The sequence below is a fragment of the Treponema sp. Marseille-Q3903 genome, from assembly GCF_014334335.1.
Lineage (GTDB): Bacteria > Spirochaetota > Spirochaetia > Treponematales > Treponemataceae > Treponema_D.
On record NZ_JACSEU010000001.1, the window covers coordinates 1,267,724 to 1,325,394 of the forward strand.

Genomic DNA, 57,671 nt, shown 5'->3' on the forward strand with positions numbered 1-57,671 from the left:
CGCGCGCAGTGTTTATCAAATACGCCGATTTTTTCATCAGTTTTAATGAAGCCTTGTTTATTATATTTTTAGTTTTTTCTGTAAGAGGGGCATGAAGTGTGACTATGTCGGACAGCTGCATCATCTGTTCAAATGTTACAGATTTCGGCATTCCGTCCTGCGCTGTCCTTGTGCAACAGATTACATTCATCCCGAATGCTTTTGCAATTTCTGTGACTTTTTTTCCTATCATGCCGTATCCGAATACTCCAAGAGTTTTTTCTGACAATTCCATCAAAGGTGATTTCCAGTAACAAAAATCCGGGCAAGTGATCCACTCGCCATTGTGAACGGAGTTGTTGTGAAGTTCAACTTGATTTGTAAAATTTAAGATGAAGCTGAATACATGCTGGGCGACGGAATTGGTAGAGTAAGAGGGAATGTTTGTCACTGTTACTTTATGGCGTTTTGCCGCTTCAATATCGACTACATTGTAACCGGTTGCAAGAACGCCAACGTATTTCAGATTTTGACATGTTGCAAAGACTTCTTCCGTGATGTTGACTTTATTTAACAAAATCGCATCGGAATCTCCAATGCGATTTATGACAAGTTCTTGAGGAGTGCGTTCATATACGGTTATATCAACCAAATCACTAAACTTATCCCAAGGCAAATCTCCTGGATTCACCGCATGACCATCAAGTATCGTGAGTTTCATATTGTTCCTTGAATCGGATAGGGGAAATTAATCTAAAACTTCAACACCACAACCGGAAATTGCAGAATTGATTGAATCGATTACACTGTCATTATCGTAATCTACAAGAACTTGTGATTTTTCACAGCTTGCAACGCAGTTTGTAACTCCAGCAACGGCTGCAACAGCTGCCTGAACTTTTCCAGCCGTCCCATCATCAAACATACCAACTACGTAAATCTTTTTCTGCATATTTTACTCCATAAAAGCATAATATTTAAATTTTTCATTTTTTATAGTTTTAATATATATTAAATGAATCCTTTTAGCAATTGCAATCAGTTTCAATAATTGCTCATAATGTGGTATAAGCCTCTATTTTATTTGAACTTTTTGAATTCCATAAGCGTAAGGAGCGACGGAATACGGTTCAAAATAAACGTAGATTTTTTTTCCATCTACACAAAATATTTCAAAATTACCTGCTTGCGGAAAAGCACCTGTATTGATCATCTCTTGCATAAAATCTTTATCTGCAATATTTTTCAAGGCTTTATTGTCGTCTATAAGTTTTTTTGTCAGATATTTCCTGCTGATTGAAGAAATCTCATCGATTGTAAGCCCGGACGCTTGCACAATATTGATAAACTTGTTCTCTTTTACATTGTAATTAAGGGAAATTAGTGTTGTGTTTCCATGTGCTCCTCCTGTAAAAATATATGTGTTCAGTAAAACGCTTATCACTTGATCCGATTTTGATACTTCAAAAGTTGTGTTGTATTCAAACGGCGGCAGCTTTGTTTCTAAATCGTTGTGAGAATTGATTGTGTTTATCTGCTCCCATTCATTTTTTGAATAAGATTTGAAATTTTTATAATTGCTGTTGACCATGTTTGATATATAGCGGTTTAATTCGGAATATTTTGTAAATTCCGGGTATTTTATTTTTGTTTTGAGATAACTAATGTTTTCAGAAATATCTATTGTTTTATATTCAGCATTTAATCTCGAGTGAAAAAGAGAATTTCCGTTTACATTATTTGTTATGCAAGATGTAAGCGATAAAATACAAAAAATAAAAATGAATAAAAAAAATACTCGACTATAAAATCTTTTCAAAACAGACCTCTGTTTGTGCAAGTTATCATACTTTTTTAACTGAATTGATTATATCACAGACTTTCTTTTCGTTGAAGAAAGAAATTATAATTCCTCCTGCAACACAGCATGCGGCTGATGTAAAAGCGACTATTCTGTAGCCAACCCCGTCAGTGCCGAGAGTTGCTAATGATGTGAACATAAGCAATGCGAGGCTTTGTCCTGCTTTCATGGCGAATGTCCTCGCTGCATAAAACATTCCGCTGCGGTTTTCTCCTGTCACAATTTCATCACTCTGAGCGATATCTGCAACAATTGTCTGTGGAATTATTCCAAATATTGCCTGCGGAAACGAGCCTATCACGACGATTACAACCGCCTGAACCAAAACAGGAAGTCCCAATATTTTCCCCGAAAGACCAGTGATTGTGAATGTCAAAAAGAATCCGACAAAAGCAGCTACGAGGAGTTTTTTCTTTCCAAATCTTGCGTTCATCTTTGTCACAAACGGATAAAAGCAGAGCGAGAGAAATGTGAGTCCGCCGAACATTATTGTCGTCCATGCTACGTCTAAGCCCAAAAGCGTTTTTGTTGTGACAAAAAACGGCAGACCTGTCTGGAACATCGCTATTCCAAAAAAGTATATGATATCCTGATAGACAAAAACGCGGAAGTTTTTATTTTTAAATGTTTTTGCAAGGGATGAAAACATGTTTAATTCGCTAGGCTTCGCATCACAATAATCTCTTTCATTTATTCCAAATGCGGGGACAAGCATAAAAACTGTCGCTATGATTGCTAGAATAGCAAAAGCGATTCTCATTGCAGGGACAAGTTCCATCCCAGTGGCAACTAACGATTTCCAGATATAAGGAGCTGTATAACCTGTACATGTTCCTACTATGAATGTAAGTGAAATCGACATTGAGAGTTTTAATTTTTCATCCTGATTGTGTGGAAGCTCTGCAAGCAACGATGTGTAAGGAGTGCAATAACAAGTTATCAAAAAATAATATCCGAGCACAGTTATCAAAACCCAAGCGCTGTTGAGCGCACTTATTTTTTGAACAGGAGCGCAAAAAACAAGCAAAAAAACAAGCCCAAGCGGAATTGCCGAAAATCGCATAAATGGGATACGCCTTCCTAGTTTGCTTTTGCATTTATCTGACCAACTTCCAACTAGAGGGTCTGTAACTGCGTCGAATATACGGCCTACAGCTGTAACAACACCGATAATTGTAAAAACTCCAAGAACGATTCGCCCTTGTGGAACAAGAGGAATCATTCCGTCTGCTAAAGCCTCAAGATTCGGCTGGTAGAAATACACGAGCCATGACGCAATTAGACCGCTCAGGATTGACCATCCGAGTTGACCGATTGCATAACACCACATCTTTCCTTTTGTCAAAGATCTCATGTTTTTCAATCCTCCGGTTTTTCTATATAAAATTATGCTTTAATTCCTGCAATCAAAATTTTTGCGAGAAGGGCGAGCTGCTCTGCGCCATTTGTCTTTGAGTCGATTGAAAGCATATTTTTGTTCAAAGTGAGTTTTTGAGCCGTGCTGAAAAGCGAATGCATCGTTGTGAAATAAAGCTTCTCTTCATCTTTTGCATATTTTTTATCAATAGAGCCGTCTTCAATCCCTTTATTGATTGCTTTTGAAACAACTTCCTGAACTGTGCCAATCATCTTTTCATAATCAACAAGCCGTTCCTGTGCAATTTTTGTACGAACTGCATAAGAGTCAAAAAAATAAATAAAACGCAGAAAGTCCGGCGCATTTTCAAAAAGTTTTACAAATTTTCCAAAGATAAAATCAAGCTGTTCAAGTCCTGTCTTAACTTCATAATCAGCGCTTTCGATTTCCGGCATGATATCTTCTTTTTGGTTTTCCCATGCCCACATAGCAGTCTTTATTGCAATTTCATCTTTTGTTTCGTAATAACGGTAAAGCGATGCAACTCCGATTTCGGCATCTTTTGCAATATCTGTCATTGCGATTGTGTCGATCCCTTTTTCAGAAAAAAAAGTGAAAGCGCTCTGCAAGATTCTGTTTTTCCTCAAATTTTTAATCTCGTCTTTATCCTCTAAAAGTTTTTCTTTTTCTGTCATAACTTTCTCCATATTTGACATTATTTTGCCATATTTATAGCGGCATTTACAGCATTATATGCGCCGTCATAAATTCCCATTTTTTTATTTTTTAATATATTACAACAAATATCGACTATTATTGAATGATTTTTCATTATCAAATCAATCATAAAGCATGCGTATTCAGGAGTTTCGCATTCTTGAGTTCCGTCTCCAATCTCGACAGAATGAATTGCGCCCCACATTTCATGACCACCGATACGTTTGATAAAAAGTTTCGGAACAGGATAAAAAGAAAGCTCGCTCGGTTTTGTGACAAGAATATCTGTTGCCCTGATCAAAAGATTTGTGATGTAGACTGCTGCAAAAATATCATTGTTGAAAAATACATGAATTCCGCTGGAAGAAAAATCATCGGTGTTAGAGACAGCTTTGTCTGCAAAATCGATTTGCTCTTTCCAGTTGTCGAAGTGGGGATGGAACAGTTCTTGTCCGCCGAGCTCAATGATTCTTTTTTCCATATTTTCCCATACATCGAGATGGTCCCCGCAGTTTAAATATATGCACGCTTTTTCCTGCTTTACATAAGGAATCAGCGCTTTTATAATTTTTGCAAAAAAATCACATTGAGCGCCAGCCCCACCGATCGAAAGAAGGAATCTAAGCGGTTTTTTGTTTGTTGCACGGTCGCACCTTTTTTCGCAGTCTTCTTCAATATTTTGAACAAGTTCATCGTCGACATAATGCCCGGTGTAAATAATATCTTTATCAGCCATCGGTTTTAATATTTTTTTACCGTCAAAGCCGTGCAGCGTTTTATATCCGAAATAACAGTTATAAGTTTGAACAGTGTGGAGCGCCCCTTCTGCAAGATGAAGCGCCATCGGCCAGTTGTCGGGAATCGCATTTACGACATGTTTCATCCCTGCATGGATTGCAGCTTGAGCTGGCCAAACGTGAGTTGCCATAAAAGGCGTATCTTTTTGTATTTCACGGAAGATAGGAGTCATCAGCTCTGCATTTTTTTGGTCGCCGACATTGTATGAAAGTTTTTTAAAACCATTGTAGTTTAAAGGCTCCCATACGATTTTATTGAACAAAGAACATTTTTGAGAGAGACGAGAGCCTTTTGAATATAGATAATTTTGATAAGAGATTATTTTTGTGCAAGTTGTCTGTGGAAACGAGTTGAGGTCGAGCCAAAGCGGAGTGTATCCGAGTCTATGCGCTGCTGATGCCATCGCCATTGAGATTCTGTAATGACCGAAACCCATCCGTATATTGCCGATGATTATAGGTTTTTCAGGCATAGCGAGATTTTTTTCATCAGCTATGACTATATTTTTTGCGCCGAAATGACTTGTGATTACAGAATTGTCCTCGAGCCCGAGATGATATTCTTTGTTCCTATCGTCTCCAAACTTTTTGATGAATTTTTTTTGTCTTTTTATAGCTTTATTTTCAGCTTTTCTGCTTACACGGTTTCCAAATATTTCCATTTGCAAAATTACCTCAAACTTGCTCACTTTTTTTAGTTATTTATTTTCTAAAATTTTTATGTATCGATTTTTCCCGATATTGATTTCGCCTGAATATCTTCCCGACTCACTGAAAATTGTGTAAAAATACTCGGAAACTTGCCGCAAACCGAAATTTTCATTTTCGTACTTTGCCCTGAATTCAAGAATTTCGTCTGTCAGTTTTTTTTCTTCTTCGCCGACAGATGCCGGATCATCTGAATACATGAACTGGCTTCCGAACAAAGTGTTTATTCCAGCAATCACAAACTTTTCTTCTTTTGTGAGCGAACATTTTTTGCTGCGGATAAATACGACATCGGGGTCATTTGCAAAAATTGTTTTATCCCACATAGCGTGTCCCAGAGTGTCTTTTAGGTTCAGGTAAGCTTCGTTGCGGCCGTTCCACCCAATCAGCCGTGCCGATCTATTTTTCCAGTGTTCATAAGTGTCGCAGCCGATCCTCGAAAGCGGAAGATATTTAAAAGAGAGTTCAAAAGGAGCTCCGCACCCCAGATAGTAGACATTTTTGCCGTCTTTTGTCGTTTTTTTGCATGTGATTTTCTTCAATGCGTTGTCATATATTTTGTAACTTGGAGATTTATTTGTATAATTGCCAAAAAGCATTCCGCTGTAAAGAAAGTCGAGCTTTATGTAACGAAATCCCCATTCATCTATTATTTTGTCCATCAAATTGACTAGGTGTTCAAGAACGTCGTCTCGGCTCAAATCCAGACAGTAAAAAGTCCCATCAGAGCCCCAAAGCGGATTGTATCCTGCATCAACAAGTTCTCCTTTTGAATCGCGCAAAAGCCATTGAGGGTGTTTTTCAGCAGTTTTGCTTCGTGAATCTATTATAAAAGGAGCGCACCAGATGCCCGGAATGTAATTTTTACTTTCGATTTTTTCTGCAAGATATTTTAATCCTGATGGAAATCTGTCGTCGCGCGAATCCCAATCTCCGAGAGACTGTTCCCAACCGTCATCAATCTGAAAAATTAAAGAGCTGTACGCGCCTTTTGAGATGATATTTTCGGTCTCTTTAAGCGCCGTCAAATCGTCTTCAATCAATTTCTGATTTATATTTGAGTAGTGATTGTACCAGCTTTCCCAGCCGCCGAAATTGTTTCCGAGCGATTTAATCTGCTCAAAGTGATTTTTGCCGAAAGCTGTGCCGAGTTTTTCCTTGCATTCAAAATATGAATTCGCCGTAAAAATTTCGATTTCCGCAGTTATATCATTTTTTTTCCAGTCAGCGTCTTTGTCGCATATTTCAATGCTGATTTTGTTTTCTTTTCTATTAAAAATAAACTGTACGGGCGGGAGCGCTTTGTCTTTATTTCCAACTGATGCAAAAACTGCGTAGAAATTATTCCAGCGAAGGTAAGTTACAAACTGCCCAGTCACAATATTTTTTGAGCATTTTGTTTCAGATTCAGGAAAAACAAGATATTTATTCCAGCCTTTTATAAAGCGGCACTTCAACGAAAGCTGTTTTTTATCGGGCATGATTTCATATCCTGGATTCCAGCTTTGCCATCCTCCGATATTTATAAAAGCATCTGAAAGTTTGACCTTATCTCCAATTATATCTTTTAGCTCAATGATGTCGACAATTGAATTTGATAAAGCTTTATAATCATGATGTGCAAAATAGCGTTTCATTTGAGCCTCAGAACACGTCCGCCAAAAAGTGACTGGCTTTTGAGACAGCCTCCAGGAACTATTGTTGATGTGATAGTGTTACTATCATACTCATAATACCACACTATTACTGATTGTCAACGAAAATATATAAATTTAACATACCTACGCTATTCCGCATACTTGGCTAGGATTTTCTCAATCTTGGGACGCGCTTCCATAAACAGCTCCACAACAACAGGATCAAAATGCGTTCCAGACTCTTCCTCATATGATGCGAAAAGCGTCCTCCTTATCCATGGGCTTTTTGTAGCAGCGAGTGGAGACAAGGGCGTCAAAAACGTCAGCCACAGCCATGATCCGAGCGGAAAGTGGAATTTCTTCCGCCGCATGCTGATACGGATAGCCCCGTCCGTCCCAGCGTTCATGGTGACTTGTCGCGATTTCAGAGGCGATTTTTACATAGTTTTTGTTTTCAGCGATTCCTACTATCTCCTCGATTATGCGCCTTCCCTCTGTTGTGTGCAGTTTCATCTGGTCGAATTCCTCATCGGTCAGTTTTCCGGGCTTTTTAAGAATGCTGTCAGGCACCACAATTTTTCCTATATCGTGCATTGGGGCGGCGCTTTTGATAAGCTCGATGTACTGTTCGTCAATAATTCCGCGCCAAAGCCCATTTTCGTAAGCCTTCCTTGCGATTATCTCGACATAGGCGCTTGTCCTTAAAATATGGCTTCCAGTGTCTCCGTCCCGATTCTCGACAAGGCTCGCAAGGCTGTTGATTATCTGGTTCTGGAGAGAGACCAGCTTTTCGTTCTTTTTTTGGATTTCCCTTGTCTTTTCTTCAACCTGGAATTGTAGATTCTGCTCCGTGTGCCAGACTATGTAGGCGAATATGAATACGGCTAGGCATATTACAGAGCAGGAAAAAGACACGTTCAGAACTTTGAGAACAAACAACACTCTTTCTGAAATCTCATATCTTGGAGTAAAATAATGGCGAATCGTCTCAAGAAAGATGAAACCTATAGTGGAGATTATGCTGTAAAAGGCCGCGAGGGCAAAATGCCTGTCGAAAGTTATGAATGGCAGAATCCCCATCAACATTATGAAAAAGTGGAACGAGGCGTCTCCGCCAAGAAAATAGTCTGCAAGAATCTGATGGATAACAACTTCCACATAGGCAAACGCAAATGGAATCACAAATGTCTTTTTGCGAAATACGATTATTTGAAGAATTCCAAAAAGCGCGACGCTGAATATATTAAAATAAAACAAGGGGCGTACATTTAGACGAAGGAACAAAAAAAGCATTGAAATATGGTAAATCAATGAAAACGTAATTGAAAAAATCGCCACCACCTTTGCATGCTTGAGATTAAGTATGCCGGCTTTGACTGTATCGAGTCGATTCATAAAAAATCCTATTTAATATAAAATGCTCAAATTTTGTGGAAGACATCTGTGAGTATATCACAAAATTCAAAACTTTTGCTATTTTTGTTTTTAAAATTAATTTGTTTTGCCGAGCTGCCCACAAGCTCCGCCAATCTTTCTTCCGCGTTTTTGTCTGAGAGTTACGTTGATTCCCGCTTGTTCAAGTTTTTTGACAAAGTTGTGAACCTCGTTATTTGAAGGTTCCTCAAACGGCAAAATCGAAACAGGATTCCATGGAATTAAATTTACATTTACGTCGATGCCGCGTGCAAAGTCTATCATGTTTTTTGCGCTTTTTTCATCTGTATTTTTTTGATGAAGGAGTGCTGCTTCAAGCGTCACACGTTTTCCCGATTTTTTAACATAATAATCTATCGCTTTTCGCAATGCTAAAAGGCTGTTTTCTTTGCTGCGGGCAACAGGCATTAGTTCTTTTCTCAATTCTTCGTTTGCAGTTGTAAGGGAGACTGCAAGCCTTATATGCGGACCGTTATCTGCCAAATCGTATATGCCTTCTACGATTCCACATGTCGACAATGTTATTCGTTTTGATGAAAGAGCCCTGCCATCTTTGCTGCATAAAACTTCAATAGCTTTACGTATTGCACCGAGGTTATGCATCGGTTCTCCCATTCCCATAAAAACAATGTTGTCAAGCTTGCCAGCCGCTTCTTCCAGATACATAAATTCTTCTACTATTTCGCTGGCATCAAGGTTTCGTGAAAGCCCAAGTGTTCCCGTCATGCAAAACGCGCATCTCATTGCACATCCTGCCTGACAAGATACACAGGCTGTCTTACGCCCTTCGCGGTCAGTAAGTAAGACAGTCTCAACAGCGTTTCCATCTTTCAATGCAATTTGTAATTTGATTGTTCCGTCAGGATCTTTTAATACGTTGCTTACGGAAGAGGAGCGTATCATTGACTTTTCTTTTAATTCTTCCCGAATTGACACGCTTAAATTTGTCATTTTATCAAAATCTTTTACGCCGGCTCCAATCCATTTAAAAATCTGCAAGCCACGGAATTTTTGTTGCAGTTCAAGTTTTTCCGTGATTTCAGATGGGAGTAAACCGGATAAAATTATTTTTTCCATAAGGAAGATTATTTAACTTATGTTTATTTTGTCAAGAGCGCTCTTTACTGCGATGTTCCTGTTGTCAAAACGGAGATAATCGCTTAATAGTTTTACAGCATCCTGCTTTCTGTTCATCGCAACATAGCATTCCGAAAGATCTATATAGAGGCGTGAATTTTTAGAATCGTTTCTGATAAGGTTTTCAAAACGAGTAGCGGCTTCTTCAAGTTCGCCTTCATCTTTGCATATCAGTGCAAGTCCGATTGCTGCATAAATATCGAATTCAATATCGAGAGCCTTGTTGTAATAAAATTTTGCTTCTTTAAAATTCCCTGTAGCTCTGTATGCATCTCCTGCGCGTGTAAGGATGACTTTGTTTTTTGGATCACTTTCGAGAATTTTATTCCAATAAGTAATAGACTTTAGCGGCTGACTCATTCCCCGGTAACAGTCTGCAAGTCCGAACAACGCATAAAAATTAGTCGGGTCGCGTTCCAATGCAATTTCAAAGAATTTTGTGCCTTCTTCAAAAGTCTTTAGCTTACGGTGACAGTTGCCAATTGCAGTCAGCACGCGGATATCAACATCTTTATCTTTATTTAATTCGTATATGCGCGTCCAGTAATAAAGAGCTTCTTTATATTCTTTAAAATCATAGTTTAAATGTCCAAGTCCAATAAGTGCGTATGCGTTGTCTTTTTCCATTTCCAGAACTTTGAGATACAGCTCTTTAGATTTTCGAAAATCATGAATTTTACGATATGCGTCAGCGACACGTGTGATTACTGTGATGTTTTTGTCATCGTGGACAAGGTATTGTTGCCAAATATCGATTGCTTTTGGAAACTGATTTAGTGCTTTATAACAGTCTGCAAGACCGAAAAGTGCATAGTTGTTTGAAGGGTAGAACTCAAGGCATTTTCTATAATAACTGATTGCCTCATTGAAATGATTTTGTTTTCTTTCCGTATCGCCTAGTCCTACAAGAGCGTAATTGTTGTTTTCGTCTATTGTAAGAATTTCGTTGAAAGCTGTTTTTGCGCCTTCTATATCATTTTCTTTTATAAGTTGATAGCCTTTTTTTGATAAGTCAGATATTTTATTTACCAATTCATCTGCTTTATTCTCTGCCGCTGCTGGTTCAAAATTTTCAGGAAACATCATATCGTCATTCTGATTCAATTGCTCCATTTTTACTTCTCCCAAAATAAAAGTGTAGTTTATTTTAATAAACTGGAGATTACAGCTGCTATAGTCTTGTAAATTGGTTCAGAATCTCTCTTGTTGTGTGCTAAATAATAGGCTTTGAGGGCTTTCAGGCTTTCATTTTTTTTCATGTAATAATCTCCAACTCGAGTCAACCCATCGGAATATCCTGTTGTGATGAATATTCGTCTGGCATCTTCTACATTGCCGTTATTAAACATTATGTTAGCCTTGCGGTTTAGAATAACCTTCTGTTCGGAGTTTAATCCTTGGACAGGATTGTCAGTGACTTTAATAAAGCCATCTGGAATCGATTGGTGCTTGACTGTTTCAGTAAATTTTTTTTCTAAACTTTTTCTATCATTCATAACATTTATTTTATAAACTTATTAATGAGATTATATCATGGTTTTACAAATTGTCAAAACCAAGTTTTTTATCATAAAGTTTTCTGCAAACCAATTTGATATGTGTTCTCAGAAAATCAAAATGCTGTATCGAAAATTAATGCCTCTGCATATACGTTATAATTTATTCGCTATAAGTATAGAAATCTACGATTGAACGACCGTAAATTCTTTTATCTGTCCTAGTAAGATTGCCGATTTTATCGGGCATGAAGTGTTCTTCCGGTCTGTGCACAATGATTGTTCCGGTTTTATTCAAAAGCTTGTTTTTATCTGCCTGCTCAATAATCTGTTCATGAAACTTATAAGGAAAAGGTGGATCAAAAAAAATATAATCAAAAGAGCGCCTGCATCGTTTTATGTAATATTCTACAGGCATAAAATGGCATTTAATTTTTACTCCGCATTCCTGTTCTGCAATTCGAACATTTTCTAAAATCGTATTGACTTTAATTTTATCTTTTTCACAAAGCTCAACATCTTCCGCATTTCTTGATACAGCTTCGAGCGCAATTGTACCTGACCCAGAAAAAAGGTCTAGCCATGATTTACCGGTCAAGTCACCCAAAATCGAAAAAACCGATTCTCTCATCCTGTCCATAGCAGGCCTTATCACTCCGTCCGGGCACTTGATAATTCTTCCTTTTAATTTTCCGCCGGTGATTCTCATGTTTAATTTATTATCCTTGTGCTGTAAAAAGTGTTGTAAAAGTTATTTTCTGTTTAATTCCCAGAAATATTTATCGCGTGTAAGGTTGTTATTTAATTTTGCATAGTCAAACGCTGTTTTGCCTTCTGTCGAGCGAAGCTGTGCATTTGCATTGTTTTCCAAAAGCATCTTTATGATATTTGTAGAATTTCCATACAAAGCGGCATACATCAAAGGAGTCTTCCCTTCATAAAAATTGTTCAAAGGGATTGAACGTTCGATATAAACTGCAAGTTTTTCAGCCAGAAGGTATTCATTGATGTGATATTCAGTCAAAAGCATGACAAGGGAACGGAGCACTTCTTTTTCTGAAATTGAATAATAATCTAAGATTTTTTTTAGAATTTCAGGGTTGTTGTTGTAACAAGCTGCAAGTAAGAGCGGAGATGTATCATAATTGTTCGATATTTTTACTTTTGCTCCGGCGTTTAAAAGAAGTTGAACGCAGTCCATGTTTTCTTGATATCTCAATGCGTACATAAGTGCCGTCCAACCGTCTTTGTCCTGTATATTGACTTTTGCCCCTGATTTTAAAAGCTGCTTTATCTGCCAGTCGTTTCCGAGTTTTGCGGCTTTCATAAGAAGTGTTCTTCCCATAAAATCTGTCGCATCAGGATTTTTTATAAGTGAATCTGTATATTTCCCTTCTGTCGGAAGAGAAGGTGTGTCGGGCACAATATAATCTTGCAGGTATTCTTTTTCATATCTCGATGAAGAGGCTTTTGCAGAATTTTCAAGAGCCTTTTGAAATTCCATTTCTTTTTTTAGCCGTTCTTGCTCGAGTTTTTCCGCTTCTTGTTGCGCTATTGCTTTTTCATCTATTTCAGGTTCAGGCTCAGGTTCTTTTCCGCTCTCGGTTTTATCTATAGGAGATTCAGGAGATTCCAAAGTGTCAGAAGATTTTTGTTCATCTTGCGTTATTTCTTTTTCATCAGGAAAAATTTCTGATTTGGTTTCTACAATTTTTATTTTTTTGCGTTTTGCCTTTGCTTCCGCTTTCGATTCATTTGTGGTGTTTGTTGTCTCAGCTACGCGTGTAAAATAGAGATGGCACTTATCCGTTTTTTCAGTAATGCTATGTTTTGTGTTTGATAATTTAAGATAAAATGAGCGTTCTGAATCTCTATCGAGAATAAAAGATATTGTCCCTTCAAACGGTACTTTTGCTTCAATATCATCTTCAACAAAAACTTTATCTGAATCGCTCAGTTTAATATTTTTTTTCTTATCCCAAACTGTTGCTGTCAACGGCGATAACTTTTTTTTTGCATATCCGGAATAGTGAAAAATAACTTTGTCGCCGGCTTTCGGCATATCTTTTTTTACATATTTTGTAAAATTTGCATGAGCTTCAAAATTTCTTGACGAATTATTAATGTTTAAATACACTTTTTCTTCCGAATCGTATAAATCAAAGTGATAAATACGTGGATGAACATATTTTATATAAACATCGTTTTTGCCAGATTGCGCAAAAAGTGGGAGAGCAATAAAAATCGATTCAAAAGCTAAAAAAAATGACAAAAATATTTTTTTTGCTGTGCCAATAAACATAAGAAAAATTATAATATAATAAGTAAAATCTAACAAGTGAGAATTGACTTAAGGTCTTATTTTAAGTATAGTGTGAGAACACCCCTTGGGAATCTCTCGTGATTCTCTTTATCCATAAGGAGGAATAACTTCTAACTCTTTGTTTTATACAAAGATGATGTTGTTATCTTACAGTTAATCGTCGTTGACTGATGATTGTATTTATGTTCCTCCGAAAGATTCTGCTAGTCAGGATCATAATTTGAGGAGATACTTATGAAAAAGTATGAACTTATGGCTATTTATCCGCTCGATGATGAAAAGTCAAAAAAAGGTGCTGAAGATGTAAAGGCAACTTTGGCAAACTTTGGTGCAGAAATCGAAGAAGAAAAAGCATTCGGTGATCGCGATCTTACTTACGAAATCAAAAAACAGAAAAAAGGACGTTTCGTTCTTTACACAATGAAACTCAATCCTTCAAAGATTGTTGAAATTGATAAAGAATTCAAAATCAACGCAAATCTTTTAAAATATCAGTTTGTTAGACTTGATACAAAAGAATCTAAATAGTTTTAGATTTTTCTAATCGGTTTGATTTAGAATTATAAGGAGGTGTGGTAAAAATTACTTCCATGCAATTTTCACCACAAAAGTTTATTTCGCGCGTCGCGCACAGTAAACTTTGATACATCGCCTCCTGTGCTGCCGCTAATGCGGAATTTTTATAGGAGATTTTAATGACAGATTTGAATCATGTAGTTTTAATTGGTCGTCTCACTCAGGATCTCGGTTCTGATGAAAGGAATTTCGGTTATGTTGGAAATGGCCAGGCAAGAGCTAATGTGAGCATAGCTGTCAATAGAAGCCGAAAAAACGGTGACCAGTGGGTCGATGAAGTGAATTACTTCAATGTGACAATCTGGGGCAAAACCGCTGAAAATCTTAAACCGTATCTTACAAAAGGAAAACAAATCTGTGTTGAAGGGCATTTGAAACAAGATCGTTGGGAAAAAGATGGTCAGAAGCAGAGCAAGGTAACAATTGTTGCTGATAACGTTCAGCTTCTTGGCGGTCGCGGAGATAATAACAGTCAATCGACTGGGGGTGCTCCAAAATTCCAAGCGATAAACAATAACGCAAATCAAAATACAGGTTTTTCAAACAATTATCAGTCGGAACCTTACGGTGATACTGGTAGTGATTTCCCGGAAGATATCCCATTCTAAATAAAACAAAACTAAAGAGTAAAGAGGTAATTTATGTCTGAAGAAAATACACAGGAATTCGAAGAAAAACAGCCACAAGAGATAACAATGTCTGACACTTCTGCATCAGAAGGTCGTGAAGAAGATCGCGATGCCCGTGCAAAAGGAAAAACATATTTCCGTAAAAAGGTATGTCGTTTCTGCGCTAACAAAGTAAAGATCGATTATAAAGATGCAGATGCACTGCGACGTTATATGACAGAACGCGGTAAGATTTTGCCACGCCGTATCACAGGCACTTGTGCAAAACATCAGCGTGAAGTTGCAAGAGCAATTAAACGCGCACGTTCAATCAGCCTTTTGCCGTTTGTCGCTGATTAATTTTAAACTTTATGTCAGTTCTCATACTCCGAGACCTGAACAAATATATTTACAGGAGCTTGTAAAATGAAAGTAATTCTTAATGTAGATGTAAAATCACTTGGTGAAGAAGGCGATGTAAAAAACGTTGCTAACGGTTATGCACGCAATTTTCTTCTTCCACGTAACTTGGCTGTACCTTACAATGAAGCAACAGTAGCATTTTTTGAAAGCCGAAAAGCTGAAATTGAAGCACGCAAGGAACAGAAGAGAAAAGATTCTGCCAGCTTAAAGGAAAAACTTGAAGCATCGGCAATTGAACTCAATATGCCGGCTGCAGCTAACGGAAAACTTTATGCATCTGTTACAGCACACGTTGTTGCCGAGGCAATTGCAAAACTTGGATTCGAAATCGAACGCAAACGCATCGAAATTCCGGGAAGCGTTATTAAATCTGTCGGTAACTATAAAGCTACAATCCATCTTTATGAAGCTCAGACAGCAGAAGTTCACATAGCCGTAAAGGCGCAGGCTGTTGAAGGTTCTGCTCCAGCTGAAGAAAAGAAAGAATCTAAAGTAGCTAAAGAAGTTAAAGAATCTAAAGAATCTAAAGATGTTATAGAATCTGAAGAAGAGAAAAACGAAGTCCCGGCAGAAAAATCTGAATAATTAAAATTGCTAATTTTCAGATTGAAAGTCTGGATTTTATAAAGAGTCAGTAATACAATATGTAAACTGACTCTTTTTTTTTCTCTGGAGGAAAAGAAATGGATGCAAATTTAACAGACAAGGTACCACCTCACAGCGAAGAAGCTGAGCAAGCAGTTCTGGGAGCTCTTTTAATCAACTGGGGGGCAATGGCTGATGTAGTTTCTTCTCTTAAACCTGATAGATTTTATTCGCTTCAAAATCAAGTTATTTTTGATGCTATGCTAAAACTTTATGCAAAAAATGCAACCGGTGATACAATTTCTTTAATCAACGAATTGACAGTTGAGAATAAACTTGAACAAGCTGGAGGAGTTGCATACATCGCCTCGCTGACAGATACAGTCCCTTCGGCTGCCAACATAGATTACTATGCAAAAATGGTGCTTGACCGGGCAGCACGGCGTGACCTCATAAAAATTTCGGCTGAGATGAAAGCTTCCGCTTTTGAGTTGCAGAAAAACAGCGAAGCTCTGCTTGATGCTGCTGAACAAAAAATTTTTGCTTTGGCAGAAAGAAATGAAACTACTCAGATTTACGAAGCAAAAGATATGATGATTAAAGAAATCGAAATCATCGATGCGCGTTACAAAAGCAAAAATCAGTTTACAGGCATTCCTTCAGGGTTTGCAAAACTTGATACATATACATCAGGCTTCCAAAAATCTGAACTTATAATAATTGGAGCAAGACCTTCTATCGGTAAAACAGCGTTTGCTCTTTCGATGATGCAAAATATCGCATGTGAAAGAAAAATTCCTTGCGGATTTTTTTCTTTGGAAATGTCATATGAATCAATCGGTATGCGCCTTTTGGCTCAGGAAGCACGTGTCCCAATGCAAAAGATACGTTCCGGCTTGATGAAATTAGATGATGTAAAGCGTATTCAGGATTCTGCGGGACGCTGGTTTGAAGCACCGTTGTACACAGTAGACACTCCAAATATGCGATTGCTTGATTTAAGAGCGATGGCTAGGCGCATGGTGATGAACCACAAAGTTGAAATCATATTTATTGACTATATCGGTCTCATAACAACTGAAAATCCAAATGCCGCTGTCTTTGAACAGGTTTCCGAAATATCAAAATCTCTGAAAGCTTTAGCGCGGGAGCTTTCAATTCCAATCGTGGCACTGTGTCAGGTAGCCCGTGATGCTGAAGGCCAGGAACCGAACCTTGCTCAACTACGCGGTTCCGGGTCTATCGAACAAGATGCCGATGTTGTAATGTTTTTGCACCGCGATCGTTTGAAAGAAGAAGTGGCTGCACAAGATTCAAAGATAATTCTTGCAAAACAGAGAAACGGTGCTACAGGCGATATTCCAATCATGTTTTTGCCGGCGTACAGCAGGTTCGAAAACAAGGCTGAAGAATAAAAAAAAACGGTTCTTTAGACTAAAGTCAAAAGAACCGTTTTCACTCAACAAAAAATGTTTATTTCCCTGTAATCTCTTTCAAATCGTTTTTCTTCAAAATTTTTAGTTTTCCGTCTGAGCCTGTTACAACAATTCCGGCATCTGTGATTGTAACCGGTGTGGCAGACTTTACTTTAGTTTCTGACTTTAATTTAAGTGAAAGATCGCTGCCAAATTTTGCAAGATAGAAAGAACCGTTATCTTCAGTTACACAATAGAACGAGCCTCCATCCTGAATTAAAACGGAGTCAGCTGCGATATAGTTCTCGCTTTCTGCTGATATTTCCATCGTATCTATCGAAATTGTAACGAGTTTTACAGCTCCTTTTCCTTTGTTTTCGCCGGCAATTGCAATGTAACTGTCACCGCTTTTGTAAATCGTCCTGCTTCTGATAACTGAAACAGGAGAATTTTTGACAATTTGACCGTTTGCAGAATTGAATTTTACAAGTCTGGAGAGCATTTCTTTTTCATCTGTTAGAATAATTCCATAGTTAGTATTCATGTTAGCTTGTTCGGCTTCTTTCTTTTGAATTTCCTGCTGGTCTTTTGCAATCTCTTTGCGTTCTGAAAGTGCTTCAGACTGTTTTTTGTCAACAGCAGCCTGCTGTTCTTTTGCTTCTTGTTTAGCGTCTTCTGTTTTTTGCTTTTGTTCTTCCAGCTTTTGTTCCTGTTTTTCAGCAGCTTTTTGTTTTTGTTCTGCCTGATTTTTTGCTTCTTTTGCTTCTGTTTGAGCTTTTTTGTTGTCAGGCTCTTTATCAGCTATATTCTGTTTTTCATCGGCAGTTTTTTTTGCTTCGGCAGCTTCTTTTTTTGCTTCCGCAGTTTTCTGTTTTTCTTTTTCTAATTTTTTCTGTTCTTCAGCAGCTGTTTTTTGTGCTGTTTGAGCTTTCGCTTCAGCGTTATCTGCTTCTCGTTCTTTGATGTCGACCATTCCTTTTCGGCTTTCGATATTTTTATCATCATCTTCTTTCATAGAAGTGATAACTTTTGTATCGCTGATAACAGATGTGTCTACAGTTGAGAGACCGCCGTTTTTTACGTCGAATAAAGGAATTACAATTTGAGATTTTCCAGGCCAGTCTTTATAGTTTACAGAAAGACCACAATTATCTTTTGTAAGATTTTTTGTGACAATTTCTTTGTATTTTGACTGGAAGATATCTAATTTTCCGCGGTAAACAGCGTTGTAAACTGTGATAAAAACCGAAAGTGTATCGGCGTCTTTCTCGCTGTACCCATAAGCCGCTTTTAAATATGCTGAAATAATCCTTCGAAGATTATCGATGTGGTCAACTGTAGCGTCTTCGCCAATGAAAATGATATCGGCGTCGAGTTTTTCTTTTACAGAATTGTCGACTGCGTGAATCACGTAATATTTTGAAGATTTTGGAGTCGATAGAGAAGATGAAAGTTGCCCGGCAACTGCATTTCCCATAGAAGAGCCGATCCCTTTGATTGCCTCAATTGAATCTATAACTTTGTGAGGCCCTGTGTAGTTGATAAATTCAATTGTTGTCTCATTTCCTGCAGAATTCAATTCAGATCTATCTACTTCAAGTGCAAATACATTTGCAGAGATCAACAAAAACGCTGTAAATAAACATTTAATTTTTTTCATTTTTCCGCCTTATTTCAGGACTGCTAAAAAAATCGGTTTGAGCAGTTTCCATAAAATCTACAATCAACTTTTTGGATTAGGGTTTAATTTTACCATAATGTTTTATTTTTTTCCATTTCTTTTAAAATAAAATGTTTCGGTGCGAAATCTGAACATTCTGTGATAGCTATTGTATTGATTTTTGTTTACAGTTTCATATTTTTATAGTCCAAGCGTCATTATTCTTTTCATTGTATCACTTGCGTAGTTTCGAGTTGAAAAATTGTAAGAGGAGTTCATAAATCGCTTTAATATCGCTTTTCCTTTTGTGTTATATGCAGGTCGTCCCATAAACTTGCAAATTAAAAACACAGTGTTGCATACATCTTTTACAAATGGCTCTTCCTGTGGCTTAATTTTTTGTGCGCGTATTTCAAGAGCGTCGAGCAGATTTGCATCGGGATCGTATCCGCTTTGATTTTTTAAAATAGAACGGCAGTAAGTGACGTTATCGCTTTTTTTGATGATGTATGCTGCAATCTTTTGAGTATCATCGTTGTTGAAAAGAGAGAGTTGAACAAGAATCGAGTTTAATCCGCTTTCATCTTTTTGGAAAATCGATTTTTGTTTTTTTGCTCCGGAATCTGATGAACTTATATCTAGAGAATACAATTTACACACAGACATAATCTGTGAAAGATATTCCATTTCTTTCTCTGCATAATGACCGTTTTTAAGCATCTCTATTCTGGAAAATGACGTGAGCTCATTGTAAAAAGTGTCTCCAAAATAAAAACCGAATTCGTTCGTGTCGATTTTTACAAAATCACTGTATATGATTCCGCTTTTATTTTTTTGTTTTGCTGAACTTAGAGTCTTGTTTTTGGAATCCAAGTTTTTTCCTGTTTGATTTATTAAATACGAATTAACACTCCAGTTTTTGTTGCAAAAAACAATGTGGTTGCTTCCGATGTATGAAAGATAGTCAAAAGTCGGCTTTCCATGTTTTGAGTCAGGCATTTTTGCTGACCACAACAAGTTTCCACCCGGATTGTAAAGACAGGCAATATTCTCGTCGCATATAAAAAGCCCTGATTCCGTATATGTCGATTTTATTATTTTTTTTCCGTTTATTCCTTTTATCTTTATGCTGTTTTCTATATCGCCATTTTCACTGATTTTGTAGACATTCACACCGTCTTCTGCCGCATCTGTATATAAAAATTTGCTTCCGTCTTCTGAAACAACAAAATCTCCTGATGTAGATTTCCTTGAAATCACCCATCTGTTTTTTGAAAAACCGCCTTCCAGAGAAAATAGACCTGCATTTCCGTCTTCAAAAATCAAAAGAATGCCGTTATTGCATGTGTAACTTTTTTTTACTGTACCGGAAAACGTTATTTCTTCGAGATATTCTCCGTACGGAGATATGCGCAGCCCTTTTGTAATAGTATTGTTTTTATTTTCATCGAGAAACGTCACAACAGAACCGTCAGGAAGTTCTTGGAGAGAGATAGCTTTTTGTTCTGGAGTTTCAATTTCCCACTTGCAAAGTCCGGTGATTGAATAGCACACAATTTTATTTTTGCTGTTTAGAAAAAAACGTCCGTCCCTGCCTGCTAAAGGATGTCCTATCGGTAAAAAATCAAGTTTTTTGCTCCAGACAGCAGTTCCGCTTGGATTAAACAGTTTCATCTCAGTGTTGTCTTCAAGAAACAGAATAAAATCTCCGGGAATGCTAGAAATAGATACATTTTTCGACTTTCCTGCTTGTTTTTCCCAGAGCAGAGTACCTTTGTCTGTGTATCCCATAAGATTTTTTGCATCTGTTGCAATAGCAAACCCATAAGATGTTATTGCAGGCTCGCATATTACGTTGCCGGGAATTACAACCGACCATGAAGTGTTATAAGAAGACAACTTTTCTTGTGCAAAAATGTATGAAAATATCGACATAAAGAGAATAGTTGTAAATGTTTTTTTTATAAGTCTGTTCATTTTACGGTATTTACCATTATTTCAACTGGAATATTGCAAGGCTTTCAATATGGCTCGTATTCGGATAAAAATCTAGAAGATAAATTTGTTTTAATTCATAACCCGATTTTATCAAGCGTGTACAATCGCGTGCGTTAGTTGCGGGATCGCATGAAAGCAAGACAATATGCGGAATTCCTGATTTACAAAGATAGTCGCAAACTTCTTTTTCCATTCCTGAACGAGGTGGGTCGATTACGCATGCGTCAAATTTATTGCAGTATTGTGCGCACGTTTTTACCCAGTTTGCACCGCTTAGTCCATAGCTAACGTGTTTTTTTCCAGCAAGATTTTTTTCAGCATAGACAACAGCATCGCGGTTGTGTTCAACAATCATCACATTTTTGTATTTGTCGGCTAAAAAAGCGGAGATTGAGCCGCAGCCGGCGTACATGTCGAGAACATTTTCTCCTCCGGGAAGATATTCCGCAATCAGCTTCACGACCTTTTCAAAAACAAAAATGTTTGACTGAAAAAATCCGCGTATGTCAAAGCAAAGCCTTTTGCCTGCAAACTCAACTTCAATTGTGTTTTCAGGCGATTCTACAGTTCCCGAAAAATAGTGGTTTTCTCTAAATTTTTTCTGTGATTTTGCTTTTTTGGCGAGTTTATTGTAGCCTGAATTCCGGCAGCTTTTTTTATCGGAAAATTCCGAATAAATTTTGATGCTCCCAGCATATGTGATTTCTTTTTGACTTTGTGCAACAGCAAATTCGCTTCCAAAAAGATGGCATCTTCCGCGTGGGCGCTCAAACGGCGGTGTTTTTGAAAGATAATCGTTGACAGGCTTTTCTGCACAAAGGCATTTATCGACAGGAATTACAACATTGGAACGCTTTTGAGAAAGTCCTCCATCGTTTAGCTGAAAGCGGGCACGGTAATTGTAATCAGGGCCGTAAACGATTTTTGTGATTTTTGAAATATCTATCCCGTTTTGAAAAAAAACATCTGTCAGCATCTGCTTTCGCAGTTCTCGCTGCTTTTGAGGTTTTATGTGCATCATATTGCACCCACCGCATTTACCATAATATCTGCAAGGCGGTGTTATTCTGTCTTTTGACGGTTTTATTATTTTTTTGATTTCTGCAAAATCGTAGTCTTTTTTTGAATCTGTAATTTCTATTTCGAGAGTTTCGCCGGGCATCGTATAAGGAACAAATACGTTTTTTCCATCAATTTTTCCTAAGGAATTTCCCCCGATAACTATTTTATCTGTTATAATTGTCATCAATAGAAATGTACCAAAAGTCAATATTTTTAACAATGCGTAAAATCCTGCTTGTTTTGATGAACTGAAAGCCGCATATTTTGCACAATATTACATCTTACACAAAATTAAGGAGGTGTGATAAAAAGTGTCGTCTGAAATATCGCCGATACTTTTTATTTCGAGTTTGCCTGGATGTTTGCAGAAGACGTGTATACGTGTCGTTTCGATAAAAATCAAATGAATACGATTCGCTTTATTTTGCAAACTCGATTATTGAACGTGTGCGCTCTTGCGCACGGCTAAAAACTTTTTCGGAAATTGCTATTTCCTGCAAAAGTTTTTATGGGAGCTTAAAATGTATAAACAAAAATTTCTGAAAATCAGTGATGGTATGGAAATCGCTATAAGCAGATGGTATCCAGACGAGAAAGTTGGCGAAAATGGCGAAAAAATTGACAATGTAAAAGGTGTTGTTCAGCTTCATCATGGGCTTGCAGAGCATTCTTTGAGATATGATAGGCTCGGCTCAATCCTTGCTGAAAACGGCTGGGTATTGAACGCATACGACATGAGGGGGCATGGACGCACTGCCGAAAATGCTGAAAAAAATAAAACAGGTCTTTTCGGTAAACTCTCCGATAAAAACGGCTTTGATAGAGTTGTAGACGACCTCGAAGAAGTCATCGCAGATGTAAAAAAAGAATACAGCGGGAAAAAAATAATTCTCTTGGGGCATTCATTCGGCTCTTTTGTATCTCAAGGATTTATAGAAAGATATGGCAGGGAAATTGACGGATGTATTCTATCAGGAACAGCAGGTCCTCGTCGTGCTCTTGTTGCAGCCGGGTTATTTGTTGCAAAGCTTATAACTTTTTTTAATGGGAAAAACACTGTTTCTCCGATTTTAGATAAAATTGCATTTGGAAATTATAACGCACGCATAGAAAACCCCAGAACAAAATATGACTGGTTATCAAAAGATGAAACTAATGTCAGCATGTACATGATGGACAAGTGGTGCGGAATAGACCTTAAAAACTCATTTTACTGCGATATGCTGAGCGGTTTAAAACAGATTCATAAAATCTCTAACATAAAAAAAATCCCTGTGGAACTTCCGCTGTTGTTGTTTTATGGAAGCGATGATCCAGTCGGAGATTACGGTAAAACTGTAAAAGCTTTGTACAACATATATAAAGCAAATGGAATAAAAAAAGTTGATATCATAGAATATCAGGGAAACCGTCACGAATCGTTGAACGAAAAAAACAAAGAAATCGTAGAAAAAGATATAATTTCATGGATTCATTTAATTTCAATTTAATTTCGATGTAACTTGACTTAAACTCGAGATTTAGAATATTATTCAAAATAGTGTTATTCAGATATGGTACTGATAGTCATGGCAGGCTGATTAAAAAAGCCGTAGTTTATACTCAGAATGAACATTCGATATCAATCAAAAACATAGATCCTGATGCACTCCAAATAATCAACAGACTTAGAGATGCCGGTTACGCAGCTTATATCGTTGGTGGTGCTGTCAGAGATTTAATAGTCGGAAACAAACCAAAAGATTTTGATATTGTCACTGATGCCACACCGTCTAAGATTAAAAAGATATTTAGAAATTCTCGCATAATCGGAAGAAGATTTCGCCTTGTCCACGTTGTATTCGGTTCAAAGATTTTTGAAGTCAGCACATTCCGCTCGAATGCTGAAGGTTCTGTAGGAAACGTGTTCGGAACGATTGAAGAAGATGTTCAACGCCGTGATTTTACGATGAATGCGCTTTATTATGATCCTGTTCAGCAGCAGGTGATCGATTATGTTGGCGGTATGCGGGATATAAAAAAACATATTCTTCGCCCTGTGATAGCGATTGACCGCATTTTCGTTGAAGACCCTGTGCGAATGCTTCGCGCAATCAAATATTCGGCGACAACACACGCAAAAATGTCTCATCAGCTTCGCCATAAAATCAGAAATTCTGCAAATCTGCTAGGTCAAGTTTCTCCGTCTCGGATTACAGAAGAATTGCTCAAGATTCTGAACAGTTCATGTATATATGAAATAGTTCAGGAAGCTCTCGATACCGATTTATACATTTATTTGCAGCCGTCTGCAGCATGTCTTATATATGACAGTAAAGATTTTGAACGAAAATATATGGAAAGCATAAGGCAGCTCGGCGAATTGAATAAAATCGACCCTGATGCTCGACTCGGAAAAAAACTTTTGTTTATAATTAAAGATTTTGTCAAAACACTTACAGATTGGGATAAAGAAGTCAAAGGAAAGACTGCGTACTCAGAGCTTTATGCGAGAACGTGGGCTGAATGCAGAAACTTTGTGTTGCCGATGAATCCTGTCAGACGAGAATTGGAATTTTCGGTGAAAGCCGCAATCGGGCAGTGCGGTGTAAAATCACACAGCAAAAAATAAAAATTTAGTTTTTTGAGTCGGGCTTTGAAATTTTATCGATTATTATGCTGACTTCTTCTATTAAGATTCCTGTGAAAGATTCTATTTTGTCGATTATATATTGCTGGAGTCTGTGAATTTTTCCCGTCAGCTGCGTGCCAAACGGAACATCGATTGTCACCAAAAGCCTGTAACCGCGCTGGTCTGTTTTAATCGAAATTTTCTTTACTTTTACGTCCGGGTCACATTCTGCAACGCAGTGCATAACCATCTGTGTCAATGCTGCTTCCGAGATTTTTATTCTGCCTTTTTTAGAAAATTCAGGCTGCACGATAGATTTTTCTATCATTTTGCCATTTATGTTTTTGTTTTTATTAAAGAGTTTACTTTTTGAGAAAAAGTCTCGCATTGAAGTCGAAAAAATCTGAGGATAATTTTTTTTCACTTCGATCGAAGGGACAGGAATCACGTGTTTTCCTTCAACCTGGCGAGATTTTATTGCTTTTTCAATTTCTTCTTTAGTTGCGATGTCTTCGATCTTTATGATTTTTTGCGGCTGCGGAAGCTGAAGCCTCATCGCAATCTTCATCACCATTTTTTCCGAAGTTCCGATCAGCATGATTTTTTTTATATGAGTTTTTCGAAGCACTTTTGCAACTGAGTCGCGGTGTTCCTTGTCGTCAAAAAGGGCAACTCTGACAGCGCCCATATATGTTTTTTCCCGTTTTGCCGAACGCCCTGCGACAATCTTATCATCTTGTATCAAAAGTCCGTCATCAATTATCGCGTGAATTCCGTATTTTTCGGCTAATTGTTTTGAGCGAAAAGATTTACCGGTGCCGCTTTCTCCGACAAGTGCATAAACTTGGATATTCTTAAAAAAATAAAATATATCTGAAAAATTTTGCTTCATTTCTAAAAATTATACATTAGTTTTTTTAATCCCACAATAAGATAAAATATCGGTAAAATCGTTTGAAATAGATATTCTTATCTGTGACGGAATCCCGAGCTTGTTTTCAGGAAAAGTTAACTCTGTAGCTTGAAGATAAAAATCCTGCTTTGCTTTTATTTTTTTTCCGCCGTACGCAGTGTCTCCAAGGAGTGGATGATTGTGCAACGAGCACTGGGAACGAATCTGATGTTTTCTGCCGGTTCCAATTGTTATCTCTGCAAGCGTTACAAAAGTTTTTTCAAAGCTGCCGATGCAAACAGGTTTTATAAATGTCTGTGCTTTTTTCGCATTTTCCGATTTAATACCTTCTTCCTTGCCGTCTGAAAAACTTGCTTGAACTTTATGAAAACCTGATATTTTTGTTTTCGATTCTTCGTTTTTTGAAATAAAATCACACCATTCTTGATTTTCAAAAACTTTTCCTTGAACAAGCGCGTGATATTTTTTCCCGATTGTGTGATTTTTTATATTTTCTGAAAACCATCTCGCTCCTGCAAGGCTTGTTGAAAAAACGATGAGCCCTGTAGTCTTTCTGTCTATTCTGTGAAGCGGGCCAGGTGTAAAAGAAAGAGAGTTGTCTGAATTGTCTTTTATATTATTTTTCCAATATTCTACGACTGCTTTATCAAGGGAATATTTTTCTCCATGAATAATCACATCGTACGGTTTATTTAAAATTAAGATATGTTCGTTTTCGAAAACGATAAGTTTTGAAATATCTGTTTGAACTGTGATTTTGTCATTTTGTGAAGACACCTGAAAATTATAATATTTTTCACATTTGTGATGATTTTGCAGATTTTTGTTCAAGGCAGGTGTTTTTCCATCAGATGTCTTTTCATGCTCAGATAAAAATAAAAAAGACGCTATCGAAATATCATCGCCGGAGATAACTCTGTAATCCGGTCTGCTTTTTTTATCATTTACTTTTATCAAAGATTTCCTGATCAGTTTATACAATTGTGAAAGCGGCACATTATCTAAAAATCGTTTTAATATTTTGTCGAGCCTGCGTCCGTCGTCATCTTCTCCCACAGCAAAATGCTTGAAGTCCATAATATTAATATAAGTGAAAAATAAAAATCCTACTAGTAAAAATGACGTTCTAATGGTAAACTAAGAATCTAATTTTAGAGATATTTATGCCACTTACATTTAGAGAGCAATTTATTTTGTTTTTAAGAAATCCGGTTTTTCTTTCCTGTCTATTTAGCTGGTTTGGTGCACAGTTTTTAAAAGCAGCTATCAAATTGATATATGGGAAAATCCATTCACTTGGGGAACTACTTGAAGTCATGGTTTGGCGCACAGGCGGCATGCCTTCAAGTCATTCTTCTCTTGTGACTTCACTTTGTACAACTATTGGATTTAGAAATGGAATAAACTCGGATATTTTTTGTTTTGCACTTGTTTTTTTTCTTGTTGTTATTCGAGATGCATTCGGTGTTCGCCGTTCAAGCGGAATGCAAGCACATAAGCTAAATGAAATCGGTAATGAACTGAGTACAAAATCAATCCTAGATATTTTTAAACCTCTAAAAGAAGTCGATGGTCATACACCGATGGAAGTGCTTTGCGGATGTTTTCTTGGATTTTTTATCGGTCTTGCATTCTCGCTATTAAAATAAATAAAAAAATTGTAAAAATAAAATGAAAATCAAATAAAAATGAAAAAAAATTGCTTCGGAATTATCTCACCAATTGTGTTTCTCATTTCGCTGAGTTTTATTTTAGTTTTTAGAGCAGTTCCGTCAGGTAAATTGTGGAAAAACTACATTGTGATGTATGTTTCATCTTCAAGCGATGATTCTTCAATTCAAAATGCTTTTACACAAAATGGAATTGAAGATGTTGTTTCTCTTTCAGGACAATATCTTCCTGTTACTTTTTCTGAAAATTCTCTTGAAGTTTCAATGTTCCGCATCAATTTTGATAAACCTGAATATTCATATTATCTCAGGAGAAACTCATTCTTTTTTGATAAATCGCAGAATTTCAGACTTTATTATATTCCATCATCGCAGAAGGCAAAATTACAAAACTGCATTAAGTTCCTAGATAATATTGGCATTCAGTGCGGAGTCGATTCAGAATCTTCATATCCGTGGATTTTGCCTTTAGTTGCGATTTTGCTGGCTTTAGTAGTTGCGTTTTTTTCAAAAAATAAAGCAGTTTTTCTTTTTTCTCTTGTGATTCCAGTCTCCTACATTTATGCGAATCCTTTTTATCCGTGTGCACTCGCTTATTGTCTTATTGTGCTATGCCTTTTTTATATTTCAAATGTTTGGAAACGAAAAGGCGCTGTCGAATATCTTCTTGGAAACTATTGTATTCCTGCAATGGCGTGCACAGCATTTTTAAGTTCAATTTCATGTTCTGTGCTCTCAGGTGTGATGTTTGTCATAATGGCAGCAGGGGTTTTTGCAGCTTTATATATATTCAATTTTGTTCAAGAATATTTTCAAGCAAAAAGTGTAAATTCTTTTGTTCCGGTTTTTATTCGTCCGGCTAAACTTGTTCCACTTTTTTCGGGCAGGTCAAGGACATCGCTATACGCTGCAACCGCCGCATCTGTGATTTTTATAGCTTTATATGCTTTATCGACTTCATCATCTTTTGATTCTCATTTCTCAAAGATTCAGTTACCAGGCGATTCTTCTGTTCGTTCACAAAATCTTCCGCAGCTTGAAGAGTATTATAAGTGGATGTGGAACGTCAAAACATATCCTTATAGGTCGCTGAACAGTTCAAATAAAATCGAAAGCCTGGCTGAATTTCCAAGATACAAAAAAGAAAATGACCGGATTTCAGAATCGTCAGACATTTTTGAATACAATAAAAATTTTAAAGAGGAAGTTTTCAATCAGATAGATTTGCTCCCTTTTAATTCGATTGAAAAAGTAATAAAATCCGAAGGCTCGGGATTCAATGCAGGATACATCTCATCAAACCAAAACCATGTCAATTTATTTGGAATTATTATGATGTTTATTTGTCTTTTTATATTACTTTTTATATACATTTACACTATTATATCCAAGAAAAGGATCAATAAATGACTTTATCTAACACGGTTGCTTCGTCAATAATTAAAAATTATCGGTTTTCTCAAAATGCATTTTTGCCACGTATCGTTGAGATTCCTTTGATGATGGAAGATGGAATAAGCTATAAAAGCATCGTAAATGTTGGAGATAAAGTGGAAGAAGGGCAGAAAATTGCAGTATCATCTGAATATGACGGTGAGAAGACATTTATTCGCTCTTCTGTTCCCGGAACTGTCGTCGCAATTGAACCTTGTTTTTCTCCAAACGGACGTCAGACTTTTGCAGTAAAGATAAAAACCGGTGGTAGTTTTTCATACATCGGAAAAATCCCGAAAGAAAAAAATACACATTATACAAACGAGTTGTTGTCAAAAAAACTTATAGAAGACGGTGTTATAAACACTTTTTATTCTTCAAAGCCTCAGAATTTCGGGATTCAGCTGAAAAAAGTAAAACCGAAAACAAATATTATCGTACGGCTTTTTGATGAAGACCCATACAGAATCACTGATTCATTGATTTCAAGGTTATATTTTGAACAGGTTATAAAAGGTGCAAAAATCCTCTCCGATGCCATTGGTTTTAGTGGAATTGTGTTTTGCGTCGACCAGAAAATGGAAGACAAATCATATTTTTCAGACAAAAACCCTGAACTTGATAAAAACGTCGCAGTTCTCCAAATGAATTTAAAAAATTACCCTTATGGAATCCCTAGAGAGATCATTTCTGCATTTAAAAAAAGTGGTCTAAAAAAGACTTGTGGTTTTGAAATCAGCAAAAATGATTTATTTGTAGATTCAACTACAATTTACAAAGTTTACAAGTCGGCATGTTTATCTGTGCCTTCCATAAACAGCCTTGTTCATTTTTCCGGTGACTGCCTGAACTTATCGTGTATGCTTGACGTAAAAAATGGTGCTTTATTGAAAGATATTGTCAGTCAGCTTGGATACTTTGTAAAAACGCCCGAAATGGTCATAATAAACGGCAGGATGTGCGGAGTTTGCGTTCAAACCCTTGAAGTTCCCGTCACTTTATACGTGAAGTCTGTCGAGTTTATTTCAAAACAAAAGAAGCTGGATGAACAGATTTACACATGCGTAAACTGTGGCAACTGTAGGGTTGCATGCCCTGTAAAGCTTTCGCCGGATATACTCTACAACAACATTTCAAAGTTCAAACATTTGCCTGAAAACTTTGCTAAATCTTCATTAGCTTGTCTTGAATGTGGCTTATGCAATACTGTTTGTCCTGCTCGTCTTCCGCTTTCTCAGACTATCTCTGTGCTTAAAAAGACAATTGAAAACTAAAATAATATATCGGAAATAAAAATGAAAAATAATTTGAATGATAAAAAATTAAAAAACTCAATAATTTCGATTAAACCTTTTGTTTATACAATCCCGTCGATTTCATCTGTGTCTATTCGATTTTTAGTTTTGCTAGTTCTTCAAGTCGCTATGCTTTTTTTTACAAAAAGTTTTAATGCTGTTTTTGTAGTTTTGGCGGCTTTTTTGGGGGCTGCTGTGACTTCTGTCATAAATTATTTTTTAGAAAAAAAAGAACTTTACAATGTTATGAATATTTTGATTCAAGGGCTGTTTATCGGACTTTTGTTGCCAGAAAATTATCCTGTTGTAACTGTTTTTTTTATTTCCTTTTTGACTTTATTTGTTTCAAGATGCATCGTGTTTAAGAGCGTAAATACTTGGCTCAATGTACCTGCGATTGCCGTTATCATCGCATGGCTCATAGGTTTTAGATATTTTCCGAATTTTGATGTTTCTTCTGATATTTTAAATTTTAAAAATATATCTGCTTATTTAATCCAAAATGGAAATTTCAAAATCTATTCATTCGATACTCCTGTCACAAACTTTATCAATGAAAAAATATTCAGCTTGTTCAGTGTTTCAATTCCTGAAGGTTTTGTCTCTTTAATCTGTGATACAGGCTCTGCAATCCCAGCATTCCGCTTCAACCTTTTGACAATAATCTCTTCTATCATAATTTTTTCCGATAATGCTTTCTCCGGTGTAATCCCCACACTTTTTTTAATCACATATTTGCTGCTTGTAAAACTTTTCGGCTCTTTTTTCTTTGGCGGAATAATAAATCAGGGAGATATGATTCTTTCGCTTATGACAGGTGGAACTCTGTTTTGCGTAACGTTCCTTATTCAGTGGTATGGGACAAGCTTGATAACTTTTGGCGGAAAAGTCTTGCTGGGTCTTATTTCTGGCATTTTGGCATTTATAATAATGGGTTGCGGTACGTCTCCTATCGGAATGGCTTATACTGTTCTTATAACGAATATCTGCTGTATGATGTTGCGCGTAATCGAAGAGAGAAAAAATGAAAACGCAACTGCCAAACTTATCTCGAAGATTTCGATCACAAAAGGAGGGCAGAGGTGATGAAGCAGCAGATTTCTTATAAAAATTTTTTTATAAAATATGGGACATTTATGAGTGTTCTTTTGGTTTTGTTTTTTTTAATGATTTATTCCATAGTTGTCTCAAGAAAAAGCTGGAGCAAAAATCTTTGCTATACGATAGAGCGATTTTTAAATGAAAAAGATTCAAATTCGTGGGTTTTATCATCTCAATTGCATATAAAAAATCCATTTGTGATGAATGCGGCAGCTTTTGACGCTCGCAACAATAAAGACGGAGAAATGTATAAAGCCGTCATACTGAGAGTACAGACTTTTTATGGACCTATGGCCGGAGTTTTTATTGTTGATAAAAACAATAACGTTGAGTTTGTGGGATATCCGTCACTTCACGGAGTTATTTCCGAGCAGATTAAAATCGACAACTCAAACAAAAGAATCGATTACTGGAAAAATAAAATTCCAGAAATCATAAAGTAAAGGATATATGATGGAACAGAAAAAATTAAGTTTATATATAACAGCGTATCTTGCTCTTTTTGTGCCGACTCCCGGAAGATTAGTCTACGGAATTACATTGCTTTTGGAATTAAACATCCTGCTTTTGGGTGGTATCCTCGTAGATTTTCTTGTCAAAAAATTCAAGTTTACAGAGATAAGAACTTATATCGTCATGACTTTTTTGATTTTTTTTACAGTCATCTATAGGCAGATTTTTGCAATCGCTTATTCTGAGGTTGCTTTGACACTCGGCTTTTTGTTCTATTTCCCGCCGGTTTCATTGCTCCTGATAGACAATATTTTAAAATCGTCAGAAACCGATTTTGGTTTGAGAATAAAAAAATCTTTACATAATTCTCTGTTTTTTTCATTTTTTGGGCTTATTTTATTTTTATTTCGAGACATCGTTTGTTATGGAACATTTACTTTTTACGGAAGTAAACATCAGATATTTGAAAAAGTTCTGTTCAATTCCGATAAAATAGGACTTTTTTCTTTCTTCGGAACAGTTCCCGGAGTTTTGTGTCTGATTGGTGTTTTGTTTTATCTTGATGTCTTTTTCAGAAACAAAATGAGGATTATAAAAAATTCTGGAGAGGCTGAATGATTTATCTCGATTCATTTTTGTATTACACAGTCTTTGCATCTGCAGTTTTGATTTACGGCATTGGAATAAATAAAACCGTCGACATCGGAATCACAAAATTTGAGGATTTTTCCTTTTATGTAAAAAGCGTTGTTGTAATCGCTTTGTCTTCAATTGCGTCATGGCTTATGACACATTATATTCTAGTTCCGGTCAACCTTATAGAACTTTATCCGATCGTGACTTTTATAGTGTTTGCATGCATAAATTCACTCGCTGGAGCAATTATTAGTCTCAAGAAGAATACTTCAGGCTCTGAATTTGCAGTTTCATTTTTGATAACACTTCTTTCAGTTTCAGAAAGTACGTCGCTGCTTGATACAATCGTGATTTTTTTTAGCTGTATTTTTACTTTGGTGTTGCTCATTCCAATTTGTATCACTTTTAAGAAAAGAGTTTCCAGTGATGGGCGGAGCCTCGATGAAAATTATTATAGTTTTTTCTTCATCTTTATTGCCATAATTTTAATAAGTATGACTGTGTGGGATGTAGTTTGGTTTAATCTTGGAGCAATAAAATGATTTTATCAATAATTCTTTTGATTTTGTTTATTATAGCACTTATCTTTATCACTTTTTTTACATTGTATTTTTTTGTCCCATCTATAAGAAAAAACAATGAAAATGATGATATCTTTATCTCTCTAAAAGCAAAAAACACAGTTATTCCCGAAAAAACAGCAACAAATTCTACCGACAAAAAAGCTGTCGTGATGTGTTCATGTAAAAAAGAATTTGCTTTAGCCCGACCTGATTACAATAAGGAATATTCATGCAAGATGATTAAATCGCTTTTTTGTTCCGGTTTGGACTGCAAATTCGCATGTATCGGGTTGGGAGACTGCGCAAAAGTGTGCGAACAGTCTGCGATTGTGATCGAAAACACAACTGCTGTGATTACTGCCAATTGCAGTGGCTGCGGAAAATGCGTTGATGTTTGCCCTCAGAATATTATAGAGCTTATTTCAAGCGATACGGCGACAATTGTAAAATGCGGCAACGTTACAGGAGAGCAGACTTCTTGTTCTGCATATAAAAAAGAAGAAAAAGCCGAATGGAAGCCAAAAAAAGACTTTAAAATATGGGCATATTGTTATAGAATTATCAACAGAACTAGATGTTAAAATTCTTTATTTGAAATATTATATAAAAAGCTAAATGTTTTTGGGGAAAAGCATGTACTAAGGAGAGATAAAAGGCTGTTGGGTGTGGGAGAGCCGTATTGCGAATAATGGATTCAATATACGTAAGTTTTAATTTAAAGCCATTTTCATCTTGTTCAGATTCAAATGATGTATTTGAAAATAACTTTCAGACCGTTTTTAAACCATTAATCCAGTTTTTGTATTCACATCCATCGTTTAGATTTTCTTTTGCTTTTAGTGGTAGGCAGATCCAATTTTTTAAAAAGCGAAAGAATGAGTTTATCGCAATTCTTCGAGAGCTTGTTGAAAGGAATCAAGTTGAAATATTTGGTGGCGGTTATTATGAACCTTTATTGCCTTTGCTTTATCCTGTAGATAGAAACGGGCAGATCGATTTGCTTTCAGCAGAAATAAGACAGACATTTGGAAAACGTCCGCGTGGGATTGTTTTTTTTGAAGATTGCTGGGATTCTGCACTTGTAAACAATATCCACACATGCGGTATTGAATACGCAATTTTGGACAGCGTACTTTTGCAGGAAAATAAACGAAAATTTTTGCCGATAATAATGTCAGATCTCGGAAAATCAGTAGATATTTATCTTTATCATAAAGACTTGGCGCCGAATAAAGATATTTCTCCCGAAACATTCATACAAAATATTGTAAAAGCTGTAAAGAAAATTGAAAAGAATGATAACCATATTCAACTCTGTCCAGAAAGAATCATAAACTTGAATCTTACACAGGAAGATATTGTTGAGCTTACGCAAAGCAAATGGTTTGAAAAATTTTTCGCTCTTATAAATGATGGCAATTCAAATATAAAACTTACATCAAATTTTGAATATAAATCAAAGATTGCAAAAACAAAAATCCCGGCGTATATTCCGGTTGGAATCAGCGAAAGCGTTTCGGCTGCTGTAAACAAGAAAAATAATGAGAGCAAAAGCCGTTCACCTTTTACAATTTATGATTACATGCACACTTATCCGAACAGCCAGTATTTATACAACAGAATAATGTACATAAGCATGCTTGTAAATCAATATAAAAATGACAAGATGCGGAAAAAGGCTGCCAGAGAAAAACTTTGGGAAGCACAGGCTGGAACAGCTATTCTTTTTACGACGAATACACCTTATGAAAATTCTTTGCACAGACAAAAAACTTATAAAAATTTGATGGAAGCTGAAAAAATTCTTCGTAAAGATGGTAAATTCAAGCAGTGTGTAACTCGTTTTGATTATGATAACGATGGGCTTGATGAATATATCTGCCGAATGGAACATTATTTTTCATATATTTCATTGATAAGCGGTGCCGTGCGAGAACTTGATTTGATAAAAAATACTGGAAACTATCTCAACAATTTACGCCGTGATAAAGATTTTGACGGCTGCTGTGATGATTATGACAGAGGACTGTTTGTAGACCATCTGTTTACAAAAGAACAGTTCAATCTTTATATAAAAAATGAACGTTCTGGAGATGGCGTTTTTTCCAGAATTCAATATTCAGAAGTGAAATTTTCGCAAATACATCACGAAATCCAGCTTGCGGCTCACGCTGTCTGGAAGCCTACGAATCAAGCTGTATATTTGAGAAAAAAATATGAGATTACCGCTGTAGGAATGACTGTTCAGTATATCATCAAAAATGAAAGCGACAAAAAACTATGTGCAAAATTTGCAGTAGAGTCGAGCATCGTAAATCCATCTTTTAATCCCCTTGATGTTGTCTATTTCAGTGATGAAGTTGTAGACAATGAAGCGATTGTAAACCTAGATACTTCTGAAAACACTTATCAGCTTAATTCAAAAGGAAAATTAAATGATGTTCAAATTGCGCGTTTAACCGATACCGCAAATGGAATCTCTTTTGTGTTTGAGCCGAACGAAAAATGCGGATACTTTTTCAGTCCAATCACTTTCCACCGTCCAAGTTTTGATTATAAAATTATTGAGCCTGTCAGCATGTCTTTTGTTTCGACTTTGTTCTGGGATTTAAATATCGAGCCGGGAATGGAAACGGAAAAATATATCAATTTTACAATTGTGCCTGTGAAAAAATCTTCAAAGTAGAATGCCGGCAGAGCGTTTTAAATAAGGCTTTGTATAATGCGACAAGAGCGTCTGTGCAAACAACTTTTCAATAGATTACAAAATATTACAAAACAGCTAGTTTTTTTATTAAATCTTTCAATTGATCCAATTTTTTTTGCGTGATAAGCGGATTTAAAAGCGTAAATTTTAGATAAGTTTTTTCGTCGCTGACAGTTTGTCCTATTACAATTCCATTGTCGTGAATCAAGCTGCGGCGAACGCGTTTGTTTACTCTGTCTGCTGTTTTATCGTCTTTGCAATTTGAATACCTGAATACTACGGAACTTATCTCCGGTTCAGTGAGCACTTCAAAGTCGCTGTCTGATTTTAACATTTTGTAAAAATATTGAGCATTTTCCATGCTTGTGTTTATCAATTTTGCCCAGCCGTCTTTTCCACGCATTTGAAAGCTCATCCAAACTTTCAGTGCATCAAAACGCCTTGTTGTCTGAATCGATTTATCTACAAGGTTTGTGTAGCCGTCTTCTTCATCTTCTTTACGGTTTAAATAATCTGCGTGAATTGTGAGTGCACTAAAGTTTTTACCGTTTTTGAGTAAGATTGCGCTGCATGAAATTGGCATCACAAACATTTTGTGGAAATCGAGTGTGATTGAATCACACATCTCTATCCCAGAAATTCTGGCAGCGTATTTGTCAGACATTATCACCCCTGACCCGTAAGCTGCATCTGCGTGAAACCACATATTGTTTTTGCAAGCGATTTCAGATATTTTTTTCAGAGAATCTATGCTTCCAAAATCTGTTGTCCCGACTGTTCCAACTACTAAAAAAGGAATGTTTCCCATTTTTTTATCTTTTTCTATAAGGGATTTTAGTGCATCTATATCCATTCTCTTATTCGAATCAACTGGTACTTTTACAACAGCCTGATAGCCGAGCCCAAGTATGTGAGCAGACTTTTCCATAGAGAAATGAGAAATCTCGCTCGTGTACATTCTGAGCTTTAGGCATTTCTCATTTATTCCAATTTTTTTTACATCGTATTTTAGAATGTCATTGCAGAACATGTCACGCGCTATGATGATTGCGGTCTGGTTAGACTGGCTTCCACCGCTTGTAAAAACTCCATCTGCTTTTTCATCATATCTGAACAAACGGCACAGATGTTCTATTACTTCAACCTCTATTTCTGTTGCAACAGGAGATTGATCCCAGCTGTCCATTGACTGATTGAATGTTGAGATGATAGATTCTGCGGCAATTGTCTCTACAAGCGATGGTCCGTGAAGGTGCGCCATATAATCTGTTGAAGATGTACGCAAAAGATTTGGAAGAATTTTTTCTTTTGTCAATTCGAGTGTCTTTTCCCAGCCAATCCCTTTTTCCGGCAAAATAGAGTCTTGGTGAATAATCTTTTTGAGTTCTTCCGGTGTTGGACCTGCGTATGCACGCTCATCAGCAAATGTATCTGCAATTGATGATGTGACTTCTCCGATGATTTTTTTATATTCGTCTTTATCAGATTGTATGTTTGTCAAAAAAGATGTCATATCACTTATTTTCTGTATTCTTCATCGACAGAAATGACGGCTTTTTCAAATATTGCAAATGCTTTTTTCAAATCTTCATCTGTGATATTCAATGCACAAAGGCAACGCATAACACAACCGTTTCGTCCGCCTTTCTCAATTATAAGTCCATTTTCAAAACACATTTTCTGCACTTTGCCTGCGATTTCTCCGCTTGGCGGAAGTGAGCCTATGCAGTCCGGAGTCGCATTCGGATCTACAAATTCTGTTCCAATCATAAGGCCTTTGCCACGTATATCACCTATGATCCGAACTTTTTTCTGTAACTCTCTGATTCTATTTTGAATCATTTCACCTTTTCTGATAACGTCATCAAGAAATTCAGGTTTTGATACTGTATTTAAAACAACTGTGCCAGCTTTCATCGCAAGCTGATTTCCGCGAAATGTGCCTGCATGTGCACCGGAAGTCCATTTGTCGAGTTCTTTGTTGTAAACAACAACTGCAAGTGGCTGAGAACCGCCGACAGCTTTAGAAATCAAAACGACATCAGGAACAATATCAGCATATTCAAATGCGAACATCTTTCCGCTTCTGCCCATGCCGCACTGAATTTCATCAAGGATGAGAGGAATGTCAAGTTCTTTTGTCACTCGTCTCACAGTTTTTAAAAATTCGATTGGGGCAGGGATAACGCCGCCTTCCCCTTGAATAGTTTCAAGTACGATGCACGCTGGGTGAGTGATTCCACTTTCGGGATCTTTTAATGTGCGTTCAAAAAAATTACATGCAGCTTTTGTACATGTATCGCCGCCAAGTCCAAATGGATCTCTGTACATATAAGGATAAGGGAATGAGTGTACATCAGGCATAAGTCCGTTTACATGTGTCTTTGCATGTAAATTTCCCATGCATGCGAGTGGACCTTGTCCCATTCCGTGATAACCGCCGGCAAAAGAAATTACACTCGAACGACCGGTTGCCGTTTTACAGAGTTTGATCGCTGCATCAGTTGCGTCAGTGCCGCTAGGTGAGCAAAATTGAATTTTGGCATTATTTCCTAATTCTGGTGGGAGTAAACTGAAAAGAGTCTGTACAAATTCGTCTTTTACAGGTGTTGTTAAATCAAGAGTGTGCAACGGGGCATCTGAACTTATAAGTTCTATCATTGCCCGATTTATTTCGTCATAATTGTGGCCCAGTGCTAAAGATCCGGCTCCACACAAAAAATCCAGATATTTGTTTCCCTCTACGTCCTCAACCCATGAGCCTTTGGCTTTCGCAAGCGCGAATGGGAATTTTCGCGGATAGCTACGGGCATTAGATTCTGTGGAATCCTGTCTGGTAATGTAATACTGATTTGTGTCTTTTTCTGACATAAACGTTCTCCATTACAAACAGCATTTCGCTGTGTATAAAAATATTATAGGCTATTACTCTACATCAAAAAGTTATTCTTAACAATAGATATATCTATATCATTATAGATAAAAACGCTTTTTTTAATTATTATTAACTAGTCAGAAGTTATTATTCCACGTGAATCTATTTTATTCTAAAAGGGGTATTGTTATGATTGAACCGCTCATCAAAAGAAACAATTTACTTGGTCCAAAAGTTGTCGAAGCATTGAAGAGACGTCAGTTTGATGCGTATTATGTTGCAAACAAAAAAAATGTCGCAGAAAAAGTTTTGGAGCTCATTCCTCAAAATGATGTTGTTTCTTGGGGAGGCACGACGACTGTCGAACAGCTTGGAATAAAAAAACTTCTAAAAGACAATGGATACTCAGTTATCGACCGCGACAGTGCAAAAAGTCTTGAAGAGAAATTAGAGAAGATGCGCAACTCTCTGAACTGCGATACATTTCTTATGAGCAGCAATGCGATCACAGAAAAAGGAGAATTGTTCAATATCGACCGCGTCGGAAACAGAGTTGCCGCCCTTTGTTTTGGTCCTAAAAGCGTGATCATAATAGCCGGTATGAATAAAATTGTTCCTGATATGGAAGCCGCTTATTCTAAAGTTAGACATTATACATCTCCAATAAATGCGCAGAGATTTTGCGATTCAACGCCGTGCTCAAAAACAGGAGAATGTGCTGATTGCTTAAGTCCGCAGTGTTGTTGTGCCCAAATGGTCGCAACTCGTTTTTGCTTCCCTGCAGGCAAAATAAAAATCGTTCTTGTAAACGATGAACTTGGAATCTGATTGAGTTTCAACAAGACGTAAAAGGCGTGAAGATCTACAATACTTTGTAAAAAGGATTCTATATGACTGATTTGGAAAAAAACACTTTGTTCACAGAAGTTTACGAACTTCTCGATATTTTTAATGAATACACACCGATTCAGCGGGACGGCGTTTTTATTGTTGACGCAGTAAAGCTCTGCTATACACAGATGATTGACTATATTGTAAAAGATTTATCTGAAGCTGCAAACTTAAAAGATTGGCTAGATAAGACAGATTTTTGGACTGCTCCCGCTTCAACTAAGTTTCATGGAAATTTTAAAGGAGGATTAAGCATTCATACGCTGATGGTAATAAAACAGTCTCTTGTGTTTGCAAAACCGATGCTAGAAAATTTCTTTGCATCTCCTGAAGGTGAAAAATACACAATCACCGCTAAAGATATTTTTATATCGGCTCTTTGCCACGACTTTTGCAAAACTGGATTTTACAGCATTGAATATCGCAATACTAAAGATATCACCGGCAATTGGGTAAAACAGCCGTTTTACAAAACTAAGAGCGACAACCGTAATCTTGGGCACGGAAATGAATCTGTTTTGATGATGCTTGAGATTATGCCTTCGATAATTCACAACAGAATGGTGATTGAAGCTGTCAGCCGCCACATGGGATTTTCTGACTTATCGGAGAGCGAATCATACAATTATTCAAATTTTTTGATGAATCCGCTTGTAATTTTACTCCAAACAGCAGACCAGACAGCATCTCAATGGTACGGACTTTGATTATATCAAAAACTTTAATTTTTAAACTTTAATAATATTGCATTTATTTAGTGAAACTGTATTGTCTATTTTTTTTTTTTGATTTATTATATTGACATCAACTGGTACAAAACAGCGTACCATTGTTGTTGTGACTAAATTGTCAGGAGGTCATATTTTGGCTAAAGGAAGACCTTTAATCAATGTTGAACGTTGTAAGGGCTGCGGATTGTGTATTCGCGTATGTCCAAAAAAAATTTTGGAAATGTCAGAGCAGACAAACGGGCAGGGAGTTTCATACCCAGTGTGCATAAATGAAGATTTATGTATCGCATGTTCATTTTGTGCAACAATGTGTCCTGATACGGTGATCGAAATAGAGCTTAATGATTGAAATCAGTCAAAACAAACCGAATAAACAGTTTGTTCTTGATTTTACACATTAATTAATAAGAGGTTTTCAATGACAAATACAAATAAAGTTTTAATGAAAGGAAACGAAGCGATTGGAGAAGCTGCTGTCAGAGCCGGTTGTCGTTATTACTTTGCTTATCCAATCACACCGCAAAATGAGATTCCTGCATATATGGCAAAAAGACTTCCTGAAGTCGGTGGTACATTTCTTCAGGCAGAATCAGAGCTCGCCGCAATCAACATGGTGATGGGAGCTTCTGCCGCCGGTGCAAGAACTATGACTTCATCATCTTCTCCCGGAATTTCTTTAAAACAGGAAGGAATCTCTTATATTTCCGGTGCGCAGCTGCCGGCAGTTGTCGTAAACATGATGAGAGGTGGACCCGGACTTGGCAATATCGCCGGCGCTCAGGGAGACTATTTTCAGGCGACACGCGGCGGTGGAAACGGAGATTATCATGTAGTTGTAATTGCTCCGGGAACCGTTCAGGAAATGGCAGACTTGACTGTAAAATCGTTTGAAATTGCAGATAAATATCGTGTTCTTTGTATGATTTTAGGGGACGGTTACCTTGGGCAGATGTCTGAACAGTGTATCCTTCCGGAGTTTGTAAAAGATTTTCCCGAAAAGCCATGGGCGTTGACAGGGAAGACTCCCGAACGCAAGCAAAATAAAATCATGTCGCTGAAACTTTCGGGAATCGACGGTGAATTGAACAAACATACAAAAGCGCTTTTTGAAAACTATCAGAATATTCAGGACAATGAAACTTTATCTGAAACATTTATGTGTGACGATGCTGATTTTGTCCTCACCGGATATGGAACTTGTGCTCGCGTATGTAAAAAAGCGGTGAAGTTGCTTCGCGAGCAAGGGATAAAAGTAGGTCTTTTTCGTCCAATAACACTGTGGCCGTTCCCTCAAAAAGAAATTGAAGCGGCTTGTGCAAATTCAAAAAAAATATTAACTGTTGAAATGTCTATGGGGCAGATGGTTCAAGATGTAAAACTTTATTGTGGTCATAAGCCAGGCGATGTTGATTTCTATGGAGAGCCGGGCGGAGTTATACCGTCTGTTGATGTAATTATAGAGAGGATAAAGAGCTATGTCTAAAAAATATGAATTTCCAAAATCAATGATAGATGTCCCAACTCATTACTGTGGCGGTTGCGGTCATGGAATTGTACATAAACTAATTTGTCAGGTGATTGACGAGATGTGTATCCAACATGATGTCCTTTTAGTCGCTCCTGTCGGATGTGCGGTTTACGCTTACAATTATATAGACGTAGACGCTTGCGAAGCCGCTCACGGTAGAGCGCCTGCTGTTGCGACAGGCATGAAACGCGTTCACCCTGACAAACTTGTGATAAGCTACCAGGGGGATGGAGACCTTCTTGCTATTGGAACAGGGGAGACAATTCACGCTGCAAACCGCGGAGAAAATATCACAGTGATTTTTATCAACAATGCAATTTATGGTATGACAGGCGGGCAGATGGCTCCAACGTCGTTAGTCGGTCAAGTGACAAAAACAACTCCATTCGGACGCAATTCTGATGAAGTCGGATATCCGATAAGAGCATGTGAACTTTTGAATACACTTGTTGAACCAAAATATATAGAAAGGTGTGCAGTTTACGATGTAAAGCACATCAATCAGACTAAAGCCGCAATAAAAAAAGCTCTTACATATCAAAAAGATAAAAAAGGCTACAGTTTTGTTGAAGTGCTTTCCATGTGTCCTACAAATTGGGGCGTTTCTCCGACAGTTGCAGCAGACTGGGTAAAAGAGCAGATGGAACCTTATTATCCTCTTGGGGTGTTCCGCGACGTTCCATCAGGGGTTGTGCCTGAATTCGCAGCACCAAAATCAGGAGTTGTAAAAAAATGACAACAGAAATAATTTTTGCCGGATTCGGCGGGCAAGGTGTTATTCTTGCCGGTAAAATTCTTGCTCTCGCAGGAATGAATGAAGATAAATATGTTTCTCACATCCCATCTTACGGTGCCGAAATGCGCGGCGGAACTGCTAACTGCTCTGTTATCGTAAGTGATGATGAAGTAGCTTCCCCTGTAATTGAAAAGCCTGATGTAGTTGTAGCTTTGAACAAACCTTCGATGACAAAGTTTGAAAAATGGCTGAAACCAGGCGGACTTTTGATATACAATTCGTCTTTGATCGACATAAAGCCTGTCCGCACCGATATAAAAACTATTGCACTCCCTGCAAACGAAATTGCAGCAGAGACAGACAATCCTCGAGGTTCAAACATGGTCGCACTTGGCTGCCTTGCAAAAGTCTGTAAAGGAATGATAAGTGGAGTTAAGCCGTTTGAGTACGCATTGGATGAAGCTATTTCTGCAAGAAATAAAAAATTTAATCCAATAAACATCAAGACAATTGAAACTGCGTACAATAAAGATTACAAGATAAATTAGCAGTGCGGATAAAAGCTGATACTTTCAAATAAAGTCAGGAATCTATAATCAGCAATCAAGCAATCTGCGCAATAACAAAAAAGGAGGTGTGATAAAAAGTGTCGTCTGAAATATCGCCGATACTTTTTATTTCGAGTTTGCCTGGATGTTTGCAGAAGACGTGTATACGTGTCGTTTCGATAAAAATCAAATGAATACGATACGCTTTATTTTGCAAACTCGACTATTGAACGTGTGCGCTCTTGCGCACGGCTAAAAACTTTTTCGGAAATTGCTATTTCCTGCAAAAGTTTTTATGGGAGGTTTTAGGATGAGTGAAAAAAATAAAATCGGTGCTAAAGTAAAATTAGTGCGGGAAAACAGAAAACTCAGTGTTGAAGATGTATCGGAGCGCACGAATTTAAGCGTTGAACAAATTTTAAGCATTGAAAGCGGAGCGCTCGTGCCGAATCTAACTCCTTTGATAAAAATCGCCCGAGTTCTCGGTGTTCGGCTCGGAACTTTCATGGATGATGATGAAAACCTTGGACCTGTTGTCGCACATTCTAAAGATAAAAAAGAAGTTACACGATTCAGTGACCGCGGAAATGCCGTTAACTCTGACCTTGATTTTTATACGCTTGCGCAAAATAAAGCCGGTCGTCACATGGATCCTTTTATAATAGATATTTTCCCTTCATCAGAGGAAGATATTAAACTTTCAACACACGAAGGCGAAGAGTTTATTTATGTCCTTGAAGGCGAAGTAGAAATTCTATACGGAAAAGATAAATATGAATTAAAACAGGGCGACTCAATATATTACGAATCGATTGTAGCTCATCATGTTCACAGCCATGGCAACTGCAATGCTAAAATTCTCGCCGTTGTATATACGCCTGTTTGATGAAAATACGTAAAAAAATATGACAGATATTCAAAAAAAATTATTTTCACGCCAAGACTCGAAATACGCCGATTTTGTCGCTAAGTTAGTCCCAACAGAACCTCGAGAATCTTTTATCGGTGTTCGTGCAGCCGAGTATAGTAAAATCCTAAAAGAAATCGGTTGTTTTTCTGAACAAGCTAAAACATTTATGAATGAGGTTCCACATCAATATCAGGAGGAAAATATTCTTCATATCCAGCTGATAAATAGACTAAAAGACTTTGAACAGTGCATTTTTGAAATCAACAAGTTTTTGCCATTTGTGACTAACTGGGCTGTAAGCGACGGACTAAATCCAAAAGTATTAAATAAAAATCATGGAAAATTGCTTTCTCACGTAAAAAACTGGATTGAAAGCGACAAGCCTTATACAAAGCGAATAGGAATGATTTTGTTTATGAAAAACTTCTTGGGAAGCGATTTTGATCAGGAATACCTTGAGTGGCCTGCAAAAGTTAGAACAGACGAATATTATGTCAATATGATGACTGCGTGGCTTTTTGCCGAAGCGCTTGCAAAGCAGTGGAACAGCGCAATTAAATTTGTTGAGCAAAGACGACTCGACACTTGGACGCACAATAAAACTATCCAAAAGGCGCTCGAGAGTTTTAGAATTACACCGGAACAAAAAGAATATTTACGGAATCTGAAAATAAAATCATAGAAAGATGTTTAAGTTTGAACTGTTTGACATAAAAAATATTCCACAAATTGTAGATATTGTTTTTCCTCTTTGGAGCGATTTTGATGCCCCGGAAACTTATCGCCGTCTTTATTCGGAATTGATAATCCGCAGTAACCTTTTTGAAAACGATAAACGCTTCCAGCTTACAGATAATAAAACAGGTGAGTTCCTTGTGAGTTCATTTTTTATGTGCAAGGGAGATTTGTGTACTGTAAATAGCTGGGTTCGACAAATAAACAAAGATTTCACGCTTCAACAAAAACAGGCGTTTGATAGATGTCGTTCATATATAGAACTGATGGATTATAAAACTCAAAAATTGATGAATGATGATGATATTCAATTGACACTTTATGTCAGCAATAAAAAAGGCTGCGGTTCTCAAATGCTAAAAAAGTCTGCAAAATTGCTTCTTTCAAAAGGGTATAAAACGCTTTATCTTTGGACAGATTGTGAATGCGACTGGAAATGGTACGCAGAGCACGGTTTTGAGATGATTTACAACGGTGTTTGCGATATGTTTACATACAAAAAACAGGAATTCAAAACGTTTATATTTAAGAAAAATCTTTTAGAAATATGATTTTGATATTGCAAATCGTTATGATGAGCGATGGTGCCGACTTTTACCGCAGATTTAGCAGCCAAGTTATAAAAATAATTTAATTATATTAAAGAGTTTTATTGATATTAAATTAATTTTAAGATAATATACCAGACATAAACAATACATAAACAATAGATGAAAGAGGTATATATGTTCGATATTACTTTAAATCAGTTGTTGAGAGAAAAAGTTAGCGCTAATCCGTCTCACGAATTTATGGTTTATGCAGATCGTGATTTGCGTTTTTCTTATGCTCAATTTGACAAACGGGTCGATGATTTAGCTTGCGGACTGTATGCCATCGGCGTTCGTAAAGGTCAAAATGTCGGAATATGGGCGACTAACATTCCCGACTGGCTTACGTATATGTTTGCCTGCGCTCGACTTGGAGCTGTAGCAGTTACCGTAAACACGTCTTATAAAACTCACGAACTTGAATATCTTATAAAACAGTCGGATTTGACCACACTTTGTCTTTCAGATGGAATAAAAGATTCCGACTATGTCTCAATGATAAAAGTGCTGATTCCTGAACTTGACAGTTATGAGCGAGGTTGTCTAAAATCGGCAAAATTCCCATGCTTAAAAAATGTTGTCTTTATGGGACCAGAAAAATTTCGAGGACTTTATTCAACTCCCGAATTGCTTTTGCTTGGTCAACATGTCGATATCGAAATTATCCATAAGATTGAATCTGAAGTCACTCCTGAAGACGTTGTAAACATGCAGTATACATCAGGAACAACAGGTTTTCCAAAAGGCGTGATGCTGACAAGCAACAACATCATAAACAATGGGTTTATAATCGGTGAACGCATGCGTTATACAGAAAATGATCGACTTTGCCTTCTTGTTCCATTATTCCATTGTTTTGGAATTGTACTTGGAGTTATGGCAGTCCTTACACACGGAGGAACTCTTGTCCTTCTTGAAAATTTTGATCCGTTAGTTGCACTCGCTTCAATTCAAAAAGAAAAGTGTACTTCTTTGTACGGAGTTCCGACAATGTTTATTTCGGAATTGAACCATCCGATGTTCAGCATGTTTGATTTGTCTTCTCTGCGCACCGGAATCATGGCCGGGGCCGGTGTCCCTGTCGAATTGATGAAAAAAGTGATCGAAAAAATGCACATGCCTGAGATAACATCAGTTTATGGACTTACTGAAACAAGCCCTGGAATGACACAGAGCCATTGGGATGACAGCGTTGAAGTTAAAACCACTACGGTAGGCGATGCTTTTGATGGAATTGAAGTGAAAGTTATCGACCCTGAAAGCGGCAAAGAGTGTCCTGTAGGCGTTCAAGGTGAAATGTGCTGCAAAGGTTGGAATGTCATGAAAGGTTATTACAAAATGCCGGAAGCGACTGCTCAAGCGATAGATAAAGATGGATTTTTGCATTCCGGCGATCTTGGTGTAAAAGACGAAAATGGGAATTTCAGAATTACAGGACGCATTAAAGATATGATTATTCGTGGCGGCGAAAATATCTATCCGCGAGAAATAGAAGAATTTTTGATTAAAATGCCCGAGATTAAAGACATTCAAGTTGCCGCTGTAAAATCGGAACATTATGGCGAGATAACAGGTGCATTCATAATTTTGCACGATGATGCTAAACTTACAGAACAAGATGTGATTGAATTTTGTCGAGGAAAACTTTCAAAATACAAATGGCCGCAGTTAGTCATGTTTTTGAAAGAATTCCCGATGACTGGTTCAGGAAAAATTCAGAAATTTAAGCTCACAGAGATTGGCACAAAGTATCGCCGTGAGAAATTAAAGATCGATGATTGATTTCATCGTAATCAAAAAAAATAAAAGAGGTTGGCTATGAACGAAGATATAAAGGCTGTTGCAGACCGTCTTATAGGTTTGCGTGAAATCATGGATGTTTCTGTAGAGGAAGCTGCCGGTGTTTGCGGCATTTCTATAGAGCAGTATCAAAAATATGAAACTGGAACTGTTGATATTCCGGTCGGTGTGCTTCAGTCAATGTCGAGAAAATACGGGATCGATCTTGGAACTCTGATATCAGGCAAAGAGCCTCACATGCATTCTTACTGTCTAACAAAAAAGGACAAAGGGCTTTCTGTAGAACGTAGGAGTGACTATAAATATCAGGCGCTTGCGTCGGGGTTTCAAAACCGCAAAGCCGATCCTTTTATTGTTTCTATTACGCCGGAAGAAACAAAAGAGATTCACTTTAACTCTCACCCCGGTCATGAATTTGAATACATGATTGAAGGCAGCATGAAACTTGTAATCGACGGTAAGGAACTTATACTTGAAGAAGGTGATTCAGTTTATTTTGATGCGACATGCAAACACGGCATGCAGGCATTGAACAACAAAAATGCTAAATTTTTGGCAATAATAATCTAAGGGAAAATTATGTTAGAGAAATTTCTAGAGCGGACAGAGTTTACTGATTATGATGACTTCTTTAAAAATTATAAAATCAACGTGCCTGAGAATTTCAACTTTGGGTATGATGTTGTAGATTATCTTGGGAAAAATAACCCTGATGCAAAAGCTTTTGTGTGGTGCAATGATGAGGGTGAAGAACTCACTCTGACTTTCAAGGAAGTTTCAGAGAGAACAGACAAAGCTGCCGCATTTTTTAGAAAGCAGGGAATTAAAAAAGGTGACTTTGTGATGCTGATTTTACAGCGTCGGTACGAATTTTGGATTTCTATTGTTGCCCTTCACAAAATAGGTGCTGCCGTGATTCCTGCAACTCACATGCTTACAAAAGACGATATAATATTTCGTTGCAATGCCGCTTATATAAAAGCGATCGTCGCTGTAGATGACCGCGATGTTTTTAAATTTTGTCAACAGGCAAAAGCAGAATCTCCTTCTTTAAAAACTTTGATTGGCGTTGCACCTTTTGGGATAGACAAAGGTTTTAATGAAGAACAAAAGTCCGCAAATCCTGACTGGATAGATTTTACATCAGGCGTATCATCTGTCACAGAAAAAGAAATAGAAGAGCTTCATTCCCTTAATCGCCGTGATATAAACACAAACATGGACATCATGCTTGCATATTTTACATCAGGCACTACAAGCCATCCAAAACTTGTTGCACATAACTTCATGTATCCGCTTGGACACATTGTCACAGCTTCTTACTGGCAGCAGGTTCGGAAGGGAGGTCTTCATCTTACTGTTGCGGACACAGGTTGGGGTAAGGCAGTATGGGGCAAACTGTACGGTCAGTGGATTGCAGAATGCTGTGTATTTATCTACGACTATCATGATAAATTTAAACCGATTGATTTGATGGATCAGATTCAAAAGCATCACATAACTTCTTTTTGTGCTCCACCTACAATATATCGATTTTTGATTCAAGAAGATTTAAAAAAATACAATTTTTCAAGCTGCGAACACTGGTCTACAGCCGGCGAACCTCTTTCAGAAGAAGTGTTCAACAAATGGAAATCTGTTACCGGAAAAGAAATTCATGAAGGTTTTGGTCAGACAGAAACAACTCTTTCTCTCTTTAATTACGGAAATGAAAAGATTAAACCAGGCAGCCTCGGAAAACCTGCCCCTTACTACAATGTAACTCTTGTAGATGAAGACGGCAACGAGGTAGAAGATGGTGAAATAGGCGAAATCGTTGTCGAAATGAAAAATGGCGTATTTCCGGGACTTTTTATGAGTTACTTTGGTGACGAAGCGAAGACAAAGTCTGTGATGCACGACGGCTGGTACCATACAAGCGACAATGCATGGCGTGATGAAGACGGATATTTCTGGTTTACAGGACGCAATGATGACGTTATAAAATGTTCAGGGTATAGGATTGGAACATTCGAGGTTGAATCTGTTTTGATGCAGCATCCTGCCGTAGTTGAATGTGCAGTTACAGCCGCTCCTGACCCTGTCCGCTGTCAGATTGTAAAGGCGACTATTGTGCTTGCAAAAGGGTATTCACCATCTGATGAACTTGTAAAAGATATTCAAAATTTTGTAAAAAAGACAACAGCTCCTTACAAATATCCGCGAATTGTACAGTTTGCAGATTCTTTGCCAAAGACTATAAGCGGAAAAATCAAGCGCAAAGATATAAAATAAATTGTAGGCGCAAATAAACACGCGCCACTGTACTGCTTACAGATTTCCGTCATCTAACCCATCTAACAGCCGGGTAAATATTGCAACTCTAATTGTTTTTATTTTTGTTGTATATTTTATTTGCAACGTCAATCAGTTTGCTTTTTTCATTCATTGACGGATCTTCGATGACGCAGTCTAAAAGTTCATTTAAAATTATTCCGAGTTGTTTGCCGGCAGGAATCCCTTCTTTTATTAAATCTTTGCCGTTTACAGCAAGTGCTTTCAACGATAGAACATTTTGTTTTGCCATGATGTCTGCAATTCTGTTTTTAAGTTCAATTAAAAGAGAGACTGCCTGACTTTTAGAATCTACTGGAGTGTTATACATTCCGTACATATCGGCAAGACGTAAATCAAATAAATCTTCGAGCGATTGTGGCGTTGCTCTTATTATAAAACGGCGCACTGCGGCATCTGTCCACGTTTGCTCATAATGAAACATGTGCTGTTCTACAAGATGGCATACATTGTTTGTCATTTCGTTGCTGAATTTTAAACGGATCATAATATGTCGTGTGACTTTTTCACCGATTTTTTCATGGTTGTAAAAAGTAAGCGTTTCGACTCCGTTTTCCACGCTTATCTGTTTTGCTAAAGGTTTTCCGATGTCGTGAAAAAGGGCAGCTAGGCGCACATTTTCTTTAGAAGGAGGAGCTCCGTCGCACGCATAAAATAAGTGGTCGAGCACGTCAAATTTGTGAAACCCGCGGTAATCAGACTGAATACATCCTCGGCATGCTGATAATTCAGGAATGAAAAGTTTTAATATTCCTGTCTCTTCCATAAGTTTTAGACCTACAGAAGGTTTTTCTGTTTTTATAATCTTTTCAAATTCGTCATGAAACCTTTCGATCGAAATTGAAATCACTTTTTTTTGAATTTCACTTTTGAATATCTCTGAATATGTATTTTTTTCTATACTAAAATTGAGTTTTGCAGCGAATCTCAATGCTCGAATTGGGCGCAGTCCGTCTTCCATAAATCTGTCGTACGCATCACCGACTGTACGGATCAATTTTCGTTTTATATCTTTTTGACCGCCGTATGGATCAACAATTTTGCCGTCTTTTAAATCAACTGCGATTGAATTCATCGTAAAATCACGGCGGCTTAAGTCTTCTTTGATTGTGGCTGCATAATTTACTTTGTCGGGATGCCTTCCATCAGAATAAGTTGTTTCAGTTCTGAAAGTTGTGACTTCAATTTCTGTTTTCATAAAGTGCACGGTCACAGTTCCGTGCTCAATTCCTGTCGGCACGACAAATTTAAAAATGCGGATCACATCTTGAGGAAAAGCGTTTGTCGCAACATCCCAATCAGAAGCTTTTTGACCAAGAAATATATCGCGTACAGCTCCACCGACAAGGTATGCTTTAAAACCGTTTTTTTCAAAGACTTTGTAAAATTCTTTAAGAACATGAGGAATCTGAATTTTCTTTTTTAATCCGAAATTGAAAAGTGAAATCATAGTTAATTAATTCCCATCGAAATAAAATTGACTACGTTTGAGACAATCAAAAAAATAAAACTCAATATGATAAAAAAAGTCAGCATAACCATATTCACGATGTTTTTAAATTTGTATTTTTCAGTGACGATTTTAATTATAGTCTCGGCCAAAAGAACGATAGAAAGCAACATGTTGAAAATCGAGGTATAAGATAAAACTGAAAGAAGTAAATTCTGGCTTTCGTCAAGAAAATTTTGATAATTCCCAATGATGTAAAGAGTTACAATGAGGAGGCAAAACAGCGTCAGAGCCATTGTGATTATCATTGGCAGTTTGTATGCAAGCGTATTTGAAACCTTTTTTTCGTATTTGAAAGTTATTTTATTTTTCATTACTTGAAGCAGACCGCTGTGTACTGTTATACTCTTAAAATATATTCATATTTTATTGAATTTTTCGGTTATAGTCTATGAAGAAATTTTTTATAAGTGTTTTGATTTTAGCTGTTTTTGGCGGCATAATTTTTTATCTAGGCTGGACTCAAATAAAAGTAAAGCCCGGACAGTTCGGAGTTGTAATTTCTAAAACAAGCGGAATAAATGAAAAACCTGTCATCAATGGGAAATATTCGTGGCATTGGCAATTCCTTCTCCCGACTAACGCAAAAATTGAAAGTTTCACGATTGAACCTGCAAACTTGAATAAAGAAATTACAGGTGAACTTCCTTCGGGTTCAGTTTATTCTGCGGTTTACAATTCTTCTGATAATTTCAGTTACAAAATTTGCTACTCAATTTCTTTGACAGTTTCGCCTGAAGCTGTGATTCGCCTGCTTAAAGAAAACAAGATTTCAGATAATCAAAACCTTTATGAGTATTTAGAAAAAGCGGGTGATGTTATTGCACAGTCTGCCACAGATTTTATTCTGGCAAAAGTACAGGAAAAATCTAATTTTCGCCCCGAGTCTATTCGCCGTGAAGAGCTTATAAAATCTATTCGATTTTATAAAGATTTTCCTGATGTAGATATTTCTGCCTTTGCAATTACAAGTTCAAGCCTTCCCGACTATGCGCTTTACAAAAAAATTCAGGAAAAAGTGAGCAGAGAACTGGAACTGAACAGTAAATCAGAAGAGGAAAATTTATGAAAAAGTTAGCATCGATTCGTGGGGCAGTCTGTGTTGAAAATGCAAGAGAGAGCATTGAAAAATGGGTTTGTACAATGTGTTCTCAAATTATCAACCAAAATAAATTAGTTTCGGAAGATATTGTTTCAATTCAGTTTTCGCTCACTGATGATGTCACCGCCTTTAATCCGGCAACTGCACTGCGACTTGGTAATATAGGTTGCGATATTACACAGACTTCGCTGTTTTGCTGCCAAGAACCTAAAATCGAAGGTTCAATGAAATCTTGCATACGTACAATGATTACGGCTTACATTGATTCTTCTCTCGAAAAGAAAAATATTTATCTAAATGGTGCGGAAAAATTACGTTCTGATTATTCAACGATGTGATCAAAAAGAGGTAGTTTAATTATGAAACTCTGGGTTGTAAGCATGGAATGCGCTGGAATTGCAGAAGCCGGCGGCGTAAAAAATGTCACATATTCGCTTTGCAAAGAATTTGCGGGATTGAAAAACAAAGTTACGCTATTCATCCCCATTTTTAAATGCAACCAGTGGGATATCCTCTCTGAAATTAAAGATTTAAACTTATCTACGGAAATTGAGCTTTGCGGTAAAAAAGAAAAAGTATCATATACAACGGCAAAATGCATAAAAGGAAACTTTGATGTAGTTTTTATAAACAATCATCGCTTTGCTGATAAAGAAGCAGTTTATACATACACGGAAAATGAAGAAAAACAAAACCCAAATCATAGACGAGGCACAGGGCATGAAGATCTTCTTTATAAAGATATTCTGTTTCAAAAAGCTGTCGCCGAATACGGAACTTTAGTCTTGCGTTCCGAGATTCCTGATATTCTTCACTGCCAAGATGCGCCAGTTGCGTGTCTTCCGGCTTTTATTTCACTTAAAAAATGCTTTAAAAAAACTCAGACAGTTGTGACAATTCACAATGCAGGACCTTGTTATCATCATCAGTTTTCATGTCTTGGAGAAGCGGCGTGGTATACAGGTTTGCACACAGAACTCCTCGAAAAATCTATGAACGGAAAATCTGTAGAACCTTTTTTGATTTCGGCAAACTGCGGTGCAAATCTTACAACTGTCTCAGAAACTTATGCGCAAGAACTGTTGAACCCTGAAAATTCAAAACAGACGGAAGGGCTAGCTCCAATATTTGCGGAAAAAGGAATTCAGATTAAGGGGATTACAAACGGTTTTGATTTCGACCGTTATAATCCTTCCGACCGTGCGGCTTCAAAACTTCCTTTTGAGTTTAATCCTGAAAAAAATGACCTCGATGGAAAACTCAAATGCCGAAAATTCTTTATTCAAAATATCGTAAATACAGACAACTATGATACGGCTGGAATAAATAAGTTTGGAAAACTAGAATGTTCAACCGAGTTTATAAAAGAAACATATATCTTTTACCACGGTCGCATTACAAGCCAAAAAGGTATATCTGTTTTGACAGCAGCGATCCCAGCTATCATTGAAAATTATCAAAATGTGCGTTTTGTAATTGCAGGGCATGGAGAATCTGTTCTTGAACTTGAAATCATTGCCCTTACTGAAAAATATCCTGGAAAGATTACTTTTATGTGCGGATATAATCAAGCTGTCGTCCGCATTGCAACTGCAGCGTGCGATTTTATCGTTCTCCCAAGTTTTTTTGAACCTTGCGGCCTTGAAGACTTTATAGGTCAGTGTTATGGAACTATTCCTGTAGCTCACAGAACAGGAGGGCTGAACAAAATTGAAGATGGCAAAACAGGTTTTCTTTATCAAAATAATACACCCGAAGGATTAGCAGCGGCACTTTCTGAAATTATCACGATAAAAGAATTAAAACCCGGTGTGATCAACAAGATGATAAAAGCTGCCGCTCTCAGTGTTCATCAAAAGTATTATTGGAAAAATGTTATACAAAAAAAATATCTGCCGTTTTTTAAAGATATTTTAAAAAATAGCAAAAACTAGTATTGACTATTTTTTCAAAGATATATATATTCAAAAATGTTCAAATAAAACAAAATTTGCTGCCTTAGCTCAGCTGGTAGAGCACGTGATTTGTAATCTCGGGGTCGTGGGTCCAAATCCTACAGGCAGCTTTCCCAAAAGGGGAGTTTCTAGAGTGGTCAAATAGGACAGACTGTAAATCTGTTGGCTTTCGCCTTCTGAGGTTCGAATCCTCAACTCCCCAAGTAAAGAATTAGAAAGAGTTAGAAAGATTTAGATTGGTCTCTAGCTCTTTTTTTTTATTTAAGATTTTTTTTGACTTTTATATATACATTGTGCTTTCCAAAATCAACATGGTTTGGCTTATTGAATTTATATCGATTTGATTTGTGCAAAAAAAACAGCGAGACCTGAAAGTGATTGTTGGTCAAGTGTTTGTTGTCTGTCGTTTGTTTGACAAATTATTTTATATGGTTTAAACTTAAAGACTTGAAAGAGGGGAAAAGTTGAAAATCACATTTTGGGGAGTTCGAGGGTCTGTTCCAACTCCTTTATCTCCACAGCAGATTCAATCAAAAATAATGGCAGCGATTCAGCGCGCAAAACCTGAAGATCTTGAAAATTCAGAGACACGTGCGAAATTTATTTCAACACTTCCTCAATGGATTTTTGGAACTACAGGTGGAAATACATCATGTGTAGAGCTCGTTCATAATAAAACTCATATTATCCTCGATGCAGGAACTGGAATCCGGGCTTTAGGCAAAGCTCGAAAATGCCCTGATAAATATTACCTTTTTTTTTCACATCTTCATTGGGATCACATACATGGGCTTCCTTTTTTTGATCACTGCTTTAATCAAGACTGCCAGTTTGAAGTGTATTCCCATTATGAGCAAGCTGAACAGTATTTAAGAGATCAGGTAAAAGTTCCGTATAGCCCACCGGATGTAGTTCAGGCGCTTTCTAAAAAGTTCAATTTTCATACTGTTGAAGAAGGCAAGCAATTTGAAATCGAAGGAATCAAAGTCAATTCACACAGGATGCGTCATCCCGGCGGATGTTCTGCATTTTCTTTTGAAATAGACGGAAAGAAATTTGTATATGCGACAGACGTGGAGCTTAAATCTACCGATTATTCAAAACCTCAAAAAGGCGGAGAAGTTTTTAAAAATGCGAACGCAATTGTGATTGATTCTCAATATACAGTCGAAGAAGTTTACCGTAAAGAAAATTGGGGGCATTCGGCATTTTGCTATGCGATCGATTTTGCTGTTTACTGGAATATAAAAAAAGTATATCTTTTTCATCACGAGCCGGCTTATGATGACAAAAAACTTAATTCGATTCTTCAGGCTGCAAGATGGTATGCTCAGTATATCAACCATTCCGATGTTGAAGTCAATCTTGCAAAAGAAACTCAAGAGATAACTCTATGATTTTAGATAATGAAGATGATAGCGTGCTTGATTATTCTTTTTCAAAAAAGGAATTGTTTTTGATGGCAAAATTCTTGCGTCAAAAGCAGGAAGAAATCCCTTCCGGGCTTGAATCGTTTTGCAGAGCACTCGAAGATTCAATTTACAACAACATGTCGCTTGATGAGGTAAAAAAGTTTTATTCATGAAAAATAAATTTAGGAATCTTATATTATCTTTTTTTGTATTGGGTGCGCTTTTAATCGGGCTCTTTGGTTTGTATTTATATGCAAAAAATCAAGTCAGCGCTGTAAATAAAACGGAAACAGAAAGAAAAGTCAGAATTGAAGTGCCTTCGGGGATGTCTGTTTACAAAGTTGCGGAAGTTCTTAAAAATAAAAAATTGATAAAAAACGAAAAAATATTTTACTATATTGCTCGCTATGATTTTCTAAAAAAAATTTTATTTCCAAATGCTGATAATTTTACATTCGTCCTAAAAAGCGGAATCTATTATATAAGCGATAATATGAATGTCATTGAAATTCAAAAAGAGCTGACATCAGGTATGCAAGAATATATAAAGATATCTTTTCCTGAAGGTTTTACAATCACAAAAATTGCAGCTATCCTCGATGAAAATAAAATTTGCTCAAAAGATGATTTTGTTTCAATATGCAAAAATCCTGCAACTGCCGAAAAATACAATATACCGGCTCAATCGGTTGAAGGATATCTTTTTCCCGATACATATTTTCTTACAGGCGGAATGTCTGCTATTTCAGTCGTTGACATAATGATTAAAAATTTCTATGAAAAAATTAAAGAAGTTCCAAACCTTTCACAGATGAATGCACTTGATTTATTCCAGACTGTGATTCTTTCCTCAATCGTTGAGCGGGAATACAGGGTTTCTGACGAAGCTCCCTTGATTGCCAGCGTCTTTAAAAACAGAATCAGGCATAATATAGGTTTGTATTCTTGTGCAACAATTGTGTATATTATTACAGAAATTGAAGGGCGCCCTCATCCTGATAGAGTTTTACTGAGCGATACGAAAATAGATAATCCTTACAACACATATAAGTGGGCGGGACTTCCGCCGGGACCAATTTCAAATCCCGGTTTAGTTGCGCTTAACGCTTGCACAAATACACCGAATACTGATTTCTATTTTTTTCAGTTGACAGATGCAACTGCCGGTCGTCACAGTTTTACAGAGACTTTTGATGAGCACAAAGCAAGCCACAATCTTTCAACAAAAAAATAGGAATAAGATAGATATAAAGGAAACATTTTGGCCGGATATATATTACAGGAAACTATAGATGCAGTTCTCAATACGACGGATATCATCTCGACTGTAGGTGAATACACAAAACTCGAACGGCGCAGCGGAAACGACTATTGGGGCTGTTGTCCTTTTCACGGCGAAAAAACGGCATCTTTCCATGTTGATGGTGATAAAAAGTTTTATCATTGTTTTGGGTGCCATAAAGGCGGGAATGTAATCAACTTTGTGATGGAGATGGAAAAGCTATCTTATGCCGATACTATCCGTTCATTAGCTAAAAAAAGCGGGATTGAAGTAAAATATCAAGACGGTTTTATTCCACCAAAAGACTATAAGAAAAATAACGATATTGACCAGCTTATAGAACTTTACGAAAGAACAGCTTCAATGTTTCATTATTTTTTGATGGAAACAGAGCAGGGGCGCGTTGCACTTGAATATATAAAAAAGCGCGGACTTACAAAGGAAACTCTCGAAAAGTTTAAAATCGGTTATGCCCCGGCAGACAGACGTTGGCTTAAAGATTTTTTGCACAAAAAAAACTTCAGCGATGAATTTCTTGCAAAATCAGGGTTGTTCAGCAAAAAGTACCCTGATATCTCTTTTTTTTCCGACAGACTTATGTTTCCAATCTTCAACAGAGATGGGAAAGTTGTCGCATTTGGCGGGCGCATTCTCCATCCACAGGGTTCCGATGATAGAAAATATTTGAATTCGGGCGAACTTATTCAGTATAAAAAACGAGAAACTTTATTTGCATTCAACTTTGCCAAAAACACAATCAGAGAGAAAAAAGCTGTGATTTTTTGTGAAGGCTATATGGACTGCATCGCTTATCATCAGTGCGGAATAACTTATGCAGTTGCGCCGCTTGGAACCGCCCTTACAGAAGAGCAGGTAAAGATGATACGAGGTTTTGCAGACACAGTTCTCCTGTCATTTGATTCGGACGCTGCTGGTCAAAACGCTACAATGCGCGCAATTTTGATGTGCCGCCATTTTGATTTAACAGTAAAAGTTATCAGTTTGAAAGGCGGAAAAGATCCTGCTGAAATTATGATAAAATTTGGCGCCGATAACTTGACAGCACAGGTAAATAATGCTATATTAGATAGCGACTATCTTATATCTATACTAGGTGAAAAATACCCTGTGGAGACTCCTGAGGGTAAAACAAAAGCAGCACTGGATTTTTTCCAGTATGTTGATGCGCTTAAGTCTGATATACAGAAAGAATCTTGTCTGGAACAGTTGTGCCAGTCATTTAATTTAAAACCGGAGGCTGTTAAAAGGGATTTTAATAATCGAAACTACGCCAGCGAACGTGCAAATATCCGGCAAAATAATAATCAAATCCAACAAAATACACAAGTTAAATTAGACGCAGAATTGCGTGGTTTAATTGCTGTTACAGCCGATTTAGACCAATTAAAGGTTCTTCGCACAAAACTGACCGAGAATGATTTTAAAAACCCGTCTGCCAGAAAGTTATTTAAAATACTGGAAGAGTGTTTTAATCAAAATCGCTTTACTATCAGAGATATTTTAGACCGTTGTGATGATGAAAAACTGGTGCAGCTTATAACTGAATCGATTTCGT

General features: G+C 37.0%; 57 protein-coding genes and 2 tRNA genes (2 of these 59 running past the window's edge). 37 read left to right on the forward strand and 22 right to left on the reverse strand.

All coding sequences use genetic code 11. From position 1 onward, the window contains the following. The 13 genes from H9I37_RS05720 to H9I37_RS05780 all read right to left on the reverse strand — a co-directional run. Nucleotides 1–700, reverse strand: partial view of a D-2-hydroxyacid dehydrogenase gene (locus H9I37_RS05720; RefSeq protein ID WP_187381496.1) — the 5' portion only. Its footprint begins 248 nt before the window's first position; only the first 700 of its 948 coding nucleotides appear in the window; it begins with the start codon at nucleotides 698–700; its stop codon lies beyond the left edge, outside the window. 27 nt (nucleotides 701–727) lie between these two features. Further along, nucleotides 728–931, reverse strand: a complete 204-nt coding sequence (locus H9I37_RS05725; RefSeq protein ID WP_187381497.1) for a cation transporter — start codon at nucleotides 929–931, stop codon at nucleotides 728–730. A gap of 123 nt (nucleotides 932–1,054) precedes the next feature. Then, on the reverse strand, nucleotides 1,055–1,798 hold the full coding sequence (locus H9I37_RS05730; RefSeq protein ID WP_187381498.1) for a DUF3298 and DUF4163 domain-containing protein: 744 nt from the start codon (nucleotides 1,796–1,798) through the stop codon (nucleotides 1,055–1,057). A gap of 25 nt (nucleotides 1,799–1,823) precedes the next feature. Continuing rightward, on the reverse strand, nucleotides 1,824–3,194 hold the full coding sequence (locus H9I37_RS05735) for an MFS transporter (RefSeq protein WP_187381499.1): 1,371 nt from the start codon (nucleotides 3,192–3,194) through the stop codon (nucleotides 1,824–1,826). 32 nt (nucleotides 3,195–3,226) lie between these two features. After that, entirely contained in the window at nucleotides 3,227–3,892 is a 666-nt protein-coding gene (locus tag H9I37_RS05740; protein ID WP_187381500.1) for a TetR/AcrR family transcriptional regulator, read from the reverse strand. A 20-nt stretch (nucleotides 3,893–3,912) separates the two neighbouring features. After that, nucleotides 3,913–5,373, reverse strand: a complete 1,461-nt coding sequence (locus tag H9I37_RS05745) for a DUF6937 domain-containing protein (protein ID WP_187381501.1) — start codon at nucleotides 5,371–5,373, stop codon at nucleotides 3,913–3,915. 36 nt (nucleotides 5,374–5,409) lie between these two features. Beyond that, complete coding sequence (locus H9I37_RS05750) at nucleotides 5,410–7,056, reverse strand: glycoside hydrolase family 36 protein (protein WP_187381502.1); 1,647 nt, start codon at nucleotides 7,054–7,056, stop codon at nucleotides 5,410–5,412. Between the two features lie 246 nt (nucleotides 7,057–7,302). After that, nucleotides 7,303–8,451: an HD-GYP domain-containing protein gene (locus tag H9I37_RS05755; protein WP_187381503.1), complete on the reverse strand. Its 1,149-nt coding sequence runs from the start codon at nucleotides 8,449–8,451 to the stop codon at nucleotides 7,303–7,305. A gap of 96 nt (nucleotides 8,452–8,547) precedes the next feature. Next, the gene (rlmN, locus tag H9I37_RS05760) at nucleotides 8,548–9,567 is read right to left on the reverse strand and encodes a dual-specificity RNA methyltransferase RlmN (protein WP_187381504.1); all 1,020 of its coding nucleotides are present in this window, start codon (nucleotides 9,565–9,567) and stop codon (nucleotides 8,548–8,550) included. A 12-nt stretch (nucleotides 9,568–9,579) separates the two neighbouring features. Next, nucleotides 9,580–10,713, reverse strand: coding sequence for a tetratricopeptide repeat protein (locus H9I37_RS05765; protein ID WP_486389521.1), 1,134 nt, complete (start codon nucleotides 10,711–10,713; stop codon nucleotides 9,580–9,582). Nucleotides 10,714–10,769: 56 nt separating this feature from the next. Then, nucleotides 10,770–11,123: a hypothetical protein gene (locus H9I37_RS05770; RefSeq protein WP_187381505.1), complete on the reverse strand. Its 354-nt coding sequence runs from the start codon at nucleotides 11,121–11,123 to the stop codon at nucleotides 10,770–10,772. Between the two features lie 163 nt (nucleotides 11,124–11,286). Next, nucleotides 11,287–11,832 carry a 16S rRNA (guanine(966)-N(2))-methyltransferase RsmD gene (gene rsmD, locus H9I37_RS05775; RefSeq protein ID WP_187381506.1) on the reverse strand — a complete coding sequence of 182 codons (546 nt, stop codon included), beginning with the start codon at nucleotides 11,830–11,832 and terminating at the stop codon, nucleotides 11,287–11,289. Between the two features lie 42 nt (nucleotides 11,833–11,874). Then, on the reverse strand, nucleotides 11,875–13,425 hold the full coding sequence (locus tag H9I37_RS05780; protein WP_187381507.1) for an ankyrin repeat domain-containing protein: 1,551 nt from the start codon (nucleotides 13,423–13,425) through the stop codon (nucleotides 11,875–11,877). Nucleotides 13,426–13,680: 255 nt separating this feature from the next. On the opposite strand from H9I37_RS05780, the gene rpsF reads away from it, so the two are divergent. From rpsF to dnaB, 5 genes are all read left to right on the forward strand, one after another. After that, nucleotides 13,681–13,974, forward strand: a complete 294-nt coding sequence (gene rpsF, locus H9I37_RS05785; RefSeq protein ID WP_187381508.1) for a 30S ribosomal protein S6 — start codon at nucleotides 13,681–13,683, stop codon at nucleotides 13,972–13,974. A 167-nt stretch (nucleotides 13,975–14,141) separates the two neighbouring features. Next, nucleotides 14,142–14,630: a single-stranded DNA-binding protein gene (locus H9I37_RS05790; RefSeq protein WP_187381509.1), complete on the forward strand. Its 489-nt coding sequence runs from the start codon at nucleotides 14,142–14,144 to the stop codon at nucleotides 14,628–14,630. A 33-nt stretch (nucleotides 14,631–14,663) separates the two neighbouring features. After that, nucleotides 14,664–14,990 (forward strand): 30S ribosomal protein S18, encoded by a 327-nt coding sequence (gene rpsR, locus H9I37_RS05795; RefSeq protein ID WP_187381510.1) that lies wholly within the window; start codon nucleotides 14,664–14,666, stop codon nucleotides 14,988–14,990. Between the two features lie 66 nt (nucleotides 14,991–15,056). After that, nucleotides 15,057–15,638: a 50S ribosomal protein L9 gene (gene rplI, locus H9I37_RS05800; RefSeq protein WP_187381511.1), complete on the forward strand. Its 582-nt coding sequence runs from the start codon at nucleotides 15,057–15,059 to the stop codon at nucleotides 15,636–15,638. Nucleotides 15,639–15,736: 98 nt separating this feature from the next. Then, the gene (gene dnaB, locus H9I37_RS05805; RefSeq protein WP_187381512.1) at nucleotides 15,737–17,053 is read left to right on the forward strand and encodes a replicative DNA helicase; all 1,317 of its coding nucleotides are present in this window, start codon (nucleotides 15,737–15,739) and stop codon (nucleotides 17,051–17,053) included. A gap of 58 nt (nucleotides 17,054–17,111) precedes the next feature. Here the strand turns inward: dnaB and H9I37_RS05810 are convergent, their stop codons facing one another. The 3 genes from H9I37_RS05810 to rlmD form a co-directional block, all read right to left on the reverse strand. Continuing rightward, nucleotides 17,112–18,713 (reverse strand): P83/100 family protein, encoded by a 1,602-nt coding sequence (locus H9I37_RS05810; protein WP_187381513.1) that lies wholly within the window; start codon nucleotides 18,711–18,713, stop codon nucleotides 17,112–17,114. 201 nt (nucleotides 18,714–18,914) lie between these two features. Beyond that, nucleotides 18,915–20,690 (reverse strand): hypothetical protein, encoded by a 1,776-nt coding sequence (locus H9I37_RS05815; protein WP_187381514.1) that lies wholly within the window; start codon nucleotides 20,688–20,690, stop codon nucleotides 18,915–18,917. A 16-nt stretch (nucleotides 20,691–20,706) separates the two neighbouring features. Beyond that, nucleotides 20,707–21,957 carry a 23S rRNA (uracil(1939)-C(5))-methyltransferase RlmD gene (gene rlmD, locus H9I37_RS05820; RefSeq protein ID WP_187381515.1) on the reverse strand — a complete coding sequence of 417 codons (1,251 nt, stop codon included), beginning with the start codon at nucleotides 21,955–21,957 and terminating at the stop codon, nucleotides 20,707–20,709. A 337-nt stretch (nucleotides 21,958–22,294) separates the two neighbouring features. Between rlmD and H9I37_RS05825 the strand changes: the two genes are divergently transcribed. Both H9I37_RS05825 and pcnB read left to right on the forward strand, forming a co-directional pair. Further along, on the forward strand, nucleotides 22,295–23,263 hold the full coding sequence (locus H9I37_RS05825; protein WP_222864184.1) for an alpha/beta fold hydrolase: 969 nt from the start codon (nucleotides 22,295–22,297) through the stop codon (nucleotides 23,261–23,263). Between the two features lie 50 nt (nucleotides 23,264–23,313). Next, nucleotides 23,314–24,384 (forward strand): polynucleotide adenylyltransferase PcnB, encoded by a 1,071-nt coding sequence (gene pcnB / locus H9I37_RS05830; RefSeq protein WP_187381516.1) that lies wholly within the window; start codon nucleotides 23,314–23,316, stop codon nucleotides 24,382–24,384. Between the two features lie 4 nt (nucleotides 24,385–24,388). Here the strand turns inward: pcnB and H9I37_RS05835 are convergent, their stop codons facing one another. Together H9I37_RS05835 and H9I37_RS05840 are read right to left on the reverse strand one after the other, a co-directional pair. Continuing rightward, the gene (locus H9I37_RS05835; protein ID WP_187381517.1) at nucleotides 24,389–25,276 is read right to left on the reverse strand and encodes a hypothetical protein; all 888 of its coding nucleotides are present in this window, start codon (nucleotides 25,274–25,276) and stop codon (nucleotides 24,389–24,391) included. 9 nt (nucleotides 25,277–25,285) lie between these two features. Next, complete coding sequence (locus tag H9I37_RS05840) at nucleotides 25,286–26,374, reverse strand: RluA family pseudouridine synthase (RefSeq protein WP_187381518.1); 1,089 nt, start codon at nucleotides 26,372–26,374, stop codon at nucleotides 25,286–25,288. Nucleotides 26,375–26,460: 86 nt separating this feature from the next. Between H9I37_RS05840 and H9I37_RS05845 the strand changes: the two genes are divergently transcribed. From H9I37_RS05845 to H9I37_RS05885, 9 genes are all read left to right on the forward strand, one after another. After that, a complete protein-coding gene (locus H9I37_RS05845) occupies nucleotides 26,461–26,946 on the forward strand; it encodes a divergent PAP2 family protein (RefSeq protein ID WP_187381519.1) in 486 nt (161 codons plus the stop codon). A gap of 39 nt (nucleotides 26,947–26,985) precedes the next feature. Further along, nucleotides 26,986–28,377, forward strand: coding sequence for a hypothetical protein (locus H9I37_RS05850; RefSeq protein WP_187381520.1), 1,392 nt, complete (start codon nucleotides 26,986–26,988; stop codon nucleotides 28,375–28,377). Further along, on the forward strand, nucleotides 28,374–29,675 hold the full coding sequence (locus H9I37_RS05855; protein ID WP_187381521.1) for a DUF2118 domain-containing protein: 1,302 nt from the start codon (nucleotides 28,374–28,376) through the stop codon (nucleotides 29,673–29,675). Before H9I37_RS05850 ends, H9I37_RS05855 begins: the two co-directional genes overlap by 4 nt. A gap of 21 nt (nucleotides 29,676–29,696) precedes the next feature. Continuing rightward, complete coding sequence (locus tag H9I37_RS05860) at nucleotides 29,697–30,782, forward strand: RnfABCDGE type electron transport complex subunit D (protein ID WP_187381522.1); 1,086 nt, start codon at nucleotides 29,697–29,699, stop codon at nucleotides 30,780–30,782. Continuing rightward, nucleotides 30,782–31,240: a hypothetical protein gene (locus tag H9I37_RS05865; RefSeq protein ID WP_187381523.1), complete on the forward strand. Its 459-nt coding sequence runs from the start codon at nucleotides 30,782–30,784 to the stop codon at nucleotides 31,238–31,240. The genes H9I37_RS05860 and H9I37_RS05865 overlap by 1 nt, the downstream gene beginning before the upstream one ends. Nucleotides 31,241–31,247: 7 nt before the next feature. Then, on the forward strand, nucleotides 31,248–31,868 hold the full coding sequence (locus H9I37_RS05870; RefSeq protein WP_187381524.1) for a hypothetical protein: 621 nt from the start codon (nucleotides 31,248–31,250) through the stop codon (nucleotides 31,866–31,868). Continuing rightward, complete coding sequence (locus H9I37_RS05875; protein ID WP_187381525.1) at nucleotides 31,865–32,428, forward strand: hypothetical protein; 564 nt, start codon at nucleotides 31,865–31,867, stop codon at nucleotides 32,426–32,428. Before H9I37_RS05870 ends, H9I37_RS05875 begins: the two co-directional genes overlap by 4 nt. Next, entirely contained in the window at nucleotides 32,425–33,030 is a 606-nt protein-coding gene (locus tag H9I37_RS05880) for a 4Fe-4S dicluster domain-containing protein (protein WP_187381526.1), read from the forward strand. Before H9I37_RS05875 ends, H9I37_RS05880 begins: the two co-directional genes overlap by 4 nt. A gap of 107 nt (nucleotides 33,031–33,137) precedes the next feature. Then, nucleotides 33,138–35,135 (forward strand): alpha-amylase/4-alpha-glucanotransferase domain-containing protein, encoded by a 1,998-nt coding sequence (locus H9I37_RS05885; protein ID WP_187381527.1) that lies wholly within the window; start codon nucleotides 33,138–33,140, stop codon nucleotides 35,133–35,135. Nucleotides 35,136–35,220: 85 nt separating this feature from the next. Here the strand turns inward: H9I37_RS05885 and H9I37_RS05890 are convergent, their stop codons facing one another. Together H9I37_RS05890 and H9I37_RS05895 are read right to left on the reverse strand one after the other, a co-directional pair. Further along, nucleotides 35,221–36,669 (reverse strand): pyridoxal phosphate-dependent decarboxylase family protein, encoded by a 1,449-nt coding sequence (locus H9I37_RS05890; RefSeq protein ID WP_187381528.1) that lies wholly within the window; start codon nucleotides 36,667–36,669, stop codon nucleotides 35,221–35,223. A 5-nt stretch (nucleotides 36,670–36,674) separates the two neighbouring features. Further along, nucleotides 36,675–38,027 carry a diaminobutyrate--2-oxoglutarate transaminase family protein gene (locus tag H9I37_RS05895; RefSeq protein ID WP_187381529.1) on the reverse strand — a complete coding sequence of 451 codons (1,353 nt, stop codon included), beginning with the start codon at nucleotides 38,025–38,027 and terminating at the stop codon, nucleotides 36,675–36,677. 193 nt (nucleotides 38,028–38,220) lie between these two features. Between H9I37_RS05895 and H9I37_RS05900 the strand changes: the two genes are divergently transcribed. From H9I37_RS05900 to H9I37_RS05955, 12 genes are all read left to right on the forward strand, one after another. After that, the gene (locus H9I37_RS05900; RefSeq protein ID WP_187381530.1) at nucleotides 38,221–38,859 is read left to right on the forward strand and encodes a lactate utilization protein; all 639 of its coding nucleotides are present in this window, start codon (nucleotides 38,221–38,223) and stop codon (nucleotides 38,857–38,859) included. Nucleotides 38,860–38,921: 62 nt separating this feature from the next. Further along, entirely contained in the window at nucleotides 38,922–39,629 is a 708-nt protein-coding gene (locus H9I37_RS05905; RefSeq protein WP_187381531.1) for a hypothetical protein, read from the forward strand. 157 nt (nucleotides 39,630–39,786) lie between these two features. Next, a complete protein-coding gene (locus tag H9I37_RS05910) occupies nucleotides 39,787–40,002 on the forward strand; it encodes a 4Fe-4S binding protein (protein ID WP_187381532.1) in 216 nt (71 codons plus the stop codon). 69 nt (nucleotides 40,003–40,071) lie between these two features. Beyond that, complete coding sequence (locus H9I37_RS05915; protein ID WP_187381533.1) at nucleotides 40,072–41,136, forward strand: 3-methyl-2-oxobutanoate dehydrogenase subunit VorB; 1,065 nt, start codon at nucleotides 40,072–40,074, stop codon at nucleotides 41,134–41,136. Next, complete coding sequence (locus tag H9I37_RS05920) at nucleotides 41,129–41,917, forward strand: thiamine pyrophosphate-dependent enzyme (RefSeq protein WP_187381534.1); 789 nt, start codon at nucleotides 41,129–41,131, stop codon at nucleotides 41,915–41,917. Before H9I37_RS05915 ends, H9I37_RS05920 begins: the two co-directional genes overlap by 8 nt. Continuing rightward, nucleotides 41,914–42,465 (forward strand): 2-oxoacid:ferredoxin oxidoreductase subunit gamma family protein, encoded by a 552-nt coding sequence (locus tag H9I37_RS05925; RefSeq protein WP_187381535.1) that lies wholly within the window; start codon nucleotides 41,914–41,916, stop codon nucleotides 42,463–42,465. The genes H9I37_RS05920 and H9I37_RS05925 overlap by 4 nt, the downstream gene beginning before the upstream one ends. 310 nt (nucleotides 42,466–42,775) lie before the next feature. Continuing rightward, nucleotides 42,776–43,351 (forward strand): helix-turn-helix domain-containing protein, encoded by a 576-nt coding sequence (locus H9I37_RS05930; protein WP_187381536.1) that lies wholly within the window; start codon nucleotides 42,776–42,778, stop codon nucleotides 43,349–43,351. 19 nt (nucleotides 43,352–43,370) lie between these two features. Then, a complete protein-coding gene (locus H9I37_RS05935; protein WP_187381537.1) occupies nucleotides 43,371–44,057 on the forward strand; it encodes a DNA alkylation repair protein in 687 nt (228 codons plus the stop codon). Nucleotides 44,058–44,061: 4 nt separating this feature from the next. Beyond that, a complete protein-coding gene (locus H9I37_RS05940) occupies nucleotides 44,062–44,661 on the forward strand; it encodes a GNAT family N-acetyltransferase (RefSeq protein ID WP_187381538.1) in 600 nt (199 codons plus the stop codon). Between the two features lie 174 nt (nucleotides 44,662–44,835). Then, complete coding sequence (locus H9I37_RS05945) at nucleotides 44,836–46,482, forward strand: AMP-binding protein (RefSeq protein WP_187381539.1); 1,647 nt, start codon at nucleotides 44,836–44,838, stop codon at nucleotides 46,480–46,482. A gap of 36 nt (nucleotides 46,483–46,518) precedes the next feature. Further along, nucleotides 46,519–47,070, forward strand: coding sequence for a helix-turn-helix domain-containing protein (locus H9I37_RS05950; protein WP_187381540.1), 552 nt, complete (start codon nucleotides 46,519–46,521; stop codon nucleotides 47,068–47,070). Between the two features lie 9 nt (nucleotides 47,071–47,079). Beyond that, nucleotides 47,080–48,774 (forward strand): AMP-binding protein, encoded by a 1,695-nt coding sequence (locus H9I37_RS05955; protein ID WP_187381541.1) that lies wholly within the window; start codon nucleotides 47,080–47,082, stop codon nucleotides 48,772–48,774. Nucleotides 48,775–48,862: 88 nt separating this feature from the next. Here the strand turns inward: H9I37_RS05955 and H9I37_RS05960 are convergent, their stop codons facing one another. Further along, a complete protein-coding gene (locus tag H9I37_RS05960) occupies nucleotides 48,863–50,284 on the reverse strand; it encodes a CCA tRNA nucleotidyltransferase (protein ID WP_187381542.1) in 1,422 nt (473 codons plus the stop codon). A gap of 2 nt (nucleotides 50,285–50,286) precedes the next feature. Next, a complete protein-coding gene (locus tag H9I37_RS05965; protein WP_187381543.1) occupies nucleotides 50,287–50,658 on the reverse strand; it encodes a hypothetical protein in 372 nt (123 codons plus the stop codon). A 77-nt stretch (nucleotides 50,659–50,735) separates the two neighbouring features. On the opposite strand from H9I37_RS05965, the gene H9I37_RS05970 reads away from it, so the two are divergent. The 9 genes from H9I37_RS05970 to dnaG all read left to right on the forward strand — a co-directional run. After that, complete coding sequence (locus H9I37_RS05970) at nucleotides 50,736–51,413, forward strand: hypothetical protein (protein ID WP_187381544.1); 678 nt, start codon at nucleotides 50,736–50,738, stop codon at nucleotides 51,411–51,413. Continuing rightward, nucleotides 51,410–51,784: a chorismate mutase gene (locus tag H9I37_RS05975; protein WP_187381545.1), complete on the forward strand. Its 375-nt coding sequence runs from the start codon at nucleotides 51,410–51,412 to the stop codon at nucleotides 51,782–51,784. Before H9I37_RS05970 ends, H9I37_RS05975 begins: the two co-directional genes overlap by 4 nt. Nucleotides 51,785–51,805: 21 nt before the next feature. Further along, nucleotides 51,806–53,380, forward strand: a complete 1,575-nt coding sequence (locus H9I37_RS05980) for a glycogen synthase (RefSeq protein WP_187381546.1) — start codon at nucleotides 51,806–51,808, stop codon at nucleotides 53,378–53,380. Between the two features lie 58 nt (nucleotides 53,381–53,438). Then, nucleotides 53,439–53,511: transfer RNA gene (locus H9I37_RS05985), tRNA-Thr, on the forward strand. Nucleotides 53,512–53,520: 9 nt separating this feature from the next. Further along, a tRNA-Tyr gene (locus H9I37_RS05990) sits at nucleotides 53,521–53,603 on the forward strand. A gap of 262 nt (nucleotides 53,604–53,865) precedes the next feature. Further along, complete coding sequence (locus tag H9I37_RS05995) at nucleotides 53,866–54,798, forward strand: MBL fold metallo-hydrolase (RefSeq protein WP_187381547.1); 933 nt, start codon at nucleotides 53,866–53,868, stop codon at nucleotides 54,796–54,798. Beyond that, nucleotides 54,795–54,986 carry a hypothetical protein gene (locus H9I37_RS06000; RefSeq protein ID WP_187381548.1) on the forward strand — a complete coding sequence of 64 codons (192 nt, stop codon included), beginning with the start codon at nucleotides 54,795–54,797 and terminating at the stop codon, nucleotides 54,984–54,986. Before H9I37_RS05995 ends, H9I37_RS06000 begins: the two co-directional genes overlap by 4 nt. Continuing rightward, the gene (mltG, locus tag H9I37_RS06005) at nucleotides 54,983–56,047 is read left to right on the forward strand and encodes an endolytic transglycosylase MltG (RefSeq protein WP_187381549.1); all 1,065 of its coding nucleotides are present in this window, start codon (nucleotides 54,983–54,985) and stop codon (nucleotides 56,045–56,047) included. Before H9I37_RS06000 ends, mltG begins: the two co-directional genes overlap by 4 nt. 27 nt (nucleotides 56,048–56,074) lie before the next feature. Then, nucleotides 56,075–57,671 carry the 5' portion of a DNA primase gene (dnaG, locus tag H9I37_RS06010; RefSeq protein WP_187381550.1) on the forward strand. 212 nt of this gene lie beyond the right edge of the window, so the window shows 1,597 of its 1,809 coding nt (coding positions 1–1,597); its start codon is at nucleotides 56,075–56,077; its stop codon lies beyond the right edge, outside the window.

Coding starts and splice junctions, on each gene's coding strand:
- H9I37_RS05790 (WP_187381509.1), top strand. CDS start 14,142: ATGACAGATTTGAATCATGTAGTTTTAATTGGTCGTCTCACTCAGGAT.
- H9I37_RS05930 (WP_187381536.1), top strand. CDS start 42,776: ATGAGTGAAAAAAATAAAATCGGTGCTAAAGTAAAATTAGTGCGGGAA.
- H9I37_RS05840 (WP_187381518.1), bottom strand. CDS start 26,374: ATGGACTTCAAGCATTTTGCTGTGGGAGAAGATGACGACGGACGCAGG.
- H9I37_RS05810 (WP_187381513.1), bottom strand. CDS start 18,713: ATGAAAAAAATTAAATGTTTATTTACAGCGTTTTTGTTGATCTCTGCA.
- H9I37_RS05855 (WP_187381521.1), top strand. CDS start 28,374: ATGACTTTATCTAACACGGTTGCTTCGTCAATAATTAAAAATTATCGG.
- H9I37_RS05875 (WP_187381525.1), top strand. CDS start 31,865: ATGATTTATCTCGATTCATTTTTGTATTACACAGTCTTTGCATCTGCA.
- H9I37_RS05945 (WP_187381539.1), top strand. CDS start 44,836: ATGTTCGATATTACTTTAAATCAGTTGTTGAGAGAAAAAGTTAGCGCT.
- H9I37_RS05880 (WP_187381526.1), top strand. CDS start 32,425: ATGATTTTATCAATAATTCTTTTGATTTTGTTTATTATAGCACTTATC.
- H9I37_RS05870 (WP_187381524.1), top strand. CDS start 31,248: ATGATGGAACAGAAAAAATTAAGTTTATATATAACAGCGTATCTTGCT.
- H9I37_RS05770 (WP_187381505.1), bottom strand. CDS start 11,123: ATGAATGATAGAAAAAGTTTAGAAAAAAAATTTACTGAAACAGTCAAG.
- H9I37_RS06000 (WP_187381548.1), top strand. CDS start 54,795: ATGATTTTAGATAATGAAGATGATAGCGTGCTTGATTATTCTTTTTCA.
- rpsF (WP_187381508.1), top strand. CDS start 13,681: ATGAAAAAGTATGAACTTATGGCTATTTATCCGCTCGATGATGAAAAG.
- H9I37_RS05765 (WP_486389521.1), bottom strand. CDS start 10,713: ATGATGTTTCCTGAAAATTTTGAACCAGCAGCGGCAGAGAATAAAGCA.
- H9I37_RS05835 (WP_187381517.1), bottom strand. CDS start 25,276: ATGAAGCAAAATTTTTCAGATATATTTTATTTTTTTAAGAATATCCAA.
- H9I37_RS05895 (WP_187381529.1), bottom strand. CDS start 38,027: ATGTCAGAAAAAGACACAAATCAGTATTACATTACCAGACAGGATTCC.
- H9I37_RS05905 (WP_187381531.1), top strand. CDS start 38,922: ATGACTGATTTGGAAAAAAACACTTTGTTCACAGAAGTTTACGAACTT.
- mltG (WP_187381549.1), top strand. CDS start 54,983: ATGAAAAATAAATTTAGGAATCTTATATTATCTTTTTTTGTATTGGGT.
- H9I37_RS05780 (WP_187381507.1), bottom strand. CDS start 13,425: ATGTTTATTGGCACAGCAAAAAAAATATTTTTGTCATTTTTTTTAGCT.
- H9I37_RS05860 (WP_187381522.1), top strand. CDS start 29,697: ATGAAAAATAATTTGAATGATAAAAAATTAAAAAACTCAATAATTTCG.
- H9I37_RS05725 (WP_187381497.1), bottom strand. CDS start 931: ATGCAGAAAAAGATTTACGTAGTTGGTATGTTTGATGATGGGACGGCT.
- rpsR (WP_187381510.1), top strand. CDS start 14,664: ATGTCTGAAGAAAATACACAGGAATTCGAAGAAAAACAGCCACAAGAG.
- H9I37_RS05845 (WP_187381519.1), top strand. CDS start 26,461: ATGCCACTTACATTTAGAGAGCAATTTATTTTGTTTTTAAGAAATCCG.
- H9I37_RS05740 (WP_187381500.1), bottom strand. CDS start 3,892: ATGACAGAAAAAGAAAAACTTTTAGAGGATAAAGACGAGATTAAAAAT.
- H9I37_RS05755 (WP_187381503.1), bottom strand. CDS start 8,451: ATGAATCGACTCGATACAGTCAAAGCCGGCATACTTAATCTCAAGCAT.
- H9I37_RS05965 (WP_187381543.1), bottom strand. CDS start 50,658: ATGAAAAATAAAATAACTTTCAAATACGAAAAAAAGGTTTCAAATACG.
- H9I37_RS05940 (WP_187381538.1), top strand. CDS start 44,062: ATGTTTAAGTTTGAACTGTTTGACATAAAAAATATTCCACAAATTGTA.
- H9I37_RS05815 (WP_187381514.1), bottom strand. CDS start 20,690: ATGAACAGACTTATAAAAAAAACATTTACAACTATTCTCTTTATGTCG.
- H9I37_RS05825 (WP_222864184.1), top strand. CDS start 22,295: ATGTATAAACAAAAATTTCTGAAAATCAGTGATGGTATGGAAATCGCT.
- rlmD (WP_187381515.1), bottom strand. CDS start 21,957: ATGACAATTATAACAGATAAAATAGTTATCGGGGGAAATTCCTTAGGA.
- H9I37_RS05745 (WP_187381501.1), bottom strand. CDS start 5,373: ATGGAAATATTTGGAAACCGTGTAAGCAGAAAAGCTGAAAATAAAGCT.
- H9I37_RS05885 (WP_187381527.1), top strand. CDS start 33,138: ATGGATTCAATATACGTAAGTTTTAATTTAAAGCCATTTTCATCTTGT.
- H9I37_RS05980 (WP_187381546.1), top strand. CDS start 51,806: ATGAAACTCTGGGTTGTAAGCATGGAATGCGCTGGAATTGCAGAAGCC.
- H9I37_RS05915 (WP_187381533.1), top strand. CDS start 40,072: ATGACAAATACAAATAAAGTTTTAATGAAAGGAAACGAAGCGATTGGA.
- H9I37_RS05735 (WP_187381499.1), bottom strand. CDS start 3,194: ATGAGATCTTTGACAAAAGGAAAGATGTGGTGTTATGCAATCGGTCAA.
- dnaB (WP_187381512.1), top strand. CDS start 15,737: ATGGATGCAAATTTAACAGACAAGGTACCACCTCACAGCGAAGAAGCT.
- H9I37_RS05970 (WP_187381544.1), top strand. CDS start 50,736: ATGAAGAAATTTTTTATAAGTGTTTTGATTTTAGCTGTTTTTGGCGGC.
- rsmD (WP_187381506.1), bottom strand. CDS start 11,832: ATGAGAATCACCGGCGGAAAATTAAAAGGAAGAATTATCAAGTGCCCG.
- H9I37_RS05960 (WP_187381542.1), bottom strand. CDS start 50,284: ATGATTTCACTTTTCAATTTCGGATTAAAAAAGAAAATTCAGATTCCT.
- H9I37_RS05950 (WP_187381540.1), top strand. CDS start 46,519: ATGAACGAAGATATAAAGGCTGTTGCAGACCGTCTTATAGGTTTGCGT.
- rplI (WP_187381511.1), top strand. CDS start 15,057: ATGAAAGTAATTCTTAATGTAGATGTAAAATCACTTGGTGAAGAAGGC.
- H9I37_RS05900 (WP_187381530.1), top strand. CDS start 38,221: ATGATTGAACCGCTCATCAAAAGAAACAATTTACTTGGTCCAAAAGTT.
- rlmN (WP_187381504.1), bottom strand. CDS start 9,567: ATGGAAAAAATAATTTTATCCGGTTTACTCCCATCTGAAATCACGGAA.
- H9I37_RS05750 (WP_187381502.1), bottom strand. CDS start 7,056: ATGAAACGCTATTTTGCACATCATGATTATAAAGCTTTATCAAATTCA.
- H9I37_RS05975 (WP_187381545.1), top strand. CDS start 51,410: ATGAAAAAGTTAGCATCGATTCGTGGGGCAGTCTGTGTTGAAAATGCA.
- H9I37_RS05920 (WP_187381534.1), top strand. CDS start 41,129: ATGTCTAAAAAATATGAATTTCCAAAATCAATGATAGATGTCCCAACT.
- H9I37_RS05935 (WP_187381537.1), top strand. CDS start 43,371: ATGACAGATATTCAAAAAAAATTATTTTCACGCCAAGACTCGAAATAC.
- H9I37_RS05850 (WP_187381520.1), top strand. CDS start 26,986: ATGAAAAAAAATTGCTTCGGAATTATCTCACCAATTGTGTTTCTCATT.
- H9I37_RS05865 (WP_187381523.1), top strand. CDS start 30,782: ATGAAGCAGCAGATTTCTTATAAAAATTTTTTTATAAAATATGGGACA.
- H9I37_RS05955 (WP_187381541.1), top strand. CDS start 47,080: ATGTTAGAGAAATTTCTAGAGCGGACAGAGTTTACTGATTATGATGAC.
- H9I37_RS05890 (WP_187381528.1), bottom strand. CDS start 36,669: ATGACATCTTTTTTGACAAACATACAATCTGATAAAGACGAATATAAA.
- H9I37_RS05925 (WP_187381535.1), top strand. CDS start 41,914: ATGACAACAGAAATAATTTTTGCCGGATTCGGCGGGCAAGGTGTTATT.